The organism is Nostoc sp. DedQUE08 (assembly GCF_034530895.1).
In the GTDB taxonomy this organism is placed as follows: domain Bacteria; phylum Cyanobacteriota; class Cyanobacteriia; order Cyanobacteriales; family Nostocaceae; genus Nostoc.
In genome coordinates, this window is sequence record NZ_JAVRCD010000021.1 from 57,672 (window position 1) to 115,342 (window position 57,671).

The window sequence follows — 57,671 nt, forward strand, 5'->3', positions numbered from 1 at the left end:
TGTGTCCCAAACGCGGCTCAAAGTCGTTTTCCATTAACCATACTGCCAATGCCTGACGGTTAGTGAGTACCTGCCAAACCCGTTGGGGAGGATAGGGATAAAACACTTCCATATTTAATCGGAGCATCAATTTTCCTCCAAATAATTGCCAAGGGCATCGAGTTTTTCTTGCCAAAACTGCTCGTAATGAGCAATCCATTCTGATATCTGTTTCAATGGCTCCGGGTTTAGCCGATAGAAACGCTGTCGCCCTGCTTTTCGCATTTGTACTAAGCCTGCTTCGCAAAGAATCTGTAAGTGCTGAGAAATCGCTGGCAAGCTCATGGCAAATGGCTGGGCTAGTTCTTTGACTGGTTGCTCACCATTACGTAACAGATCCAGTAGCGCCCTGCGTGTGGGATCTGCGATCGCCACAAAAACATCGGCACTGGCAGCAGGTCTACTCATTCCTATTAACCATGTATTTAAGCAAACGCTTAACTATTTATAGAATACATAAGTAATTGCTTAAATGTCAACTCCTAACAACAGCAAAAGGTTGGGATTTTAGTTTCCCAACCTTGGCTGCTAATTTCTCATTTTTCGGTAGGATGGCTCCCATACCTACAAAAACCTTAGCTATGACAACTTCCCCAATCCCTGCTCAAGAATCCTCTGTTAGCTGGTATATTCTGTTGCAACAACTAATAGATGGACAATCATTGTCTCGTACTCAATCTGCTGAATTGATGAAGGGTTGGCTCAGTGAAGCAGTTCCCCCAGAGTTATCGGGAGCAATTTTAACAGCACTGAACTTTAGAGGCATTTCTGCCGACGAGTTGACCGGCATGGCTGAAGTATTACAATCTCAATGTTCCCCACTCAGCACTCAGCACGGGCTAAACGCCCCGCTACCGCTAACACCACTCAGCACTGTAATAGATACCTGTGGCACTGGTGGAGATGGTTCATCAACCTTTAATATTTCTACAGCAGTTGCTTTTGTTGCTGCTGCATCTGGCGTACCTGTCGCCAAACATGGCAATCGTTCAGCCTCAAGTCTTACGGGAAGTGCAGATGTATTGGAAGCCTTGGGTGTAAACTTAAGTGCCTCTAGTGAAAAAGTACAAGCAGCACTACAAGAAGTTGGGATCACTTTCTTGTTTGCCGCTGGTTGGCATCCAGCACTCAAGGCGGTTGCCTCATTACGGCGGACTTTGAAGGTGCGAACAATTTTTAATTTGCTCGGGCCGTTAGTAAATCCCTTGCGTCCAACTGGGCAAGTGGTGGGCTTATTTACTCCCAAACTTTTGGCAACTGTTGCCGAAGCTTTACAGAATTTGGGTAAGGAAAAGGCGATTGTGCTGCACGGGCGAGAAAAACTTGATGAGGCTGGGTTAGGAGATGAAACTGACTTGGCAGTGTTATCAGACGGAGAAGTGCAGTTAACTACTATTAATCCCCTAGATTTAGATTTAACCCCTGCTTCCATAGGTATGCTTCGGGGTGGAGATGTCCAAGAGAATGCGGAGATTCTCAAGGCTGTACTCCAAGGTAAGGGAACTCAGGCGCAACAGGACGCAGTAGCGTTGAATGCGTCGTTGGCGCTGCAAGTCGCGGGTAAAATCGCATTCCTCGATCACGCCGAGGGTATTAAAATCGCTAAGGATATCCTACAAAGTGGGGCTGCTTGGACGAAGTTGGAGCAGTTAGTTGAGTTTCTGGGGAATTGATTTGCGATCGCAATTGCGGACGAAACTCTACCACATTACGCTTAATGGTGACATCGTAGTTACCAAAAAAGTCATGTCCTAAAAGTCCAGTTTCTAGTTCCGCACCTGCGATCGCTACTGCTACTCTATTCACTACTACCCCGCCAACGGCCATCGAATTAACATACCCCACAGGAAATTCTACAGCTCTGGAACTGGCGGTATTTGCCTTGGCTTTTCCCACTGTGACGATTCCCAAAGCATTAGCCATCTCTTGGGTAATGACAGTGCCACTTGCTCCTGTATCCACAATCATCTCAAATTGTTGCTGGCCATTGAAAGTAACTTCCACAATTGGCGTACCACCAATTCGTCTTTTTATCGGCGCTGTAAATACTGCTTCATCGGGAATCACCACTGCTGATGAAGGCAAAGCTGGCGCTGGTGATAACGGTTTTGTTTCTCGTGGAGGTAAAGTGAACTTTGGTGTGGTTTCTCTTTGAGGAACAACAACGACTATTTTCTGAGGTTCTCTAACTGCAACAGGGCGAGGATTAGCTTGCTGTTGGGCATATTTAACTTGGCGGCGATATTCCGTAATTTTGGTTTGAGCGATCGCAAATTCTGGGCTTTGTCGCCGTATTTTTTGCATCAGCGCGATCGCATCCTGGTACTGACTCGCCACCAATTTCCAATCATCTGGAGATTGAGCCGATTGGCTGATACTCCAAGCGCCAACAGCTTTGTCTCGTCCCATCTCAAAAAGACTTGGTTCACTTTCAAACGGATCTAGCGGCTGCGCTTCTGGGCTAGCTGCTGGTCTTACTGGTTTAACGCTAGGCTGGACTGGTGCTAGATCCCCAATTGGCATAGGTTGCTCATCGCCACCAGTAGCGGTGTTCAGTTTGTCTTCACTACAGGCAACGCACAAAACCGCTAGAGTGCTTGATACAAAAATTAGGGTTGCACGGGATAAAAAAGACTGAAGCATAATTAATTTTAACTGCCCAAGCTTTGCCAAATCCACTCCCGCTACTTTAATTCCCTTTTAATTTTAATTAACTATCTTAAAAACTCCCAATTGCTCAACTCATGGGATAATTAACAATCGCAGTATTAAGGAATAGGGAGCAGGGAACAGGGATAAGAGTTTTCCCCTCTGCCGCCCGCACCCCGCCCCTCTGCCTCTTTTCAATGCCCCATGCCCAATCCCCAATCCTATCACCTATGCCCCTGACTGACTCAATACCAGCTTTACTTGTCCTTGCAGATGGAACCACTTATCGCGGTTGGTCTTTCGGTGCGACGGGAACCGCGATCGGAGAAGTGGTGTTCAACACTGGCATGACAGGCTATCAAGAAGTTCTGACTGACCCTAGTTACCGGGGTCAAATTGTGATTTTTACCTATCCTGAATTGGGGAATACTGGCGTCAATCTCGAAGATGAAGAATCAGATGGTCCCCAAGTGCGGGGTGCGATCGCCCGGAATATTTGTCACCGTCCGAGTAACTGGCGATCGACACAATCTTTACCTGACTACCTCAAACAAAACCAAATACCAGGGATTTACGGCATCGATACCCGCGCCCTCACCCGCAAAATTCGGATGTTCGGAGCGATGAACGGTGGCATTTCTACAACCATTCTCGATGAAGCGGAATTGCTAGAGCAGGTACTAGCAGCCCCCAACATGGCAGGATTGAATCTGGTTAGTGAAGTCACCACCTCAACGGCTTATGAATGGTCCGATCCCACAATTCCAGCTTGGGAATTTAACTCGGAGGCTGGGGAAAATCTTGGGGAAGCCTTTACCGTTGTTGCTCTTGACTTTGGCGTTAAACGCAATATTTTACGTCGCTTAGTCAGTTATGGTTGCCGGGTAATTGTTGTACCTGCTGATACACCACCAGAAGAAATTCTCAAATACAATCCAGATGGTGTGTTTCTTTCTAATGGGCCTGGCGACCCTGCTGCCGTCACTGAAGGGATTGCAACTGCCAAAGCACTCCTGTTAAGTGAAAAACCCATCTTTGGTATTTGTATGGGACACCAAATTTTAGGTCATGCACTAGGAGCAGAAACCTATAAACTCAAATTTGGTCATCGTGGTTTGAATCAGCCTGCCGGTTTACAACAACGAGTAGAAATTACCAGCCAAAACCATAGTTTTGCAATTGACCCAGATTCTTTACCTACGACAGTTGTAGAAATTAGCCACCTAAACTTAAACGATCGCACCATTGCCGGAGTACGGCACAAATCTCTACCTGTATTCTCCGTACAGTATCACCCAGAAGCTAGTCCTGGCCCACACGATGCTGATTACTTGTTTGAGCAATTTGTTCAAGCCATGCGAACAGCACGTCAAGCCGTGGCAGAGGTGAGGTAAAAATAGGGAATGGGGACTGGGTACTGGGTACTGGGTACTGGGTTATAGAGGAAAGAAATTTCCTAATCCCTAATCCCTAATCCCCAATCCCCTATTTCAACAGATTGTAGACAACTTGCTCAAAAACCATTTATACTTGAGCGTTCACTTTAACTCATGAGGAGGGAATTATTGCTGAGCCACTGAATCTAACCGTTAGCCTGAGGGGCACTCGTGAAGTCCGGGATAACTGTCAGCTATTCCGCCTCACAGGTTTGTTAGATGCTTTTTCTGAGCCGACATTTCGCAAGACACTTGGCAGCAAGATAGACGAGGGCCCTAAGCACATTATTTTGGATCTCTCACAAATTGACTTTGTTGATAGCTCTGGCTTGGGCGCTCTGGTGCAGCTAGCCAAGCAGGCTCAAACTGCCGATGGCACTTTGCAAATTGTCACGAATGCCCGCGTAACTCAAACGGTCAAGCTTGTTCGCCTAGAGAAGTTTCTCTCCCTGCAAAAATCAGTTGAAGACGCTCTAGAAAACGTCAAGTAGTCTTGATTGCTCGATCTGAGAGGTAAATTTAGCTATCCAAATTCAAAATCGGATAGCTTAATTTTTAAAACTTCTGGCAGAAAACCTCTCTCCTTGTGGGAGAGGCATAAAGCCAGTTGAGCTATTATGTTTAAAGTTGAGTAATAATTAAAGATATAGAGACCCAATAAATTGGGTCTCTATTGGGTATGTAATCGTTGGGTAGAATATTGAATAAATAATCAAGTCTGAGATATTTGTTGTAAGAAATACAAAGCCAGCAGATTTGTTTATAGATAGACTTGACTTGATGCTGTATAGTTAAAAGTTGTCGTTTACTCAGTAAGTATGGCAATGCTACCAAGTAGAAGGGTGAAGTTGATGTTAAAATTTTACCCTATCTTAGGCGCAGACCACAACAAGTAGGCGAAATTTGGTTTATAGATGTTGACATCAGGGTGATTTTAAATGCCAACTCTCAATCAAAAAGATGAAATTAGGAAGTAATTTTGATAGTATTGATTATGCTAAGTATACTATCACGGCATACTTCAGAAAAATCAGTCTTTGCCAAGAATGCCTGCCAAATGTAGCCCGTCAAGGAATGATTTATTTGTGAAGTCACAGGAGGAAGAGCTATTAGATGGACAAGATGAAACTCCCAAACAGAGCTTGTCTTGGACTGAAGCACTCTTGGCAACCACAGGGCCATTCCAACAGATTTCCCTCTCGCAAGTGCAACAAATTTCTCCTAGTGCTTTAGCATATTTAGGGGATGCAATTTATGAGTTGTATGTTAGAATGTTCTATCTGCTGCCATTGCAGCGGTCAGGAATTTACCATCGTCTGGTAGTGGAGCAGGTAAGAGCAGAAACACAAGCGCTACATTTGCGATCGCTGATTCCTCATCTCAGGGATACCGAATTAGAAATTGTCCGACGGGGTAGAAACGCCGCAACAGGACGCCCTAAGCGACTTAATCCCGAAATTTATCAACAGGCAACTAGTCTAGAAACTTTAATAGGCTACTTATATATCACCGATTACCAACGTCTAACCGAACTGTTGCAAATACTTCATCTAGAAAAAGAGTGAAAACTCAATTTCGCAGTAGCCATAACACTAGATTAGGTTCAAAAAATTGAGGTAATCGGAACGAGCAACCATACGCTATATTCATAACTCAAATGCAGGATAAACCCAGAAAAGTCAATACTTCAAACGAACCAAATCGTGGACAACCCGTAAAAATTAAAGGTAAACGTGTTGTTACTAATCCGGCTCGCAATCCCAGGAAAATAGATAGCAACCCCATCTCTGGTGCGAATCCGACTCGCAAGCCCAGAAAAGTAGATAGTAACCCTATCTCTGGTGCGAATCCAACTCACAACCCCAGAAAAGTAGATAGTAACCCTATTTCTGGTGCGAATCCAACTCACAACCCCAGAAAAGTAGATGGCAACACCATCTCTGTTGTTAATCCGAATCGCAATCCCAAGAAAATAGATAGCAACCCCAGTTATGGGAACTCGCGACAACGAAATAGCAACTTCTCCCAGCCGTCTGTATCTACACCGACAGAAGAAGATAACGATCTCATCTACGGTCGCCATCCAGTATTGAGTGCATTGCAAAATCAGCGCAATCTCAATCGTCTGTGGATTACTACCCGTCTGCGGTACGATCCCAGCTTTCACCATTTCCTTTTGCAAGCAAAGGAAAATGGCACAGTTATCGATGAGGTTGAACCCAAACGTTTAGACTATCTCACCAACGGCGCTAATCACCAAGGTGTGGCAGCACAAATTGCTCCCTACGCTTACATGGAATTGGCCGATCTAATTGAGCAGTGCAAATCTGTAACTGATGCTGTAATTGTCGTGGCTGACGGAATTACCGATCCCCACAACTTAGGAGCAATTATTCGCACAGCTGAAGCAATAGGCGCTCAAGGATTGGTAATTCCCCAAAGAAGGGCATCTGGGATCACTTCCACGGTCATGAAAGTGGCAGCAGGCGCTTTAGAAAATTTTGCTGTAGCTAGAGTTGTCAACCTCAGCCGCTCCTTAGAAGAATTAAAGGAAGCTGGCTTTTGGATTTATGGTACTGCTGCAAGTGGCAGCGAACCTTTACATACAGTCAATTTCACTGGCCCCATCGTTTTGGTAATCGGTTCAGAAGGTGAAGGTCTGGGTATGTTGACTCAACGCTCCTGTGATTTTTTAGTATCGATTCCTCTACAGGGTAAGACTCCCAGCCTGAATGCTTCTGTAGCCGCAGGTATGGCGCTTTATGAGATTTATCGCCAGCGATCGCTAAATACGCTGCACTTAGATAAATTGCAAAAAATCTCTTTGAAAAAATAACAGTAACAGAGTATAAAGAAATGTAAAAGATAATAAAGTACCCTATCGTTTAACACCCTGTAGACGTTTATAAATCAGCGAAAACCATGAAAACCATTTGGCATAACCTCAAGGAAGTGTTAATTAACACATTCGACTACCTCGGCTTGGCTTGGTGGGTAGAGATTGTGACGCAGAATCCCCGTTGCACGTATTACTTCGGGCCATTTCTAAATTCTTCTGATGCAACATTAGCAAGTAAAGGATACATAGAAGATTTAGAGCTTGAAGGAGCGCAGGGAATTATTGTGAATGTCAAGCGTTGCAAACCTAGTAACTTAACAATTGCTGACGACTTGGGGGAAAGATTTGACCGCAAAGTACAGCCTGCCTTTGGCGGTCAAATTTAAGTTAGGCCAGAGAATGAAAAGGAGGCTCTGATGCAAAGACGTAAAGATATAAAGACACAGAAAATTCTTTTACGGGGGTTATTACGTCTTTTTCACTCATTGCGTCACCACATCTTCCTTCTCCATTTCTTCGTCAATAGTCAAAATTTTTTCACTATTTTTGACTATTAATAACTCGTAATTCGTAATTACATTACGGGTGAAGATTTAGACCCCACCTGTAACGGCTAAACCTTTTATAGTCAATTCTTGTGACTCTCAGTTTAATTACGAATTACGAATTACGAATTACCTGCGGATGTTCTTCGAGCCAATGGTCAATATCATTCAGCACCAACTGGGGAACTTCCCACGGAAAAAGATGGGCGGTGTTGGGATAGCAGTGCCACTGAGAATTGTTGAGGTGTTGAGCAGTTTGTAAGCTGGAATCAGATGTGATGTGACGGTCTTGTTCGCCAGCAAGTACTAGACTAGGACATTGTATTTGTTCTAAATCTAGAAGCCGATTGTATCCTGATTGAATTGCACTATAGAGGGCGCGAGTAGCAGCTGGAGAGGTTTGCAAATAAGCTGGTACTGCTTCCTTGGCGATGTAATTGTAACTAGTAGATGTATGTTGTTGAATTAGATAACGGAAAAGCGATCGCTTACCAAAAGTTTCAATATTCCATTGCCAACTCGGTTTTATATAGTTTAATAGCGCAGCAATGCCAGTATATAAATTATCTTGCCAAGTAATCGGAGGATGACTGCCACGGGGTTTTGCAGCTGTCGCCACTAAAATCAGCCCAGTAACGCGCTCTGGCAAACGTAATGCCATCTCCATTGCCAAAATGCCACCAAGTGACCATCCCAATACTAGGCACTTTTCAATCTGCAAACGGTCTAGCAGTGCTTCTAAATCAGTCAAATGGTCATTCATGTCAAAATTGCCGTTGTAGCGACTTTTGCCGTATCCCCGTAAATCCGGGGCAAAAGTTTTGTAGCGTTTTGATAAATGATTGGTAAAGACAGAAAGACTATGACCAGTACCAGGATGACCATGTAAGCCCAAAATTGGGAATCCTTGACCTTGGGTGTAAATATTGAGACGTGCAGCAGTGGTGGTGTAGCGATCGCTCATTACTAGTCGTTCTCCTGTCTAGCGAACAAATCTTCTAAAATACGTTGGCATTTATTTATGGGGTTTCCCTTCTGCCCTCTGCCTCCTGCCTCCTGCCTTCTCAATAACCATTACTGCCAACTGCATCGATCGCAGCTTCCAGGGCGATCGCTACATGAGTCCAATGAGTCCCACCCTGGCAATAAACTACATACGGCGATCGCATTGGCCCATCTGCTGATAATTCCAAAGTACTCCCTTCAATAAATGTCCCCCCAGCCATAACTACCTGGCTCTCATACCCTGGCATATCATCTGGAACGGGGTCTAAGTAGGAACCGATCGGAGAATGCTGTTGTATGGCTTTACAGAAAGCAATTAGCTTTTCGGCAGAGCCGAGTTTAATTGCTTGAATTACATCCCCACGGGGAGCCAAGGGAGGGGGATTGACTGGATAACCGAGTTTATCAAACACATAACCAGTAAGATAAGTCCCTTTCATTGCCTCTCCTACCATCTGCGGCGCTAGAAATAAACCTTGGAACAGCAGGCGATTTTGGTCAAAAGTAGCACCGCCATAACTACCGATACCGGGAGCCGTAAGGCGACAGGCGGCTGCTTCTACCAAGTCGGCGCGACCGGCGACATAACCGCCAGCGCTGACAATGGTGCCACCAGGATTTTTAATCAGCGATCCCGCCATTAAATCAGCACCTACAGTTGTGGGTTCTCTGGTTTCAATGAATTCGCCGTAGCAGTTATCTACAAAGCAAACGGTATTCGGGTTTTGCTGTTTGACTAAGTGGACGATTTTTTCAATATCGGCAATTGATAAACTAGGACGCCAAGAATAGCCACAAGAGCGCTGAATTAAGACTAAACGAGTGTTTTCAGCCACACTAGTAGTTAAAGCTTGCCAATCTATGGTTCCTTCTGGGGTTAGCTCCAATTGGCGGTAATTTATGCCAAACTCAATAAGAGAGCCTTGACCTTGACCTCGTAAACCAATAACTTCTTCAAGCGTATCGTAGGGAGAACCGACCACTGCTAACATTTCATCTCCCGGACGGAGAACACCAAACAAAGCACAGGCGATCGCATGAGTTCCAGAAACGTACTGAACCCGCACGGCCGCAGCTTCAGCGCCCATAACTTCGGCAAAAACTTTATCTAAAGTTTCTCGTCCTAAATCATCATGACCATAACCACTTACACCTGCAAAGTGGTGTGCGCCTACACGGTGATTACGAAAAGCATCCAGCACTCGTTTTAGATTATGCTTGACCTGAGCGTCAATACCAGAAAAAATTTCTAATAGTGCCTGTTCTGCTTGCCGCAGCTGTTCTAAGCTGTTCATCAGTTCCTCGTTCAAAAAAAAATTATCGATATGCGGATTTTGCGATCGCGCTGTTCTTAAGCTGGAAAATTAAAATTCAGGTTACTGCATGACAATTGCTACTTCAACCAAACCTCAAATTAACTGGGTCAATACCCTATTTTTCATTGGACTGCACATCGGCGCTTTATTTGCCTTTGTTCCTGGTAACTTTAGCTGGACGGCAGTTGGTGTGGGTTTCTTGCTGTACTGGATAACAGGTGGTTTAGGAGTTACTCTCGGATTTCACCGCCTTGTTACTCACCGCAGTTTTCAAACTCCCAAGTGGCTAGAGTATCTCTTGGTTTTCTTCGGCACACTCTCGTGTCAAGGAGGCCCAATTGAGTGGGTAGGGACGCATCGCATTCATCATTTACACTCAGATACTGATGCCGATCCCCATGATTCTAATAAAGGCTTCTGGTGGAGCCACATGGATTGGCTGATTCACTACTGTCCCGCTCACGCTGATGTTCCTCGTTTCACCAAAGACATTGCCGAAGACCCAGTTTATCAGTTTTTAGAAAAATATTTCATTTTAATCCAGGTTGCTCTAGGTGTATTGCTTTTGCTTCTAGGTGGCTGGCCGTTTGTTATTTGGGGAATTTTTGTTCGCATTGTCTGGGTTTACCACTGCACTTGGTTGGTGAACAGCGCTACTCATAAATTTGGCTATCAGAGCTATGATTCTGGCGATAAATCGACTAATTGCTGGTGGGTAGCCGTACTAGTTTTCGGTGAAGGCTGGCATAATAACCATCATGCTTTTCAATATTCAGCTCGTCACGGGCTGAAATGGTGGGAAATCGATTTAACCTGGATGACAGTTCAATTGCTGCAAGCAGTTGGTCTGGCAACTAATGTGAAGTTGGCCCCAACAAAAGTTAGTTAGGAGTAGAGACGCAATTAATCGCGTCTGTACAGGAGTTAGGATGTGTAACGTTTTTAACTCATAATTCATCACTTCTAACTCCTAACTTTTCAAAAAGCTATTTACTGGTGCGCTTGTGTCGGTTAGGTTGCTATAATCCAAAGCGCTAATGTGAAGAAATTTTACTGCAAGTTACTTTTTGGTGACTTGGTGGAGGAGTTTGTTGTTTTTTAGGTGTCCATGACTACATCAATAATTAATAGCCAGAAACTAAGTGACGAGCCTAGTAATTCCGACTTTCGGCTCAAAGATATTGTCAAAACCTTGCCACGGGAATGTTTTCAGCAGAACCGTCGCAAAGCTTGGACACAAGTAATACTCAGTGTCTTGGCAGTTGCGTTGGGTTATTACAGCCTGATTATCGCTCCTTGGTTTCTCTTGCCCCTAGCTTGGATTTTTACGGGTACTGCTTTAACAGGTTTTTTTGTAATTGGCCATGATTGCGGTCACAGGTCTTTTGCCAAACGTCGTTGGGTAAATGATTTGGTAGGGCATTTCTTCATGATGCCGTTAATTTACCCTTTTCACAGTTGGCGCATTAAGCATAATTATCACCATACTCATACCAACAAGCTGGATGAGGACAACGCTTGGCATCCAATCAGACCAGAAGTGTTTGAAGATTGGGATAAAACCCGACAGTCTGCTTTTGAACTGTTCATGCGTAAACGCTTCTGGTGGGTAGGTTCCATTGGACATTGGGCTGTGGTGCATTTTGATTGGCGGAACTTTAAAACTAAAGACCAATCGAGTATCAAGCTTTCTGTGGCTGTAGTAGTTGTGTTTGCAGCGATCGCTTTCCCGCTTCTCATTGCCACAACTGGTATCTGGGGATTTGTCAAGTTTTGGCTAGTGCCCTGGATGATTTACCATTTTTGGATGAGTACTTTTACTATTGTTCACCATACTGCCGCAGATGTTCCTTTTACGACAGCGAACAAGTGGAACGAAGCTCTAGCACAACTATTTGGCACTATTCATTGCGATTATCCGCGTTGGGTGGAGGTTTTGTGCCACGATATCAATGTTCATGTCCCTCATCATATTTCCACTGCGATTCCTTCTTATAATTTGCGGCTAGCTTACAGCAGCATCAAAGAAAATTGGCAGCCTTATCTACATGATGAGTGTCAGTTTTCTTGGTCTTTAATGAAGCAGATTACAGACCAGTGTCAACTATACACAACTGATGTTGGCTATAAAACTTTCAACGAATATTATACAGAGCAATAAATAGCGCTGTGATTAGACTTACGCTCTTGAACTCAACGAGAGCGTTTATCATGCTGTGTTTAAATAGAATTTGGCGACTTTTTACTAACTAAAATTTGTTAGCTAAATTGCCAAAATTTATCTTCTTTGATGTTAGCGATCGCTAGTTTCGTGGGCATCCTATAGGTGAGATAATTTTGTCTCAATTAAAGTTCCGATTTATATCCAATCAAAAGAATCCAGTGCCATCAAACATCATCACGTTCAATAATCCTCCTTCTGAAACGTCTGAGGATACGACTAAATTGCCTTTCACACTTGGGGATTTAAAAGCTGCAATTCCTGCGGAATGCTTTCAGCCCAATGTGACAAAATCACTTTTTTACTTTTTTCGTGATATTTTAATTATCGGTCTGCTTTATGCAGTTGCTTCTTACCTGGATTCTTGGCTTTTCTTTCCGATTTTCTGGCTAATGCAAGGAACGATGTTTTGGGCTTTGTTTGTGGTCGGGCATGACTGCGGACACCAATCTTTTTCTAAGCATAAATGGCTGAATGATTTGATTGGACATCTTTCTCACACACCAATACTTGTTCCTTATCATGGTTGGCGGATTAGTCACAGAACTCATCATAAAAATACTGGCAATATCGATAACGATGAAAGCTGGTATCCTGTGACGGAATCAGAATACAAAGAGATGCCTTTAGCACAAAAGATAGGCAGATATTATGTTTTTCTCTTGGCTTATCCTGTATATCTGTTTAAGCGTTCTCCTAATAAAGAAGGCTCTCACTTTTTGCCCAGCAGTCCGCTTTTCAAATCATCGGAAAAATGGGATGTTATCACTAGCACTGTCCTTTTGACTGGGATGGTAGGTTTGTTGGGTTTCCTCACCTACCAATGGGGTTGGATGTGGTTGCTGAAATATTACGCTGTGCCCTACCTTGTATTTATAGTTTGGCTAGATTTGGTGACATTCTTGCACCATACTGAGCCAGAGCTTCCCTGGTATCGTGGAGAAGATTGGACTTTCCTCAAAGGCGCAATTTCTAGTATTGACCGTGATTATGGTTTGGTTAATCATATCCATCACGATATCGGTACTCATGTTGCTCACCATATATTCCTTAACATCCCTCACTACAATTTGCTGAAGGCAACTGAGGCAATCAAACCAGTGATGGGTGAGTATTTCCACAAGGCGGAAGAACCAATTTGGAAGTCATTATGGAATTCATGTATCAGCTGCCATTTTGTACCTGATACTGGTAGTAAGGTTTACTACACATCCAACAACAAGTTAGCTAAAGGCTAAGGCTGATTAACACTTTCCGTAATTCGTAATTACCATTGTGTAAAAGTTTTAGACAATTTACGCCATACTGTACTAGCCCTGTCAAGGTTACTTTTTTACCTTGACAGGGCTAGAATGTTATTTATAGACTTTTGCAAGAAATCTAATGACTACAAGCTGCCTTGCTTTTGATGTTGTTCGCCATGATGGTTACAGCCAGCCTAGTGATTATGGTGTTGATGGCTATGATCTTTACCGTGGGAACAGTTTTGCAAATCTTGCTTCAGAAGCTTGTCGCTGATTTCTTGCAAGGATTCATCTACAGCTTGTAAGCCAATCCAAGCATCAATCTTTTGTACATCAAATCCTACCTCGCGCTGTTCGCCTACTTCTAACAAAGGGCGGCGAATTAACAGTGGTTCTTTCAGCATCAGCGCCAAAGCGGTTTGTTCATCCACTTTTTCAGGAACCACCTCACCAGATTTTACCTTGGGGGCGGAAAGATTGAACCATTCGGCTACGGGGCGATCGCCAAAAAAGGAACGCAACCGTTCAACTGTCCAAGGTTCTTTTAGCAGATTCTGTGGTATCACCTCATGACCGGCAGCTGTTAGCAAAACTTTTTGCTTAACTCCACCTTTACAGCCTGGTTTGCTATAGAAAATTACCTTTGCCATTCAACTATCTCCTAATTACTCTTTTGCGCTAAAGCGCCAACTACGAACCGATGAAATTAAAAATTCCTCGCTTTATGGCTAACTAAGTCAAACTCAAACCTCTCATTTGGATCGGTTTCGCCATAAATATTGAAAGTCACAGTTGGTTCATCACCCACTGCTTCTACACTGTGAATTGCATCGGGAGTAAAGCTAATAATATCTCCTGGTAATAGAGTTAGCTCTCCCGTCGGTTCAATTTTGTCCTGAAATTTTGGGCTATTGGTGCGTCGCCAAAAAGTATTTTTTTCCTGGCCTTTTAACACCGCCACTATTCCCCATGTCCCATGATTATGAATGTTTGAACGGGTTCCCGGTGCAAATGTTACTGTTTGCACAGTTAAGGGAAAACCCAATTCATCATATAGGAGTAAAACAGAGCTTCCCGTTTTGGGTGAAGGTTCTAACTTTTGACTTTGCACCCAGTAGGAATTTACCATTAAGCGCCTTACAAGCATCCGAATTTCTGGCAGACAATTGGTTTCATTGTCGCTGCTATTGAGAACATCTTCCACCTCAGTTAAAAACCGATAAAGGCGGTAATTTTCTCTCAATAAATCCCAGGCTCTTACAGATTTACAAGCTTGATGCTGACCGTCCCCTGTTAGCAGCCAATCCCTACCTTTCATAATTTTTAAATTGATAGTGGCGAAGATTGGATCACAATGATCGGTGAGACATTAGGAATGTTACCTACAGGCAGTTTAGTAGGTATGTTAATAGGAGGAATGATAGAGTTACTATCAGTACTTGCTCCTAATAAGGAATAGGATTTGGTAGATAACCAATTGTTCATGATTTTTCACAAAAAGGGCATTGGGCATTGGGCATTGGGCATTGGGCATTGGGCATTGGGCATTGGGCATTGGGTATTGGGCATTGCTATGGTTTTTCCCCTTGTCCCCTTGTCCCCTTGTCCCCCCACTCTTTTACAGAGAAGTGCATTGACTAATTAATCGTCTTCTTCTGCTGGACGTGTCAGAATATCCAGCAGAATACCAGAACCAAAATCATTCTTTTCGTCTATCTGTTTGACTCTGGTGCTGATTTCTTTGGCTTGCTCAATTTCTCCTAACTTTGCTAGCACTAATCCAGAAGCAGCATAAGCATTTAAGTACAATCGAATTTGTGGGTCTTCTTTGCGATTGACTAATATCGGCTGAAGTTGCTCCCAGTCATCAGGAAGTTTTTCTAGTTCTTTAATTTTATCTAATAATTTGACTGTTGTTTGTAATGCAAGAGAATAATTATTTTTATAATAGAAAAATCTATATGCTGCTACCAAGACATCTGTGTTTTCACCAGTCTGGTCTAAAGCTTGTTGAATATATTTTTCTGATTCTGATGTATTTTCCCAGCTTTTTGCAGCTAAAATTAATAGGTTTTTGATATCATCTGGAACCTGAAACCATGAGAATTTATTTGTATTAGCTTGCATAATGAACTCTTGGATAGTTAGGAGTTAGGAGTTAGGAGTTATAAGTTAGAAGTTGTGAATTCTGAGTTAGAAGTTATAACTTATTAACTCCTCACTTCTCACTCCTCACTCCTAACTTTTGTTAAAACAAAGTCAGAACGTACACTAAGGTGAATAAGACAATCCAAATAATGTCTACGAAGTGCCAGTAAATTTCTGTCATTTCGATGAAAGTATGATTGGTTGCAGAATATTCACCAGGAAGACGCGATCGCCACAATGCACGTAATATCAATAACAGTCCCACAAAAACGTGCAAACCGTGGAACCCAGTCATGATATAAAAGCAGTTGGCGAAGACGTTGGTGGTCAAACCATACCCTAATGTTGAGTACTCATAAACCTGACCAGCCAAGAAAATTGCCCCCATGATTGCAGTAATGGCATACCACAGTTGCATTCTCTTGACGTTATTCTTTTTAATCGCCGTATCACCAAAGTGAATCACGAAACTACTAGACACCAGAATAATGGTGTTAATCGTCGGTACAAGTAGTTCTACTTCGCTTCCTTCTGGAGGCCAAACGGCTGTACTGCTTCGGAAAAACAAATAGGTGGCAAAAAATCCCCCAAACATTAGGGATTCAGAAGCGAGGAACGTCAACAATCCCCAGACTCTTAAATCTGGATGTTCTTCGTGTCCTGCACTGTGTTCTTCGCTTGTGGTTGTAGCTATAGTCATAGATTTTTTGACAATACGATCTACTCTGTCTTGTTGTGGAAGTTTGAATAAAGAATGAAGTCTGAAGTGGCAAAATTTCCATTCTTTATCCAAAATTCTTGTTTAGCCAAACTCTTGACTTGTTCAGGAATTTTGAAAATTCCGAGTTTCGTGTTCTGAATTCGGGCGTCCGTTTATTGAATTCGGGCGTCCGTTTATTGAATTCAGGCGTCCGTTCATTGAATTCGGGCGTCCATTTATTGAATTCGGGCGTTCGTTTATTGAATTCGGGCGTCCGTTTATTGAATTCGGGTGTCCGTTTATTGAATTTGGGCGTTCGTTTAGGGACTTCCAGAAAATAAATTATCCAATTTACTCAGATCGTATTTTTCTTTCTCCCCTTGCCCCCTGCCCCCCTGCCTACACCAAGATAGGATATTTATTTTAGTTGGAAGTCCCTTATTGATTCGGGCGTTCGTGTTCCAAGCTTGAAGTTTTGGGTTCCAAGCTTGGAGTTTTGAGTTTTTAAATCTAATGACTAGAAGTTTCAGTGATTTTGAGTGCGATCGCATTACTCACTCTACTACCTAAGCACTAGCTTCCGGCGTCGCTGATGACTGTAATTCAGTTCTATGCTCCTGACCGTAGTCATAAGGGCCATGAGTTACAACCGGCAACACTTCCCAGTTTTCAATTGCAGGTGGTGAGCTAGTTGTCCATTCTAAAGTCAAAGCTTGCCAAGGATTATCACTAGCCAAAGGCCCTTTCAACCAACTGTAAATCATGTTGATGGCGAAAGGAATTACCGATATCGCCAAAACAAATGAACCAAAGGTACAAATTTGGTTGAGGTCGATAAATTGGGGGTCATACATTGCCACTCTTCGCGGCATTCCTTTTAAACCCAACTCGTGCATGGGTAAAAAGGTGAGATTCGTGCCGATGAAGGTAAGGGCAAAGTGAATGCGTGCCAAGTTTTCATTCAACATTCGTCCGGTCATTTTGGGGAACCAGTGATAAATGCCGGCGTAAATGCCAAACACGGAACCGCCAAACAGAACGTAATGGAAATGTCCAACAACATAATATGTGTCGTGGACGTGAACATCAAAGGGGGCCGTTCCCATCGTCACACCGCTTAAGCCGCCCATGACAAACATGGACAACAAACCAATGGCGAAAAGCATCGCACCTGTGAAGCGGATTTTACCACCCCAAAGGGTAGCAACCCAGGCAAAAATCTTCACGCCAGTGGGAACTGCAACTATAAGAGTAGAGATGGTAAAAAACATCCGCATCCAACCGGGTGTGCCACTGGTAAACATATGGTGTACCCAGACGAACAAACCGACAACGCAGATGGCTACACTAGAATAAGCGATCGCTTTATAACCAAAGATTGGCTTGCGGGCGTGAACTGGAATTACCTCCGACATGATGCCGAAGATGGGCAGAATCATTAGATATACTGCCGGGTGAGAATAAAACCAGAATAAGTGTTGATAAATTACAACGTTACCGCCTGCATCTGGTTTAAAGAAAGAGGTGCCAAAGTTGAGGTCAAACAACAGCAGAACTAAACCGGCTGCTAATACAGGTGTGGAGAGAAGTGCCAGCAGAGAGGTAGCCAAGATTGCCCAACAAAACAAGGGCACTTGATCCCATTTCATGCTAGGAACCTTCATCATCAAAATGGTGATTACAAAGTTCAGCGAACCCAAAATTGAGGAAGTTCCCACCAAAACGATCGCAAGTATCCACATAGTTTGAGCGATTGGTGCTGTTACCAAGCTCAAAGGTGGGTAAGCTGTCCAACCAGATTGGGAACCGCCGAAAATGAAACTACCTAAAATGAGCGCACCTGCTGGTGGGTTTAACCAAAAAGCGATCGCGTTCAGTTTCGGAAACGCCATATCCCTAGCACCAACCATCAACGGCACTAAATAGTTACCAAATCCCCCAATGGCGCTAGGAACAATCCACAGGAAGATCATGATCGTCCCGTGATTAGTCATGAAAGCGTTATACAAATTGGGGTCGAGTACGTCTGCATCTGGTGTTGCTAATTCGACACGGAGAGCAACAGCCATCAGTCCGCCGATGAGATAGAAGACAAACGCTGTCACCAGGTATTGAATACCAATAACCTTGTGGTCAACATTAAATGTAAAATAGTCTTGCCATTTCCACGCCTTCGGATGGGAAGCGTGGCCAGCCACCATTTCCGGTTTCTTTCCTTCTGGTGGAGTATTTCGTGGAAATTCTACCTGTGTCATATATTTTTGTCCTTTGTCCTTTGTCATTTGTCATTTGTCTTTTGTCTTTTTGTCCTTTGTCATTTGTCTGTTGTCATTTGTCAGTTACCAATAACTAATGACTAATGACCAATGACCAATGACTAATGACTAATGACTCATGACTACTGACTCTAGAGTTGCTGCACTAATGCCCATATCATGGGTGTGGGGCGCGAGAAACTCTGATGTTGATAAGTCGGCTGGATTAACAGCAATGACTTGATTAAGGTTTTGCTGTTGAGCAATCTGGTTTTCTGTCCGCCAGCTATCGTATTCTTCCGGTGTGTGGACAATTACCTGTGTCCGCATTGAACCGTGATAACCACCGCACAATTCAGCACAAACTACGGGATATGTACCTGGTTTGGTGGCGACAAATCGCAGTTCGGTAGGGATACCGGGAAGTGCATCTTGCTTCAGGCGGAAGTTTGGCACCCAAAATGAATGAATTACATCTTGTGCTGAAAGGTTGAGTTGGACATCAGCACCGACGGGTATGTGCAATTCCCCAGAGGTAATACCACTATCAGGGTAATTAAATAACCAAGCGTATTGTATGCCTTTGACATCAACAACTAAATCGGCTGGTTTGTTTAGAGTTTGAGGAGACGCGCCAATACCGATTGTTGGGGCTATTGCTGGGGCAGTTGTTGCTTCAGTATCGCTTAATGTGGCTGCCAAAGCACTCCCCGGTATATGAGCAACATGAGCTGCTGAATGAGGATGACCAGCAGGCTCAAAGCCGCCCATTCGGTTAAAAACATCTACACTGTAAATGCCCAAACCGAGGACAATTACTGTGGGAATTGCTGTCCAAAAGATTTCTAAGGGAACGTTGCCTTCTATTGGCAAACCATCGGTATCATCACCGCGACGGTGACGAAACTTAACCAAAAAAACTACAATTGTTCCTTCTACCACCAAGAAGAGTGCGATCGCAATGGTAAGCATGACGTTGAAAAAACCGTCTACCAAAGGCGCTTGTAGCGATGCCTGCACTGGCATGAGAGTGTGGTTGTGACCGAGCCAAATGCTGATTGCTGTAACTACTATCCCAGCAACCAGAGTCCATAATGAAACAGGAACTTGTTGCATACATGCTACCTGTGTAAACAGTCTTTTATTGGTACTGGGTATTGGGTACTGGGGATTAGGTATTAGATATTAGAAAAACTATTCTTTGTCTTCCTAGTCCCTATTCCCCAGTCCCAATTCCCTTTTCCCTTTTCACTTATTAACTTTCTAACGTGCAGCCATTAAAAATGGGGGAAACTTCCAGATTTTTTCCATATCTTTCCCCCAAAAAAATACAAACTATATTTCAACTCCTATGAAAAAGTTAGCCCCCTGCTTTCAAAAAAGCTCGTTGTTCCAAGAGGGCACTGTTGGCCTAATATTGATTAGGCTATATTAGCAGCAAGTTTAAATTTGTTAATAACTGACATTTTGCAATTTACGGATTTGTTTACTGAGAACTATTTATTAGTTGCAGTAAATACTTAGTATTCCCCTCAAGTTACCTTGCCTAGCGCATTTGCGCTTTTTACAAACAGTGCCTCCTTGAATTAACAACAATTTGGACTAACTCTAAAAATTCTAATTATTTACTGCAACATGGGTGTAGCAATTTTTCGGGCAAATCCGCGAACACGCTTCACAACCAATACAGTTTTCTGGAGAAGTAACTGCCATTACTTTCCGTTCAATTTCGTCATCGTCTTCGTCGTCTACAAATTCACCTTCTTCATTGAGTGCCTTCAAACCTAGCACATTGTACCCGCAGACTTTAACACATCTGCCACAGCCGATACATTTATCTTTGTCAATTTCTTGAGCGAATTTTGGTGTCCAAGCTTTACCGCCAAACGTCAAACCTGTTAGTTGTGCCATTAATAATCCCTTGGCAATTTTGCCTATCAATCTGTTTGTGCATTAATCATCATCTTATCCTAATATTTTTATTTTTTATATTCAAAACTCACTTTTACTTGATAATAAATCGATAAGTTTGAACACAATTAAAAATTATTTTTTAAATCAAAACTAAATGCAAATTATTGCCAATAATCATTATGAATGCTTAAGTTTACCTCGTTCTTATGCTCCGCATGGGAACGCATTCATTGAGTCTCTGACTCAATATCTGACTGGAGGCAGCAGCCGCTAATCAGCTATTCCCATGCAAAGTATAGAAAAAAGAGACGCATAAATTACAGGTTTAAAACCTACCCTCGTCGCTAATAGCCCGATCTAAACGCAAAGATATCGATAAAAGTGATGATATTATTTTTCAACTACTTTTAGCTTTAGACAAAGAAATGTAGATGAACAGTATGCATATATACAAAAATAAATGTTCATTAATTACATTTTGATATGTGCAATATGTATTTTGCAAAGCAACAATTTGCAAGTCGATCTGATTCAACTATTTATATAAATGATGACAAAATAAATATTGGTTTTACATTTAAATCAATATAATGAATTTATGAAGGAAACATAATCAATTTATAAAGTAACTGTGATTTTTATGGCAGAAACCGAGCGTGTCTTAAATATTAAAATTATTAATAAATCAGATGAAGTCCAATCGTATCAGGCTTAAATATGTTCTCAAAACAATTTATGGTTAAAGCTAAAATGTTCATTCAATACCTAATTAAATGAATATTAAGATATCTTTCTAAGCTCTGTACGAACAAATTAATCATTTTTTTCATGAAATGTATAGTTAATAAATAAGTTTTGTCCGGCTCGGTTTAAAAGCCTTAAATAGCTTCCGATTGGATGCAAAGTCAAAATATGGATGTGGGGAGTGAATGGGCGAGAAAAATTATTCTCGCTAGAAAGATTATGTGCTAGCGAGTCATGAATAGACAGGACTCATCCAGGGGAGACCTGAGACAGACATCTCAACGATTAGAGTGGGAAAAGAGCCAAATGCCTTATACAATTCCTAACAACAGTTGCGTTGGATGTGACAACTGCCGCCCCCAATGTCCTACGGGTGCAATCAGAATAGAGGACAATGAATATTGGGTCGATCCTGGTCTTTGTAATAATTGTGAGGGCTTTTATTCAGAACCACAATGTGTAATAGCTTGTCCAACTAAGTCTCCCATTCCTTGGCAGGCGAAAAAGGGGAGATGCAAAGTTGAACCGAGAGATTCTACCAGTTTAGATTTGTTTTCTAACGGCAAGAATAATCCATTTGCTTCAGCGATCGCAATTTGGGAAGCTTGTAATGTATTAGCGCAGCGCACATCCCTACATTGGGAAACCGATGAAGAAGGGTACATCAGTTATAGCCGACAAGTCAATCAAGGCCGAGGTGCGATCGCTTTTCATATCCAAGATCCCTTGAAAGTGAACGACAAGGCCACAGACATAGCAGCAATTGAGGGGCTTGACATCAGAGCCGCTTGCATACATCTGATTTTTGCAGCTTATGCTACAGCCTTAGATCAACCTTGGGAGCAAGAATTTGCGATCGATGAGCGACAAATCGAGAAATATTTGGGGATGGAGAAGCGCAAAGACTTAAGTAAAGCAGCCAAGCTAGCTTTAATGAAAAATCTTGTCCAGCAAGCTTGCTCCCTGACGATCTCCATTGACTGGCCGCAACAAGGCCGAATTAACGGATTTTCTCTTGTCGGTAGCCGCCTATGGCACTTAGTAGATATTCAGCACCACTTCCAGGAAGACAATCTCGGATGCAAATATCTGATTGGCCTAACTTTTAAAGTCAAAGCAGGTTTATGGGCGCAATATTTCTTAAACAAACAAGCGTGTAAAGAGCGAACTGCATTCTATCAATACGGCAGTCTCCCTAAAACGCTGCTAACCACAGTCATGAGTATTTGGCAGCAACATGAAGGCGCAGTTCGACTAATGCTGTGGTTGCTGTTTAAAACCAAAATGGGCAAGGAACAACGCATCACCATTCCTACCTTGCTGCGTATTGCTTACGGTGAGGAAAAAGTCGCCCTTGCATCCAGACAACGAGAAGAACGCAAACGTCTGCTGCGAACCTTTGAAAGCGATTTGGAAATTCTCAATCACTATGGAATGAAGCCACTTTTCGATCCAGTTACTTACCCACCAGAAATTCAACCTTTGTGGGCGAAATTAATCGATCTTCCCGAAGATCCAGATGAAGCATTAGAATTTTGGACTAATGACGGAGGTGCTGAAACTCGCCTCACAGACACAGGCCCCCGTGGTAAATGGAATCTGCTAATGAATGCGCGGATTTTGGCTTTTGAACTGCCGCCAGAATGGGAACAGCAAATCTCAGAATCGGAAAAAAAGAAAACAAGAACTGCTAAAGCCAAAAAGAAGCCCAAAGCTACAAACGATTTGCTAGGCGAACAGATTTTGCAGGCGCGAAAAAATTTAAATCTTTCCCAAAGAGAATTGGCAAAACTTACAGGTAAAAGCCAAAGCTGGATTCGAGATATCGAAAATGGCCGTTTAAAAGCCAAATTAGAAGACCAAATACTGTTACGAAAAGTCTTAAATATGGCTTCATCTTAATTTAGAATTTAAACGCAAAGAAGCGCAGAGGAAAGCGCAGAGAAACACAGAGATTTTATTAAGAATTTGTGCAGCGTTATAGTAAATACAGTAATACTTTGCGTACCTCTGCGCTTCCCTTAGCGTTCCTCTGCGTTTAAAAACTCTCTCTTTACTTCTGCGTACTATAACTCATTACCTTACTAGAGGTAATCCAAAAACTACCAACAGCATATTTAGTAACTACTAACTCTCGTGTCGCATTGCATGAACTTTTCAGTTGTTGAGTCTTCGTTTCATCTTTTACAAGTTTAGCCTGATAAGTATAGAGAGAACCACAAGGTTGTTCAAAACTAATTTCAGCTAAGATAGTATTATTGTCTAAACTTTGCTCTAAAATTTTGCCTGCAACTTTGTAATTAAACCAATCCCATCCTTTATAGAGAATTAACTCTCTTTCCAAAACCTGAAGTGCAGCAGGCAAAATTCCCCAGCCTCGATAGACTTGATGTAAGCATTGAATATCACCAGTACGAGTCAAAATCGATCTAAATGAATCTCGATCGAGACGACCGTAGTATCTTCCTTCTGGCAAGTCTATAACTGTTGGTGCAAACCGATGTCCACCAAAGTGCGATGATTTCCAAATTCGCACATTATCTAAGCACAAATCAGCTTTACTCGCTGTTATTTGGAAGTAAAAAGGAGCGCCATATCTCGCACAACACTTATCATGGCTGCCGTGGGTACAAACTAAAATATCTCTAGTTGTACTAGTTTCTACTTCCAAATTAGAATCGATATCCCATATCCATTTTTGGACAACTCCTGCTACTTGCTCAATATTTGCTAGCTGAAACTCCTGTTTATGGTATCCATTACTTAGCCCCTCTTCTTTTTGATAAATCAAAAGCGTAGTGTGATTTACCTTGTGTGATAAATCATTAGCAATTAGAAGAAATCTAATTGGCAGTTTTGCACGCTTCACTTCTTCTACCAAAATCCTCAAATTCTGAGGCACCCACTTGGAGTTAAAGGCTTCTGATGTCCAAGGTAAAGGACACTCAACTAAAATATAAGTTTGATAATTGGTGGCACTACCAATAACATCTTCTCCTACTTGCCGCGAATCATCAGAACAAAAAAAAGTGTTCATCTCGTTGTACTCATTAGCATATTTTTTGGACAAAAGGTATTACAAAATACAATTGTGTTCTTAGATACAATATCCTTGATTCAAGGAGATAAAAAAGAACAATATTCATTTCCGAGTTAAAACTAGGTAGCCACTTTATAACATCATTATCAATTGAGGTCTTCCCAGTTAATAAATTCTCCACAATAAAGATAAACAGTGTCAAGAGATATTTTTCCGTATGACTGGCGTTAATTTTGTATCTAGTTTTATTGTTATTTGGTATTTTATAATTTTTCACTTGCTGAAACTCGGCTTTTCTGAACTTACTTTCTTTGGTAAAATCAAATATATTAAACCTTGTACATAGGCAAAAAGCTACTTGGAGAATTACCAAGGATTAACTTGCTGATAATATCAATGTAGCTAATACTACAATCAAAAATATTGCTAGTAGTAAGATATTTTTCTAAAGTTTTGGTGAAATTATTTTCATAGCTAGTTACAAATCCTGTTTTTACATATAAAAATATAATTCTTTGTGTTTTCTGAGAAATGTATTTCTAAAGATAGATGTGGAATAGCTAGATATAGATTATTAAAGTTATTCCTACTATCTACTTTTAATATATCTATCCATTCCAGAATATTGCAAATAATTCTCAATTAGATTAGAAAAATAAAAACACTGAAACTAGGGGTAAATGCTTTAGTGCCCTATAGTTTATGCGTTACAAGTTAATGTTAAAACTTAATGACTAATCACTAGCCGCGTTACTGACATCAACATTAACAAACCTGTTATTTACCCTTTTATCTAATCTAACTTCCTGAAGCGTATGTCAGGGTTTGATTATATGCATCTGCTTTGACTGTAACTGAACTCAATAATAAATGCAAGTATTTGAGAATCTTTATAATTCCACGATCGTTTGCTGCCTCTAGAAGGTTGACTAAATCAAGGGAAATGGGCATTTTATAGTGGAGATAGCTCACTTGAGGAAGTATTGATTCTTTCAATACAATAGATAAAGTTTTGCAATTGTGACAAATTGTTGCCAGTAGGGTAATCCGAATATCTGTGGCTATGGCGATCGCATATTTCTACTTTCATGCAGAATTGAATCATTTTTTACCACGGCATCACAAACAGGTGAGAATCTCTCATGTGTTTGAGGAAAAAGCCTCTATTAAAGACATGATTGAGTCGTTGGGTGTCCCTCATCCAGAAGTTGATTTTCTAAATGTTAATGGTGAATATGTAAATTTTTCTTACATAGTTTCGGATGGAGATACTATCAATGTTTATCCAATTTCAGCTAGGAATGTTATTATACCAAGTATTTCTGTTTTGCCAGAACCGCTCAGTACTATTTGTTTTGTTGTAGATATTCATTTAGGCAAGCTTGCTACATCTCTACGACTTTTAGGCTTTGATACTTTGTACCGCAATGACTACGAGGATGAGAAATTAGCCCAAATATCCTCCAGTCAAGGGCGCATTCTCTTGACTCGTGATAAAGGACTATTAATGCGTAGTCTGGTAACGCATGGGTATTATGTTAGAAATACTAACCCTCAACAACAAATCATAGAAGTACTGCAACGCTTCGACTTGTTTGAATTAATTGCACCATTTAAACGGTGTTTGCGTTGCAATGGATTATTAGAAACTGTAGATAAGCAATCCATTATTGAACAAGTGCCAGAAAAGGTGCGATCGCAGATCGATCGATTCCAGCGTTGCCAAGACTGCGATCGCATTTATTGGAAAGGTTCACATTATGAACGATTACAACAGTTTATTGATGGAGTACTCAACTCACAAAGAAATGAGTAACTATTTATCCAGCTGAAATATTCCCACTGATTATTTGACTACCCCCGATTCTGGGATCTTCATCTTCGCGATTCAAATCATCAGGAGTAGGATTTTGCTTACTCTCTCCAGTAACTTCTTCTGGTTCAATCGGATCTGCCTCTTGAGCTTTATCGATATCAAGAGAGCGAGGAGGTTCTTTGGCGTGAGAGAAATCAATAAGTGGATCGGTTTGATCGGGAGTCATGAGTTGCTAAATAATAATGTAGTTTTTCTAGTGTTAAATGTATCTTGAGTGCAAACATCTTTCTTCAGAAAGAAACTACGTTGTGTGATGGTGTAATAAAAGGTGAGTGAATGACATTAATTTTAGCTCTCGATTTTGGCGGAACTAAGCTGGCAGCAGCAACAGTCAATATCGGTTCGAGAAAGTGGTTGCGTTATGAACGTTGTCTCTCGCCAGTAGGTGCAGATGCTAGCACTGACTTGGAAATTATGCGATCGCTTATTTACTCTCTGCTGCAAGACACAAAACCTGCTGCGATCGGTATTAGCTTTGGCGGCCCGGTTGATGCTTCCATAGGGATGGTGCGACTATCTCATCATGTGTCTGGATGGGAAAATATTCCTCTCAAAGCCTTGTTGGAAGAAGAGTTTGGCGTTCCTGTTGGTGTAGATAATGATGCCAATATTGCTGCTTTGGGCGAACACCGTTTTGGTGCTGGTCAAGGATACGATAGCCTATTTTACATTACGGTTAGCACTGGGGTGGGTGGCGGTTGGATACTCAATGGCCAGCCTTGGCGGGGTGCTGGTGGGATGGCTGGCGAAATTGGACATATCGTTGTCGATCCGGCTGGGCCAGTTTGTTTGTGTGGGAAGCGGGGATGTGTCGAACGTTTGGCTTCGGGGCCTTATATGGCGCAAAATGCTAAGGAAATTTTGGAAAAAGAACCGCAGAGGCGCAAAGGACTTAGAGATGGAGAGATTTTGAGGGGTTTGGTGGGGGATAATTTAACGTTGTTGACGGGACAGTTGGTAAGTGAGGCGGCGGCGGCTGGTGATGATTTGGCGAAGGAAGTTTTACACAAGGCTGCTTGGGCGTTGGGTGTGGGTATTGGCAATGTGGCGAATCTGATGAATCCGCAGCGCTTTGTGTTGGGAGGCGGTGTGACAAAAGCGGGGGAGGATTTCTGGCGGGTAGTGCGTCAGGTGGCGCGGGAGACGGCTTTGCCGGAAGTGGATTTTGAAATTGTGCCAGCGGTGCTGGGGGATGATGCGCCTTTATGGGGCGGAGTGGCGATCGCTTCTATGACAATCCCGAATTTGTAAATGGGCGAGGCGTGGAGCGAAATGCAAACAGAATTAGTTATTTTTGATTGTGATGGAGTGTTGGTAGACAGCGAAGGATTAGGTAATCGTGTTCTTGTGAAATTTGTCGCTGAATTTGGACTTGCAATGAAACTTGAAGAAGCTATTTTGTTATTTAAGGGTTGCAAAATGGCTGATTGTGTTGCTGTAATTGAGCATAGACTTGGAAAAAAGCTGCCACAAGATTTTGTAACTCAGCTTCGTACCCGTACTGCTGAGACATTCGAGCGTGAACTACGTCCTGTAGAAGGAATAGAAGCAGCTTTAGACAAGATTAATCTACCTATTTGCGTTGCTTCCAGTGGCCCACCGGAAAAAATTAAGTTAGCTTTGCGTGTAACTAACCTACTGCCTCGATTTGAAGGACGTATCTTTAGCTCATATCAAATTGAAAGCTGGAAACCAGCACCTGACTTGTTCTTATATGCGGCTAAAAAGATGGGAATTCAAGCTGCATCTTGCACTGTTGTAGAAGATAGCGTTTTGGGTGTACGTGCGGGTGTTGCCGCCGGAATGAGAGTTTTAGGTTACACCGAGCAAAGTGAAGCTAATCTACTTGAGGCATCTGGAGCGCGTGTTTTTTATTCTATGCACCAACTGCCTTCTTTGTTGTCACACCATTAAACTTAATAATTATGAGTCTAATGTAAAAATTAACATTCTGAGCTATATAAAATATTTTCTCTCATTTAAACCTGCTATTACTGTTGAATGCCTTGACGAAACTCTCTAATAGCTTCCAAGGGAGACGATAACAAAAGACAACGATTGAGCAAGGATAAATCTAATTCTGCTAAAAACTTACTTTTAACAACTTTCTCATATTCTTGCTCTCGTAAGTAGTAAACTTCAATTGTGCCATCTTCCCAAAACCAAACTTCCGGGACTTGCATTAATTTGTACTTCTGCAACTTTATAGGACTACCGCTAGTAATCACTACTTCAATGCACAAGTCTGGTACAGGTTTGTCCGTTCCAAAGCAATAAGATAAATCTGCTTGGTATTCTACTATCTTGGGAATAATCTGACTAAAACTACCACTGGGGAAAAATTCAATGCCTTTGACTTCAAAATAAGTAATCAATAATCCAGCAATTAAACACTTAATCACCTCATGAGGTTTACCAATACTCACTATTTCTAAGATTCCCTCACAATAAAACAGCCGCACCCCTGGTACATTTTCAAAGCTAGCTTGAATCGCTTTAAACTGTTCCCAACTTAACCCATGTCGAAAGAAGCGTTGTTCTTCTGGTAAGTTAACAGCATTTTCTAACGTTTGAGTCATAATATTTTTACTCTCTCAGTTAGTAGTCACAAAATTTATCTTATTTCCATTTTAAGTCAAAACCAAATTATCCCGATGAATCACGGTTTCTGCACCGGCATATCCTAGAATTGTAGAAATTTCTCGTGAATGACGCCCACAAATCTTTTGCAATTCATTGCTGTTGTAATTCACAAGTCCTCTGGCAATTTCGTTACCGTTCGTGTCACACAATTGCACCGCATCTTGCGTGTCAAACTCTCCTTCTACTAACTTAATTCCAGCTGCTAATAACGATTTTCCTGCTAGAGAAATTGCCGCGATCGCACCTTCATCTAAATACAATTTCCCCGCAGGTACAAGTCCATAAGCTATCCAACGTTTACGCGCCGAAGTTGGTTCCGGTTGCGGTTCAAAATGCGTCCCAATCAATTCGCCTTGGATAATTTTTTCGATATTCCGGGGAAATCGCCCTTGGGTAATTACAGTACGCACTCCCGCTGCGATCGCAATCCTCGCAGCCGAAATTTTTGTCACCATCCCACCAGTACCCCACCGAGAACCTTGGGAACCTGTTTGTATTTGTAATTGAGTTAATTCCTTAATGCTACTCACTAAAGCGATCGGCCGCGCATCTGGCACAGAACGGGGATCGGCTGAGTACAACCGATCGACATCGGTGAGCAAAAATAGCCAATCTGCTTCTACTAAGCTGGCAACCAATGCCGAAAGGGTGTCATTATCACCAAATTTTAGTTCGTCTATTGCTACGGTATCATTTTCATTGACTATCGGGATCGCTCCCAGTCCTAATAGTTCCTGAAAAGTGTTGTAGGCATTGAGATAGCGGCTGCGCTGCACCAAGTCACTGCGAGTCAGTAATACTTGAGCGATCGGCTGTTGTAAAGTATTAAATAAATCATCGTATACCCGAATTAACCTACCTTGTCCAACTGCTGCTACAGCTTGTTTGAGTGCGATCGCCTTAGGACGTTCAGTTAAACCCAACCGCGCACAACCCACGCCGACAGCGCCAGAAGAAACCAAAATCACCCGATGTCCTTGGCGTTTTAAATCGCAGAGTGTTTCCGCCAATGTAGCGATGGTAGAAAGTGCTAATTGTCCCGTTTCTGGTTGAGTTAGGCTGGAAGTACCGATTTTGACAACAATTGTTAGTGGCATCTAAAAAGTGAGGAGTTAGGAGTTAGGAGTTAGGAGTTGAATTTAATTCATAACTCATAACTTCTAACTCCTAACTCAATTTGTAAAGCGCCAATCCCTCTATAGTGAAGGTTGACGCTTTACGGAAGTATATTTACTTAGTATGAGTTAGGGTCTTTTTTGGCTGACCCCATGTTATTAATACTTATGATCCCCGATTTTTTGGTTCCAGTAAGATTCCTTAATTATTTCTTTAGATTTACTTTCCTGACGATTTTTCAACTTTTGTGAATCTTCTTTTTCTTGGGTGTAATAGAGGCTCCCAAAATTTCAGATATCCAAACTTCAAAGTTGCGGACGGGATGAGAGCGCAAAGCCGCATCGGCATGAACAATCGGTTCCACTAAAATGGTAAACATTCCCAGACGATTACCTGCTAAAACATCGGTAAACAAGCGATCGCCTACCATTCCCACTTGATGCACTGGTAGATCCATTCCCCTCAGTGCGGCTCTAATTTTGCGTCGGGAAGGCTTGGCTGCACCTAAGTAGTAAGGTAAATTGAGCGATCGCGCAATTCCACCAATTCGCGCTTCACTCAGGTTGTTACTCACCAAGCACAGTGCAGTACAGGTACGGATTTGCTCCACCCACTCTCGTAGTTCTGGAGAAGCTATCCCGACTGTAAAAGGTACTAAAGTTTCATCTACATCCAATACCAGCCCTTTAAGCCCGTATTTTTGGATAATATCTGGTGTTAGGTTTAACACTGAACCCTCTAAAATCAAATCAGGCTGTAAAAGATTGTTCCAGAACATAGTCAACAGTCAAATGTAGATAGCTAAGACAAATGAGCATAACCCAATATAGTTTAGTTAGTCGAACTCCATCCTGGAATCTCTCCCTGAACATTTTGAGATAAAATCCCTAAAATCTTATCTATTTCTTTGATGTAATAATTACTCAAATCAATAAATATATCGTTTTCTTCTAACTTCAAAAACTTCCAAATATCGCCTGTTGTTACTGCACCATAAATTTTTCTGATTTCATTTCCTTCTTGTTGATTAAACAATTGGGCTGCCAACATTGCGGCTGCACATTGACCTAATCCACCTTTAATATTTTCGTTTTTGGCTTCAATAATAACCACCACTGGCACATTAATTGTTAGCTGCTCTTTAGAACGACTGATGATAAAGTCACAGTATCCATTCAGACCTTTTTCTGCATCTACATTAAAATCTGTTCCCGAAAATAAGCTAATTGGATAACTCGCTCTGCGTCTTATCTCCAACAATATTGGAGTGATAATCATTTCTGAACGAGCTTTTTCAGTATTAATTGCTAAAGCCAGTTCTGTAGTTTCTTCTAAAGAATTTTTGAGTTTCTCACTTGCTTGTAAAGGTTCTATGTCAGCACATAAATCAGTTTCTTCATCAATGCGGATGCTGAATGACTTTTTAAATTTACTTAATGTAAAATCGCTATAAGCCATTTTCAGCACCTTATACTAATTTGGTATTTTAGATAATGGAATTAAAAAATCCCTACCAAAATGCTTTTTTGAGGATCTTAAACAATACTAATTTTCCCAATTTAGTGTCAATGTTTCATTGCTTCTAACATTTAGTGGGACATAGTAAAAGATTTAAGTAAATTGTGATTTCAATGAAAAATTACCAATTAAAAAATTCAAAATGAAAATATTACATTTTGAATTTTTAATCTTATTCAACTTCATTAAAAAGATGTTCTTCTAACAGAGGTTGCACTTTCCTAAACTCCTCTGGAGAAAGTAATTCCGGCTCGCCTGTTTTTGTTATCCGTGCAAAAAACAACAGAGGGTCTAGGGGTGTATAAATTGCATACTCCTGATCTTCCTCATAAAAGCTAGCGAGTAGCTGTAATTGCTCAGGCTCTAAATCTGCCTCTTCGTCTTCGATTTCTAGGGTGAAGAGTTCTGATTCTTCCACTGGCGGTAAATCACCTGCAACAGTCAAAGCATAAGCTGTATTCTTCAGTACCAAGTTCTGCTCAGATAGTACAGCTTGGGCGTTAGCAAAAATTTGCTCAATGATGGTGTCATCTTCTACCAGAACCGCTTCTTCTTCCTCACCGTCACCTTCCCAAGAAAAAATTTCTACAGGTGAGTCTACAGGAAGGAGCAAAACGTATTCTTGTCCATCTACCTCTAGGGAATGCTCTATATAACAGTCGAGCGATCGCCCTTTATCATCGGTTAAAGTGATGGAACCCGCATGAGCGTTATCATTTTCTTCAGGAAATGGAGAGGAATACATAGCCGAAATGTAGAAATTTAATAAATACCAGCAAGTTTGAAAATCGCTTAACTATAGTTAATGACATATTATGTCAAACAAATAGCTTTATACGTAGATACAACTGCTGGCTAATCGTTTTTAGAATATCATGTTAAAAGGTATCAATATTCAATAGCCGCAACTGAGCTAGGAGAGTTAGCACGTTTAACATCCAGCCATTGTTGCAAAATCAAAGCCGCTGCCTTGCGGTCAATCAAACCTTTATTGCGTGATGGAGAGCGGTTTTCAGCTATCAGCAGTTGCTCTGCTTGAAATGAAGTTAATCGCTCATCCATATATTCCACAGGCAAGTTTAGTGCTTTAGCAAGTCTTTTAGTAAATTTCTGAACTTGACGAGCCTGAAATCCTAGTGAGCCATCCATTGAATAAGGTAAGCCCATAACTAGAACTTGCACCTCACGTTCATTAACGATTTGTCGGATTTGCTCGACATCCTGCTCAAAAGATGTGCGCTCAATTGTAGTGATACCCGTGGCAATTAAACCCGTGCGATCGCATCCAGCTACACCAATCCGCTTGCGACCAAAATCTAGTCCCAAGGCGGAAATAAACGGTTTTGGTTGCTCTTGGAATATCACACTACTTCTCCTGCTGTCCATCTGCTGATTCAGTAATCGGCGATGTTTCTATGCTAGGATTTTTTACCGGAAAGTTAATCGGTTCTGGCTTGATTGGCAGTGGTTTATCTGAGGATGGCAGCTTCCCTGGTTGTATCCATGACATCCCACCTGGTATAGGTTTACGAGTTGGTTGTAAACCTTGCAGCATATCAGTCCATTGGATTCCTTCTAAGGAGACGAATTTCGACTCTCGTAGCTTGTGCCACACAGAGCGAGACATCACTAATGTATGTTCTATGCGTTTTGCTCCAATTCGCTCCAAATATTCTTCTCGCTCTGCCTGATAGTCTGAAGAGGCTAGTTGTAACCCTTGCTGGGGAAAATCTTGGGCAATACGAGCCAGTTGAGATAGTAATTCTGGATAAAGCCAGGTGTAAGCAGGATGAACTGTCAGCGTTGCAGCATGGGGAACTTCACCCTTGCGATCGAGTTGCACCTGAAAATAGCCGATCGCAGCTTTGCGTTGCGGTTCAAATACGTAACCACTGACTACTTCTGTTTTAGTCAGCCATTGCTTTACTGCATCAGTTAAAGCGCCAAACAAACTGGTTTTAAAGTCGCGGGTATTGCGGTCAAAAACCTGACGTACCAGAGGTGGCATCGATGCCGTATCTAGTTGATATAGCAACTGGGCATCAGCATTACTTATAGGCAAGAGGTTGGGCAAGTCTGGCTCTGCTTGTGCCAATTCAGCCAGTAATTCTGGCCCAATTTCCCAGTACGTCATTTCTGCTAGACGCTGGAATCCATTTTGCCGATATAGTGCCAGCGCCTCTATGTCATTGATATTAACTTCCAGTAGCCAAGTACGAGCTTCCAGAATCGATTCAAAGCAATGACGCAAAAGTTGCGAACCAATTCCTTGTTTATCGACACCACGCTCTAGCAACACTCGATCGATCCGCCAAGTGCTACGTGTGCGGTTAAAGGGTGACACTTGAATCATTCCTAAAAGTATCCGCCCTTGCTCTGCGACAAAAGCACAAAGGCGATACTGTAGCGGGTTAGGAAACCAACTTAAAAATTTGAGTAATCCATACCAGCGACGCAGCCTTTGCATCTGGCTGATGGCAAAACCTGCTCCCTTCGGAGTAAGGGCTGCGAATGACTCTTGAGTTATGCGCTCAATTCCGTCCAGATCCCGATATTGGACTGGTCGGATAATAACGCTGAGGTTTCTGGGAAGTAATGAAGTCATTTTTATTCGAGCCGCCATTTAGCCTTAACTAACTGCTCTTCAAAGGAAGGAACTGCTGCAATAATCTTAACTAGTTTCTGCTCTCTACTATTGTGCCAAAAGGGTGATTTTAGTAACTTAATACTTAAAAAGCAGAAAAAGCAGACCTTGTGAGAACACCATTGGCATTGACCCAACAACATCTGCCCTTATTTTATTTGAATTTTGATTAAAATTTGTATATATTTTATAACCCTTGCCGAGAAACTAGCTTTTCAAAGTGGGCTTGGGTTTGATGGAGTAATTGGTGGCGACTATCTACTAGTGTTTGCTTCAGGGTTGGAACAAGATTACGAGCTTGCAGAGTCATGTGAAGTTGCAGGTTGGCAACATATTCACTGAAATCTTGATTCATTTCATCTGCGCCCGCATCCGTTAATAAATTTGATTCCATTGCCACTGTGTTCTCCTGTGTTAATCCTGTGCTGTCTCTCTTCATGACCAAAAACTATCACGTTGTTTGGACTAACTTGTTAATTTGCAATGAAGTTTAACGCTTCTTAGGGATAGGGTGTCCCTTAAAATCTTAAACCAACACCACCTTGTACAGAGATAGCTGTACCACTGCTATCTCGGTAGGCATCAAAAGCAATAATGGCATTGCCAAAAAGGACAGTATTGCTATTTGGGATCATATAATCAATACCCGGTTGTAAAGCAAAACTAATTTTGTCGCCCACGGGAGAAGAATCACCACCACCAGCTAAAACTAATCCCGCACCCAGGTAGGCATCAGCTTGCCAGTTGAGGGGGATATCGTAAGAAACCGTTGGTACAACAGCCGTATTATTACCAATTAACACTTGAGCGCGGAGTGAAATTGGTGCTTCCAAAAGCTTGTAGCGCCCCGCGATTACTCCCCCCAATTGGATACCATCGGTAAAACCAACAGTGGGGCCGATACCAATATAACTGCCATAAGCTACTTGAGCTTGTGCTGGTTTCGTACTCGCCAGACTCAAGACCAAACCAGCCCCCAAAACTGAAACCAAAGATGGAATATATTTCATAACCAACTCCTCACACCAATTAGTCATTAGTCATTGGGCATGGGGCGTTAGGAGTGCTGAGTTAAGAGTTAAGAGTTAGGAGTTTTGTTTATCTCCTTGTCCCTTTGTCTCCTTGTCTCCTCATCCTCCCCTGCTCCCTGCCCCCTGCCCCCTCTCTCATTCTACGGGCAACGGGGATGAATCCCTCCTTGAGTACAAATGTATGCTAATTGCTTGGCATCTAAATTTTTGGCTTGAGAAAAATCAACCCCTTGGACTACGGCAGATACTGAGCCTAAATCTGGGGTTTGGACAAATTGATCTGCTGGATCTTGTTTGCTAGGAGCGAGAATTGCTCCTTTGAAATCTGCTCCAGCAACATTTGCCCCTCGTAAATCTGCAAGACTTAGGTCAGCATTTTGCAAGTTAACGTTTTCCATTTGGGCAGAACGTAAAACAGCACCAGTTAAACGAGTAGCGCTGAAGTTAGCATTGCTGAGGTTAGCACGATCCAAATAAGCTCCTGATAAATCTGCCCCTTGCCAATCAGTGTTAATTAAGTTGGCAAAAGATAATTGCGTGCCGATCGCAGTGGCGCGACCTAAACGCGCTGCATACAGATTGGCTTCGTTCAATTTGGCATCGCCTAAATCAGCCCCAGTCAAGCTAGCTTTTTCTAAAACTGCGTTTCGCAGATCGGCTCCTACTAGTTGGGTGCTGTTGAGTTTAGCATCATATAAACGCGCGTTGGATAAGTTGGCTCTGTTAAGAGTGGCACGACTCAAATCGATGCGGTTCATCAAGACGCGACTGAGGTTAGCATCAGTGAGATTAGCTTGCTGCAACTGAGCTTGGCTTAAATCAGCCATTACATCGTCGTAGGTATCCCAGCGTCCATCTTCACCCACACCCCGGAAGCGGCTACCCTTAAAGCTAGCTTGGTTAAGATTTGCAGATTTAAACCTAACTCCTGATAAATCAAGATTGTCCAGTACCAAGTTGAAGAAGGAACTTCCAGAAGTACCGCTTTGACCTAATTGGGTTCTACTAAGGTCAACACCGTCGAGTTTTTTACCGCTATAAACAGAGAGAATCTTGTTGATTGTTCGTTGGTTTCTTTGTAACCGACCTTGGCGTAATTCCCGCTCTTTGGTTGCAGTGCTACCTACAGATTCCAGTTCGCTCACCAAAAACTGATTCTTATTTTTAAGTTCTGGGATGGCTTGAGGCCCGACAGTTGTCAAAGCTTGTTGAATTGTATCCAGAAGGCTGGGGTCAGTTTCGCTAACTAATAAATCCGCCAGAAATTTAATCGATTGTGGGTCATTAAGACCACCCATAGCCAGAATTGCACTTTGGCGTTGCTCATTAGTCGCCCCAGAGTTGGGAGTCAATTGTTTGACAAGTTCGAGGAATTGTTGGCTGTTGATTTGCTTGGTTGCTCGCTGGGATTGTTGAATTTGGATATAAACTTGAGTGCCGATTAAAGTTGCCAACACAGCAGTCATACTCGTCAGCCCTACCCCAAACAAAGTCAGATTGGGATTTTGCTGTATTCGCCGCCACAAATTAGGTGACTGGCTGGTTTGATCTGCCGCTAATTCTTCTCCCTCTTGCCATTCTGCTTCTTCATTACCGTCAGCAGACTGAGCTTGTCTGTTGCTAGCTAAGATTGCATCGATTGTATAAGTACCTGCGAGTCGATCGTGGAGTGCGCGACGCCCTTGACGTGACGGTAAGCCAATCCCTTCACCCACAATCATTAATAAAGACAAAAATGTGAATAATCCTAAATTGGGAAAAGCAAAGCTGTAGCGCCACAGTAGATAGGCAATGGAAATGGGTACTGTCCAACGTCCAACTCCTTCTCTGATCGCAACTGCCCCCAATCCGGGCGGCTTCCCTTGCTCGTTGACAACCCGCACTTTTAACCAACGTTTAGGAATTGTGCTACCAGTCTTAGCTAATAAATACAATTGCCACCAAGAGAGAGTTACAGGCGCTAACAAGGCGATTGTCCACAAAATATTAGTCGGCCATGCAACATTACGGGTACCATAGCTCACAGGTAGAGCTAAAGGTCTGGCGATCGCTCTTTCTGTGACTACCAGCACGGGGTTAAGCGGCACTCGGTTCAGATCGCTTCTAGAATTGGCATAGACACCAATGCCGAAGGGAATCAACCCACTAGTCACCACTAGTGTGATTTCAGCCGCCCAAGCAGCAAAACGCCTACTTCCTAGCAGCAGCGAATTGGCTCTTTCCGATTTTTTTGACTGACCAGATTGATTACTAGTTCTTCTGACAATTGGTGAGGTCATCGTATAATTTCCTTTGATATTATTTCTACGCCGCGATCGGCACAATTAAAATAGACTAAGCTCGTCAGCAAAAAGAAAAGCATATTGAAATAGGATTTAGGAGTTATGCAGCAGAATTTTGGAGTCTGAATGGGCTGCCCTAACAGAAATCAAATAGGCTTTATACCTAGTTTTGACACTTAGCTTGTGTACTTCAACTTCCTGGAAATCCTCTGTAAGTCAGAAGCCGTTTTTATTTCGGCTCCTGACTTTCATAACTTTGGGCAGAGTGCAAAGTAAATGCATATCAACTTATTGCTTACGTTGAAAGCTACCAGACACAAAAATTTTGTATCCAACATACACTAACACTGCCAAAAGTGCCAGACTGATTACAGATGCAACTAGTTTAAACACTGCTTGCAGTATCGCCAAGCCTACTAGCACCGTCACACCTGAAACTACCAGCTTTTTTGCCCCAGATAAGCTGTTGAACCAAATCTGAAATCGCTCCAGTTGCAAGTTGAAGCTGGCAAAAACAGACTGAGGCGTTTGTTTTTGTTCTTGTGAAACCACCCCAGGCGGGGAATTAATCTCTGCGTCTAGCTGATTGAGACGACGCTGTAAGTCTTCTTCTGGTTGAGGATTCATCAATTTTTCCTAACTCATTAGCATACTTATTCAACAATAGACTAACCAAATTCTATTTTTGGTGGTTGTCTTTGTGATTTTAGCTAATGTCTGTGCGTGCAAGACCTTTCAGACATCAATTCTAGAGACGTTGCAATGCAACCTCTCTACATACACCTATCAAATCTTCACAAAGAATCCTGAACTCACTAGTATTACTTTATACGGCAGCTTTTGGAACCAAGAGGAATTGCTCTCGTCTATATAGATCGGACTGTATAACAATATTGCTCTAAAAAAAATCTGGAGCATTAATTAAAATGAAGACTCTGAGGCTACTTGCAATTATTCCCACAGCTTTGGCGATGAGTTTGGCTTTCACTGAGGCTAATTCGGCACAGACACCGACAATTCAAATTGGTCGAAATTTCCAACCAGATCCACTGGTTTTGAAGGGAAAGTCTGGGGGAGCTGTCAAAAGTAATTGTGGCAATATTACCACTGAACCTAGTCAAGTTATCCAAGTTACAGAGTCACTACCTTATTTACGATTAACAGTAGAGAGTCAAGGAAAGCCAACACTCCTGCTCGACGGGCCTGGAGGGCGCTTTTGTGTACTAGCAGATAGTTACTCTGGAAGTAAGTCAGAACTTTCTGGTTATTGGCAGGCAGGAAAATACTCGCTGTATGTGGGCGAACTATCCCAGCAACAGTTTACTTACAACCTCTCAATCTCACAAAAAAATAAATAGTCATTAGTCATTAGCAAAGGACAAATGACTAATGACTATTCTTCCAGTGATTTAGCGGGAACTTCGACAGCAGTGACATCAATTGTGCCTTCTGGTGTGAAGCGCTGAAAATGACTATTTTGCACTAACAGTAATTCCTTACAGTTAGGACATTGCAACTGACTGTTATTTAAGCCTGTAAATTCATATCCACAAACGGGACATTGATCGGCAACCAAGTTGCGTTGCAGCCACCAACGAAAGCCAAAAAAAGCCACAATAGGTGTTAACAACAGCAACCCGAAAATAATTAGCAATGAATTAACTAACCAACCCAAGCCCACTGATGCCAGCAACCAAACAACTGCCAGCAGGGTGAGCCAAGGGCGGAGATTTAAAAGATTCAATTGAAATGACTTAAAGCTCATTTTTAATAAATTTCGTCCTGCTCTCCTTCTAGGATAGCGATTTTAGTCATTGGTCATTTGTCATTTGTCATTTGGACTCAAATGGACTTTATTACTGAGGATAGCAGCATTTTGTGTAAGTGCTGTTGAAAGGCATTTAAGCCAAACAGAGCGATCGCCTGTTCTCGCAGCCACTCCCCATCACATCGCTGGTCATTCCCTTGAAGCATTTCTATACAAGCTGCTGCTACAGCATCAGGATTGCGGTGTGGGACTCGCCATCCCAGTTTACCATCTTGCAAGGGGTCAGCGGAACCATCATCGTCACCAGATAACACCGGCACTCCACAAGCCATTGCTTCTAGATAAACTATGCCAAAGCCTTCTTGTGAAGGCATGATATAGGCATCAGCAAGGCGGTAATGTTCCATTAATTGTTCTGTGGCAACGAAACCAGCAAATACAACGCGATCGCTCACACCTAAATCTTTTGCTAGCTGCGCCAATCGCGGTTGGTCATCGCCGCGACCAATTACCAAATATTTCACTTCTGGAAAAACTTCAGCGATTTGTGGTAATGCCCGAATGGTGACATCTACACCCTTGTAAATATCTCCTGACCATAACCGCGCTACTGTCATTAACACTTTCGCGCCAGTTAAGCCATACTTCTGGATTAATTCTGGTTGTTTGGAACCAGGAGTAAATTTATCCGCATCAATTGCACAAGGCATCATCTGTACCATATTTGGGTTTAGACTATTGGCAACACAAGCGCGATCGCGGCTGTAGCGACTAATTGTCCAAATTCTCTCTGCTGATATCAGGGCACGACGTTCCTGATTTTTCAACGGTTCCCAGACTTCTTTGCCGTAAGTTAGCACGGTGTAAGGAATCCCCAAAGGCTGGCAAAGTGTTTGGATTAATACTGCTAAGTTAATGTGACCGCAGAAAACCTGCTGCGGACGGCTCTGCAACAGACATTTCAGTAAAGCTGCTGCCATTTGCAATCTCCCCAAATAGGGAGACTGATTTTTAAAGTAATGAAATTTTAAGTTTTCGTCTTCAAACGGATTTAAGCTATCAGCACTATCTCGCAGCAAAAATACTTCTGCTTTGTAGTCTTGACCCAATGCCAAATAGGCGCGAAAAATATCTTTTATATAGGATTGAATACCACCTTCATGAGCAAAAATTTCTAAAAACACGAAGATATGGTTAGTTTGTTTATTAACTTTATTACCTAAATTCAGGTTTTTTGTCACTGTAGTGATTTGCATTTAGATTATTTACACTTGCGATAAGGGCGCGATTGCACCGCTTTGTAATCGCTCCAAATCTGTTTTTACCATTTTTTCTAAAAGTTCCTCAAAGCTTACTTGGGGTTCCCAACCGAGGTTTTTTTTAGCCTTGCTGGGGTTAGCTACTAGTTGAAAATGCTCATCTTGTCGTAACAAGCTAGTATTTAAAACTACATACTGCTTCCAATTCAAGCCGACTGACTCAAAGGCTGTGGCAACTAAATCTCTCACACTGTGTAGTTTACCAGTGCCAATCACATATTCTTCTGGCTCATCAATTTGCAACATTCGCCACATGGCCTCTACATAATCACCTGCAAAGCCCCAATCACGTTTGGCATCCAGATTACCCATTTCTAAGGTGTCAGTTAAACCCAATTTAATTGATGCAGCCGCTAAAGAAACTTTGCGTGTGACAAACCCAGGTGCGCGTAGAGGAGACTCGTGATTATATAAAATTCCGCTACAGGCAAATAGTCCATAGCGCTGTCTATGATGCACCATCGTCCAGTGGGCGTGCATTTTAGCCGCAGCATAAGGATTTTTGGGACGAAAAGCGGTTTCTTCATCTTGAGGCGAGAGGAATACATCGCCAAACATTTCTGAACTGCTGGCTTGATAAAATCTGGTAGACAAACCAACTTTTCGTACTGCTTCCAAGAGCCTAGTAGCTGTACCAGTTATTAAATCCAAAGTTCCCAATGGGTCGTTCCAGGAGTCGGGTACAAAACTGGGAGCCGCCAAATTGTAAATCTCTTGGGGACGCAGTTGTTCAACTGCGGTCAACAGTGCCGTATTATCCCTCAAGTCAACTGTAAAAATTTCTACTTTATTTGCCAGTATTCCCAGTTTTTTCAAATTAGGTTGTCGATCTGGGGGCACTAATCCGACAACTCGATAACCTCGATTGAGGAGCAAATGGCTGAGATAGTAGCCATCTTGACCAGTAATTCCGGTAATTAAGGCTGTCTTAGTCATATTTTGTCTTTTATTCTGTCTATCTCTTTAAGCACGAAATGGCACTTGTTGGAGAACAAACATCAAGACTCTCAACACTGCTGACAAATCTTAACAAGGGAGCTAGTGTAGCTCGAATGCTATTTTTACTAGATTCACTAGTTCTTTTTATACAAAAAATTTACTTAAAACTTTACAAAAAAATCATAATAATGATAAGCAATTTCATGAAAAAAATATATTTCTCCAATTTAAATAATATTGAAAAAAGAGTATACTTTTATCAATCAAATAACCATGTATTTTAGCAAAAACCGCTTCTATTTGAAAGTGTATAGCTCAACTTTTGGCAAACCCTTAATTAGCTTGGTAACGGCTATATGAGAAGTTTTATTTGTTTGAATCCTAAGTACAAGAGAATATTTTAGAGAAGAAAAGCCATCGTTTTCTGTCGATACTTCTTCTTTAAGTTACACTCCCCTCACAAGCCAAAATTGACATCAGAATTATTCTTTCCTTTAACCTTGACTATTTCAGTGTTACTTTTGTGCTTCTACAGAGTATTTGACAATGAGCAGGCAATTTCTACCATCCGCACCACGTTCGTATACAACCCGATCGGCCAACCGCCTCAGAAGAAACCATCCATACCCACCTACTTGCAGAGTACCTGGGGCTGGCTCTGCGATCGCATCAGGATTGAAAGGTTTTCCATAATCCCAAATTCTAATCTCTAGTCGGTCAATCCACAGATAAACGTTAATTTCAATGATTGTTTCTGGGGGTAAAGCATGATGAGCGTGACGAACAGCGTTGGTAAAGCCTTCTGCTAATGCTAAATTAAGGCGATCGAGTTGGGTTTTTGACCAGCCAAGTTGAGACAAGTGTTGCAGACAAAATTGCTCAAACCATTCTTGCACCTGGTTTAAGAGCCTGAGTTCGCTCTTAACCGTCAGATGGTCTTGCTGCACTATACTAAGCATTAACTGTGAGTTGAATATAAGTAAACCCAAGTTGCTAGTTATTAAATTCTGCGCTGTTCGCAAAATTTCTCTGACATAAAAAAATCTAAATTGACATATTCTATGTACCAAAATACAAAACATGAATGATTTTGGCATTCTGAGGGTTGTAACTAGCAACTTACGTTAAGTAAGAAATGTTTGTATTTGTTGACTTTTGATGATTTGATATTTTGGAATAGGTTTTCTATCCAAAACTGCAAATCCCAGAAGCAATCTGAACTATTGAAGAAGAATTCAGAAGGAAATCAGTGAGGGATACACTGCGGGATTTGGCTACAGATCCAACAATATCTTGTTGACCACTAAAAAAAGCATATTTAGTGGGGAACTTAAACCCATTTATGCAGAGACTATCTATAAGACGCTATGCATAACTTGCTTTCCCGTAAGATACACGGACTCGCTTTGGTGGCGTTATCCGCTTTTTAGTTCACAATTTAATTCTGTTAGCGGTAGCAGGGCGTTTAGCCCATTCTGGCTTCTGAATTCTTTCCCGTTAAAATTGACGCCTGTTGATTGCTTTCAAAAGCACATCTGCATCTGCTCTTGAAACTCACAGGCGTCAAAAGACTTTGTGGTGACTAATTTAGAATAGTCCCAAGGTCAAAGATTTATCCAATGGCAAAGCAGCACCAATACCCAGCCATATTGTGACAAGAGTACCAAAGAGGAATACTGTGGTTGCAACTGGACGGCGGAAGGGGTTTTGGAACTTATTCACGTTCTCAATAAAAGGAACGAGGATAAGACCTACTGGTACGGAACCCATTGCTAACACTCCTAAAAGTTTGTTAGGAAGCGATCGCAAAATTTGGAAGACTGGATACAAGTACCACTCTGGCAAAATTTCCAATGGTGTGGCGAAAGGATTTGCTGGTTCACCTGTCATTGCGGGATCTAGCACGGCTAGAGCCACAATCGCAGCGAAGGAACCCATGATCACAATTGGAAAGACGTAAAGTAAGTCATTAGGCCAAGCGGGTTCACCATAGTAGTTGTGACCCATGCCTTTAGCGAGTTTGGCTCTTAACTGAGGATCGCTCAGGTCAGGTTTTTTTTGTGTTGACATTTTTAAATGTGCTCTCCTGCTTAAGTTAAATTAAAGCATTTGTGAAAGCTATCAGCTACTAGGCAACCAAAAGGCGGAAAACAGCGTTTCTATATCTACAGTCATCCGCCTGAAGTTGTCTATAGCTTGAGGCTTCAGATACAAGTATTTGTTTTTTGGAACTTATGTGCAATTAATTTCTTGTGTTTCATAAGTTTAAAACAAACAACTCGATCTGAAAACTAACAAATGTTGCCTTTCGCTAATAGCTGAGATTACAAAGGCCCGGAAATACCTTGCTTGCGGATCATCAAGAAGTGAAACAGCATGAATACTGCAATCAACCAAGGCAGTACAAATGTGTGTGCGCTGTAGTAACGAGTTAGTGTTGCTTGACCAACACTGGAACCGCCGCGCAGCAGGTCGGAAATCAGAACTCCAACCACGGGAATTGCTTCTGGTACGCCGCTAACGATTTTCACAGCCCAGTAGCCAACTTGATCCCAAGGTAGAGAATAGCCGGTAACTCCGAAGGAAACGGTGATCACAGCTAGGATTACACCACTTACCCAGGTCAATTCGCGAGGCTTTTTGAAACCACCAGTGAGATAAACCCGGAAGACGTGCAAAATCATCATCAACACCATCATGCTGGCAGACCAGCGATGAATGGAGCGAATTAGCCAACCGAAGTTTACATCAGTCATGATGTACTGCACTGAGGAGAAAGCTTCAGTAACTGTTGGCCTGTAGTAGAACGTCATGGCAAATCCAGTAGCAAACTGGATGAGAAAACAAACCAGGGTAATTCCACCCAGGCAGTAAAAGATATTGACGTGGGGAGGGACGTACTTGCTAGTAACGTCTTCGGCGAGTGCCTGAATTTCCAGGCGTTCCTCAAACCAGTCGTAAACGTTGGCCATACAATCTCAAGTTCCTAAAAGTCGGTTGCGGTTGATAAATCCCGAAGTTCTGAATCGGCAGAAGCCTTCGCTCAGACTTCTCTCCCAATTAACAATTTTGGGATTTTAATAAAGGGGAGTTTTTTTCTTTGCTTTTGGGCTTTGAGTGTGCTAAGAGACTTCAGAAACTTTACACTTTGTAAAGATGGAATATATTGCGATCTCTTTACGCCCCTACACACAAAATGGTGGACACAAAGTAGATTTTATCCTTTGGTGAGTGGATACGATGCATCAGTTGACTGAACAACTTGATGAGAAAAATGCACCACTTCTATAAAAAAAGTAACATAATCGAGAGATAGATTTCATCAACAACAGAGGAAGTGGGCATTATCTAGGCAATTTGGGTTGAGGTGGAATTGATAATGGGGTTCATGAATAAACAAGTCTTTCGGGTTGGATTTTCATTGTTAATGGTGGTTTGCTTGGCGTTGGGTACCCTCACTCAGCCATCGCTGGCTTTGACTGGAGAACAAAAGCTGGTTTCGGAAGTTTGGCGAATTGTTAATCATACTTATCTAGATGAGACATTTAATCATCAAAACTGGGCGGCTGTGCGGCAAAAGGTTCTGGAAAAACCACTGCCAGACTCAAATGCCAGTTATGAGGCAATTGGGAAGATGCTCAAGAGCCTCGACGATCCTTTTACCCGCTTTTTAGATCCAGAACAGTACCGCAGCTTGCAGGTCAATACTTCTGGGGAACTGACTGGGGTAGGATTGCAAATTGCCTTGAATTCTGAGAATGGAAAGTTAGAAGTAGTGGCTCCTATCGCCGGTTCACCGGCAGATAAAGCGGGGATTCGACCACGCGATCGCATTCTCAAAATTGAAGGTGTTTCCACAGAAAATCTCACCCTTGATGAAGCTGCTACCAGAATGCGCGGGCCCAGTGGCAGCCTTGTGACTCTCGTAATCGAACGGGACGGAGAGGCAGAAACGGAAATTAGACTGACACGCGATCGCATTGCCCTTAACCCTGTGGTTTCAGATTTGCGTGTTTCTGCTGAGGGTACACCCATTGGCTACCTACGTCTTACACAATTTAATGCCAACGCTTCAACGGAATTGGCACACGCTATTTCTAGTCTAGAAAAAAAAGGCGCTGCTGCCTACATTCTAGATTTACGAAATAATCCTGGGGGATTATTGCAATCAGGAATTGAAATTGCCCGTCTCTGGTTAGATTCTGGCACTATTGTTTACACTGTTAACCGGCAAGGTATTCAAGGTAGTTTTGAAGCCTTTGGGCCAGCTTTGACGAAAGATCCTCTGGTGATTTTGGTAAATCAAGGAACTGCCAGTGCCAGTGAGATTCTTGCTGGCGCACTCCAAGATAACGGTCGTGCCCAGTTGGTAGGCGAAACTACCTTTGGCAAGGGATTAATTCAATCCTTGTTTGAATTATCAGATGGTTCGGGTTTAGCAGTCACAATTGCTAAGTATGAAACTCCTGAACACCGGGATATTAACAAACTAGGTATTAAGCCAGATAAAGTTATTTCTCAACCAGCCATTAACCGCGAACAGATTGGTACTGAAGCGGATTTGCAATATCAAGCCGCTGTGGAACTTTTGAAGAAAAACTCGGTGGTAGCGGGAAAAGCTTGAAGAAGGGTACAAGGAGACAAATCAGGTGGGGGTTCAGACTCCATCTGAATACCATACTTAAGAAAGCTAAAATTTAATTATACCGATAACGGTAGCTGAATCACAAATTCAGTTCCTTCCCCAAGTTGGGAATTCACTGCGATCGCTCCGCCATGTTTTTCTACAATAATTTGTCGAGCGATCGCAAGTCCTAATCCTGTGCCTTTTCCGACAGCTTTTGTCGTAAATAAATGGTCAAACATTTTTTGTTTTACTTCTTCCTCGATACCCTTCCCATTATCAGCGATTGTAATTTTAACTAAATTATTTTCGACTGTAGTGGTAATTGTAATGCAGTTTGGATTTGCTTTAATTTCGTCAAAACTTCGATCGATATTCGATTCCTCCAAGGCATCAATAGCATTTGCTAGTAGATTCATAAACACTTGATTTAGTTGTCCAGGGAAACACTCAATTTGAGGTAAAGTGGCGTATTCAGTTATCACTTCAATTGCTGGACGTTGCTCGTTAGCCTTGAGACGATGTTTCAAAATTAAAATCGTGCTGTCGATGCCTTGGTGAATATTAAATGGTACTTTATAATCTTTATCGGCACGCGAGAAAGTTCGTAAACTGGTGCTGATATTTTTCAGGCGATCGCACGCCATCGACATGGCATCAATCATCTTAGGCAAGTCTTCTAAGCTATAATCCAAGTCGATTTCTTCGGCATGGTTAAGAATTTCATCACTCCCATTAGGCAAGGTTTCTTGATAGAGTTTTAAGTGTTCGATAATATCAGCAAAGGTAGGTTTAGCTTGTTTGAGACTGGCAGCAATAAAACCAAGGGGATTATTCATTTCGTGAGCGACACCAGCAACTAAATTCCCTAGTGCTGACATTTTTTCACTTTGCACCATTTGCAATTGAGCGTTTTGCAGATCGGTTAACGCTTGTTCTAAATCTTGTGATTTTTGCTGCAAGGCAAGTTCAGCAAGTTTGCGTTCGGCTTCAAGCCGCGCCCTTTCGCTAATATCTCGCATCACAACTACTGCACCGAGTTTGTTACCTAAAGCATCGAAGATCGCTTGTCCACTAGCTAATAAAATTCTCCTAGAGCCATGCTTCGGCGCAATTACCATTTCGGCATTTTCGACGATTTCTCCTTGCAAGGCGCGAAATAAAGGAATTTCCGTGGTTGATAGAGGTGTTTGACCATCAGGTTGATAGAGTGAGAAGTGTTCTGCCCATTGTTCTGCTGGTAATGATTCTACTGGTACACCATGAAATTCACGAGTTGCTTTGTTAAATAGAGTCAATTTGCCAGTACTATCACAAACAACAATCCCATCGGTAATATTGTGAATGATGGCATTCAAAAACTCTCGTTCTTTAGCTAGAGATGCTTCGGCGTGTTTGCGATCGCTAATATCAATTACTACCCCATCCCATACAATTGCACCATCGGCTTGTCGCTCTGGCCGAGCCGCAGATTGAATCCATTTCACGGTTCCTGAAGGCAGGATAATCCGCCATTCTTGCTCAAAGGGTGTGAGATTTTGGGCAGAGTAAGCGAGCGCTTGGGCAATAGCCGGGCGCTCGTCAGGATGATTCATGGCGTAAACGCTATGCGTCCCTGCCATTACCAACTCTGGCTCTAACTCATATAAGTCGAGACAGCCAGAACTAACGTAGGGTGTTGAAGTTGAACCATCCACCTCCAGACGGAATTGGTACACCATCCCAGGAATATTATTTGCCAAATTTTGGAAGCGGATTTCACTAGCTTGCAATTTTGCTAGAGATTGTGCCAACTGTTGAGCATAGTTTTGAGAATTTTGGTAAATTCGGGCATTTTCCAAAGAAATTGCGGCTTGGGCACAAAGTAAGTTCAGCAGTTCGACGCGATCGCTTGTAAAGGCTCCGGTTGCTAAATTATTTTCCAGGTACAATATGCCCAACAACTTACCCTGATGCAAAATCGGGCTGCACAAGATACTCTTGGGTTGCTGTTGCTGAATATACGGGTCATTAATTAATTGCGGATGCACTGTGGCATCAGTAATTACTGCTGGTTGTAAGTTGCGTTTGACGTTATTAATTAAGCGAACTGGTACATCAACTGAGTCTTCAACAGGCTGTGGGTTGAATAACATCGAGTAGAAATCAACTTTGGCAGCTTGGTTCTGTAGACTGCTCAGGGAAAGTTGTGCTAAAGCCTGAACTAGCAACCGCTCTGACTCCAAAAGCATAAATACACATTTATCGGCTCCAGCATTTTCAATGACGATATGCAGCAAAGCTGAAAGCAGTTTTTCGAGTTCGATTTCCCTAGAAAGAGTTTGGGAAGCTTTGAGAATGGTAGCTAAATCTAAAGCAACAGAGACGTTGCTACTATTGGAAGTGGCGGAACTGGTGGAGGTAACACTCTCCAAGATGAAGATAGTTTCGTTAGTAGAGAAGGGAGAACGGGTTTGCTCTAAGATGGGGGCGAGGAGTTGGGGATAGCGTCGTTCCAAGTCGGCGACTTTGGCTTTAGCGCCCCAACGAGCATAGCCATAGTAGGCTTGGGTCATGTATTCTTGGGCAATGCGCTGTTTACCCCAGTCGAGGTAGAACTTAGCGGTCAGTTCATTGGCTAGGGCTTCTTCTTGGGTATAACCGTGTTCTTTAGCTAGAGTTATGGCGCGATCGTACAAATCTATTGCCTCTGATTTCTGCCCTAAAACTCGGTATAGGTCGGCTTCAACTAAATAAAATTTGTGCAGGTAATTTTCTGGAGCACGATCAGCCCACTTTTTCATTTTTTCCTGATTTTTAGCCACCCGTTGCAGAATGTGTTGCTGTTGTGCCTCACAAACCTGAGAATAGATTGCCAGATGGGCTAGAGAATCATAGGTGTAGCAGAGCGGAACGATGAATAAGCCTGTAGCACCACCTATATAATTTTCAGCAGCGATCGCAGCTGACACCGCCAACTCAAACTTGCCAAATATGTAACACAGACCAAGTTGGTTGGCATAGAAATAATACAGCGCAGTCTGATCGCCCGATCGCTGGAGGGCTGGCACAATTTCCTCGCGATTAAAGGCATTTCCAGTCAGCTGCCAAGGTTCAGCAGAATCGCCAAGCATATTCAAAATTGGTTGCTGAAAAACGGTCAGATGGCTGGTAAGACCTTGTTGGTTGAGCTGCCCAAGCTGATCTCGGAAGGCAACGCTCTCTCGGTTGAGATCGATTAATTCTTTGCCCAGAAACCAACAATATGAGATGTAAATGAATCCGCAAATAGCAGCCGATTCTAAATCTCCGGTTTCCAATCCAACTTCGTAGCCTTCCCGGAGAAATGGTAAGGAGTTCTTGAGCGGCTCTTTCCAATGCCACACGCAACAGTAAATTCCGACATAGACTCTGGACTTTAGTTCTTTGGCATTGAAATGTTCCAGCAACAAGTGTGCTAGTTGTGCAAACTCATAGCCAGAGTCAATCTCTCCTGTCATCCCACAAAGTATCATTCCATAGTAGCCATAGCCAATTGCCGAAAATGAACTATTGCCATATTGAACGGATAAATTGACCTGTTCGAGAACAATAAATGGTAAGAGCGCTGGAGTGACAACAAAAGCAGCAGAAGTGACAGTGGCAAGAATCCGTACAACTGCTAATTTGTTAGGATCTGTCATTTGGGGTAAATTGATTAAATCCAGTGGTTGCCTTCCAGCCAAGATGGATTTAGTCGTCTCAAATGCTTTGGCAATATCTGATTGACTGGGTTGCTTTGGAAGGCTGTTTCCTAAACGCTCCACACTCTTGAGAGCAATCTCTACTGCTTCTATAAATTGATGTTGGGCTTGAGCTGCTTGAATTTGAACTTCATAGACCTTAATCGTATCCAACAAGTTTCTAGAGTGTTCTGTAATGATTGCCGCCAATTGTGTCATCCGCTCAAAGTTGCCGCTCAGGTAAGCGGCTTCAGTGGCAGCTTCGTAGAGGGCTAAGGTTAACTCATACTGCGTTTGCCACATATCCTCAGCTAACAAGGCGATGCCCGTAGTGGAATACTCAAATGCCGCTGTATAGGCAGTTGCGGCTTTGGCTTTTTGTCCAGCTTTCAGATTGAGTTGGGCGAGTTCTTTTTGCTTAGATAAATCGACAATTAGGGATTTGCCGATATTAAGTTGGTTAACGATTTCAAATAATTTTTCGTCTTGTTTGGTAACAGGCGTATGAGTCAGTAATAGTTGCCCAATTTTTAGGTGAGCGATCTGTTTTTGTTCGTCTGGAATCAGAAAATAAGCAGCTTGCTGGACGCGATCGTGCAAGAATTTGTAAACCGTCATTTGTCCTTCGTCATTTGTCATTTGCAAATGACCGATCGCCAATGAGGAATCCTGATAAAACTTGTAAATTTCATTGGTAGGAATGATAAATCCTTCTTGCAATGCTTTCCACAAGTCGGAAGCGGTTTCTGCTTGCGACTTTTCATAAACGATCGCTAACGTCGCCAAATCGAACTGATTGCCGATACAGGCTGCCAGTTTTAAAACATTTTGAGTGTTTGGTGGCAATTTCTGAAGTTGTTGTGCCATAAATTCCACCACATCATCAGTCAGAGCAAGCGATCGCACTTGTGCTATATCACACTGCCAAAAACCTGTCTCCCAATTAAAGGTAATCAGCCCATCTTCATGTAGCGCTTTCAAAAACTGAGTTGTGAAAAAGGGATTGCCTTTGGCTTTTCGATCGACTAACTCTGTTAACGGTAATGCCTGTGCCGTCGTACAACTGAGAGAGTCGGCGATTAAATGGTTGACATCTGCTTGACTCAAGGGAGCTAGGCTCAAGGTTTTGATGCCAGAAGAAGTTTTTTCAATTTCATCTAGCGTCAACATCAGCGGATGAGCCGCAAACACCTCGTTGTTGCGGTATGCGCCAATAATAAATAGATGGCTGCAATCGCTCTGAGCCATCAACAACTTCAGCAAATTCAGCGATGCCGAATCCGCCCACTGCAAATCATCCAGAAATATTACCAACGGATGCTCTCTGGTCGCGAACACCTGAATGAACTTTTGGAACAGCAGATTGAAACGGTGTTGTGCCGCACCGCCCGATAGTTCAGCGATCGCAGGCTGTTTGCCGAGCAGCTGCTCCAGTTCAGGAATCACCTCAATCAGAAGTTGTCCGTTCTCTCCAACTGCCGCTAAAATCTTACTTTGCCATTGCTCCAGTTGAGTATCGCTTTCCCTAAGCAACTGTCCCATCAAATCGCGAAAGGCTTGTACAAAAGCAGACAGAGGAATGTTGCGGTTGAACTGGTCGTATTTGCCTTTGATGAAGTAGCCGTTCCAGCGCACAATCGGTTTATGCACTTCATTGACGACTGCGGTTTTGCCAATACCAGAGAAACCTGCCACTAGCATCAGTTGAGAGCCACCATTGGCAACATCACCAAATGCTTCTAGTAACGTTTGTACCTCCGATTCCCGTCCGTAGAGTTTTTCGGGTATGAGAAAGCGATCGCTAATATCTCGCTGTCCTAAATCAAACCAGGTGTGTTTGCCTGTTTCTCGCCACTGTTCTAAGCAGGTAACAAGGTCATGTTTAAGTCCTAGCGCACTTTGATAGCGGTCTTCGGCGTTCTTCGCCATCAGTTTGCGGACAATTTCGCCCAGCATCAAGGGCAATTTGGGGTTGAAATCGCACAGGCTAGGTGGAAGTTTCGCAATGTGGTAATGCACCAACTCCATCGGTTCATAGGACTCAAAGGGCAATTTTCCACTCAGTAATTCAAAGAAAGTCACACCTAAAGAATAGAAGTCACTGCGGTAGTCAATGCCTCTGTTCATCCGTCCGGTTTGCTCTGGCGACAGATAGGCTAGCGTTCCTTCTAGTCCATTGAGGCTCTGAAGTTCCTGGGTTTCTCGTGGTAAGAGCGAGGCAATACTAAAGTCAATCAGCTTGATTTGTTTCGTGTCAGGGTGAATCAAGATGTTGGCTGGCTTGATGTCTTTGTGAATGACGCGCTGTTGATGTAACTTGTGTAAGATTTCTAGTAGTTGCAGAGCAATGGGTAAGAATTGCTCTAATGTCAGTGTTTTTCCTTGAGTAAATTGCCGCAAGGAAACACCACCAAAGTCTTCCATGACTAAGGCATAGCCATTATGATGGGCTTCCAGGCTGTAGGGTTTGATAATGCCGGGAATATCTAGGTTTTTAGCGATCGCATATTGGTTGCGAAACTGGACTAATTCGGTAAAAGTTGGGTATTCTCGTTTTAAGAGCTTGATGACAACTGGTAGGCGATGCCTGCGGCGGGCTGCGCCTACGCATTCTCGAATTGCCCGATACACTTGAGTACGAGAACCTGAATAAAGTTGCTCGATGATTTGGTAGCCAGCAATCCTTAAAGTTCCATCAACTTTTGCGCTCATAAATTTTTACGAAAATCTCTTTATACTAGTGTTATAATTCCCACTACTATAAATTGAGTAACAACCATTAGAAAAGTTACATTGGGTATCGGGCACTGGAGCCAAAGAGTAGGAATGCAAACACCTTTATATAAATGTGGCGAACGCATTTTGATGATTTCCCAAAGTAGTATCAGAACTCCGTCAAAGAGTTTTTGACCTGACAAAGAAAGGCATGAGGCAACATTAAAAAAGTATTAAGAAACTTCCAAATAAAAATATCTCAAAACTGACGCAAAAATTCTTTCTATTTCTTCTCTTTTTGTGTTCTCTGCACTTGGAGTGGTAGAAAAGCGGCTTCGCCTTTGGCGTTTTCGTAGAGTAGCCGCTTTTCTACGAACGCGAACAGCGTGTCGCAGACAGACGCTTTGCGTAGCTTGCTTCTTTTTAGGAGTATGCGTCTACGTTTATTTGGATAATATATTTCTTGGAAATCTCGAATTTAGTTGGTGAGTGGCAGTATCTAACGCGCGCGATCGCATTTTTCAGTAACTATGTGCTACTCCCATAAATCATATTGAATGCGCTATTTTAGTCTGGTTTAAGCTCAAAGATTTAGCTTATCAAACTGGTCAAACAATTTATAAAATTATTTATCTTTGCAATTAAAAGTCAAGACGTTATCATGTTTATCGCCTAGTTGTTTGGCGCGCAGCACAACATAGCCGCACCATTGCTTGTGACACTTGCGTAAGTCCTGTTAAAAATCAAATAGATTTCCTAATTTTTACTATTTGAATTTAGATTTAATTTGGTGGTAATTCTAAACTCATTTCACCCAACAATCCCTTACGAAAATCTGTTAAAAGTTGCCTTGCTGTTCGCTCTACATCACCTTTGTAACGATGCTCTGCCAAGGCGTGTAAATAGGTATCTCCGGTGTCTGATGTTGAATCGAGTTGATAACGAGACTGTAATGGTTTTTTTGGTAATAAATCTCCTGCTACAGCTTCTAGATAGTTGAGTAAATCCACTAAGGCTGCTGCTACTAACTGGTTATCGTAAGATGCTTCACCGATATCATCACAAATAGCTAATTTCAAGGCTGCGTCTTGGTCTTCTAATCTCAAAGGGATGACACCAGGAGCATCAAGCAATTCTAAATGTTCGGAAATTCGCACCCAGCGTAGTTGGCGAGTTACGCCAGGACGAGCTGCACTTTCTACAACTCGCTTTCCCAACAGGCGGTTAATCAAAGCTGATTTACCAACATTGGGAAAACCAATTACCACAGCCCGCACTGGACGGGGTAACATCCCGCGATCGCTTCTTCTTTGATTAAGTTCTACCCCAGCAGCTTGCGCTGCCCGCGCTACTTCTGCTATACCTTTACCATGTTGAGCGTTGGTAAAATAAGGGACTTCTCCTTGACGTTTAAACCAATCGATCCATAGCGATCGCATTTGTGGTGTAATCATATCTACTCGGTTAAGTATCAACACCCGTTTTTTACCTTCTACCCACTCACCTATTTGGGGATGGTGAGTTGCTAAGGGAATCCGAGCATCTCGTACCTCAAACACCACATCTACACGCTTTAGCTGTTCTTTGAGCTTCTTTTCAGCTTTCGCAATGTGACCTGGATACCATTGAATCAGGTTTAATCTATAGTTTTGAGTTATAGCCATTTTTTTATTTGTCCTTTGTTATTTGTCCTTTGTCATTAGTCATTTGTCCTTTGCAAATGACTAATGACTCCCTGTAGCCGCTTGATGTAAAATCAGACGATTGCCATCAGAGTCATAGGTATAAATTTCTCTGCCGTGGGAAGCAATGGAAATGTCTCCTGGTGGAGGATAGCCCAAAGCAGTTAGGTGAGCGATCGCATCTTCTAAGTTACTCACCTCTAAACACAAACTTATCTTACTTTTGGCAATCGCTTCAAATTCCGACTCATTTGTGTTCTTTGGTTTAAAAATACCTAATCGCATACTAATTAAATTAAACTCAGCATAGAGATTTGGAACCAAAATAACTGGCTTTTGCTCCAGCAATTTGGTATAGAAATTAACTAACTTCTCAAAATTAACCGATGCTATGGTGACAAATGCGTTAGTGTACTGGAAAACCATATTGGCTTTAAGTTAGTTGATTTTTTTGCTGAAGAAGTGCGATCGCCATCAAAAAAGATTTTCACTTTTCTAAAGTTATTACACTCAGCACTTGTGGCGGTGTCGAATCTGGTTTGAGCTTTAAAGGGAGTGTCGATGGTTTAAGCGAATTTGAGTAGAAATAAAATCAAGATAATCAGTTATCTATGCAAAAATATGCTGTAAATTTAAAACAAAACCAGGGAGAACATCTTCACCCGATAAACTTGTAGGAGATTGTAAAACTTCAGGTACCAGATTTGGGCGATAAATTATTACTTGTTTCTCTTTAGGATTAATTAACCAACCGAGTTGTAAGCCATTTGCTAAATATTCTGTCATTTTGGCTTTAGTATCTTCTACATCATCAGTTTCAGAAACTAATTCCACTGCAAAATCAGGACACAAAGGGAGAAATTTCTTTCTTTGTTCTGGAGTAAGAGCATTCCATCTTGCTATCCTTACCCAAGAAGCATCAGGTGAACGAGTTGCCCCATTTGGCAGTTTAAACCCAGTAGAAGAATCGAAAGCTTTTCCGAGCTTGTTCTGTCTGTTCCAAACTCCTAAATCAAGATACAGTTCAAAATTACGGTTTCCCGTTTCTCCCCCAGTGGGTGACATGATAATTAATTCCCCTTCAGCAGTTAACTCTAGTCGTAATTCTTTATTCACAGCGACAATCTGTGCAAATTCCTCATCAGTAAATTGCAGATTAGCAGGTAATTGTAAGGTTAAAGCAGTCATAATTAAACACCATCAAAACTAAATATTGACCTCACTTCCATTCCTCTCTCCTACAAGGAGAGAAGCTTTGAGTTTCCCCTTTCTCTTATAAAAAAGGGGGCTAAAGGTTAGGTTTTTCTTCCCACAAAAATCCTAGTTGCATCAAACCCATGCGCGGCTAATAAGGAAGATTTAGCCTCTACCTCTATTTTAGGAATGCTCTAAATATTAAATACTAATTAGCCGCTCCATATAAAAAGAGTTCTGCCATACTTGATATAAGGCAGAAAATTGCTGTCAAATATGATTTGTCAACGCGGACAAATAATTTGGCAATCGACAAAAGGTAACGAGCGCGGAGGGATTTGAACCCCCGACCCACAGAACCGGAATCTGTTGCTCTATCCACTGAGCCACGCGCCCTTAATCTTCTATATTATAGCACGTCTGTGATAAAATTCGCAGCTTTAAAGATAATTAGCTGGGTCTACGGGCGTACCATTGCGACGAACTTCAAAGTGGAGGTGGGGGCCAGTTGAGAAACCTGTGGAACCGACAGCTGCGATCGCTTGTCCGCGTTCAACTGCTTGTCCCTCAGAAACATATAACTCGCTGGTATGCCCGTAGAGTGTAGTCATACCATTGCCGTGGTCGATAATTACCGCTCTGCCATAACCACCATACCAGCCAGCAAAAATTACTGTTCCCGAATCGGCTGCCCGAATTTTACTACCATAGCTGGCGGCAAAATCTAACCCGGCATGAAAGCGACGATAGCCAAGAATTGGGTGTATCCGCCAGCCGAAGGGACTGCTAGTAGGAGCATCACTAGGATATCCCATTACACCAGTTCCTCGAATGATGATACCTGTTCGGCTGTTGGTTTTTTCTTGGGCTTCTGCTACCTTTTGTTGAATCAAAACTTCCAGATTTTTGGATTCTCTTTCTAGCTGATTTTGTGCAGCTTCTAAGGCGAGGCGATCGCTATTCAGGCGTTGAATCAATTCTGATTGTGATTGCGCCTGGGTTTGATAATCGGCTTTTTGTGCCAACAGTTGCTCGCGAATTAAACCAATTTCGTTTTTTTGCTGTTCTACTTCCGTTTTTTGTTTATCGATCGAGTTTGCTTGGGTGTTGAGTTTTACCAAAATTTTCTGGTCTGCTTGAAACACTAACTTCAACTGATGACGACGGCTGAAAAAGTCGCTGATATTTTCACTTTCGAGCAAAACTGCCCATCCCGCAAAAGCAGGCGATCGCTGGAGATAACGCAATCGTGCTACTGTTGCGATTTGCCGCTCCTGATACGAACGTTCTGCCACATCTAAATCAGCTTCTAACTGCTGGAGGCGTTGGCTAGCAAGTTGTAATCGTGATTCGCTCTCTTGAAGATAGCTATCTGTAGTTTGCAGATTTTGCTTTAAACCAGTCAGGTGTTTTTGGGCCTCTTGTTGGAGATTAGTTAAGCGATCGCGCTCTCCAACTACACCCTGACGCTGCTGGTTCATTTGTTGCTGCTGTTGTCGCAGAGTATCAATAGACTCTGTAGATGTTGCGTCGGCTGGAATTAATGCTAAACATATCCACAAAATACAGCAAAATGCAATAGATAAACAGCAATAAATCTGCTTTTTTTCTAGAAATCGCCCTCTCATAGTGCGAACCTAACTAAAACGATGCTTTCAAACACTATGAGGATTATTCCCAAAATCTGATTCACTCACTCCAACGCATTATTAAATTGGCCTGCCAAGTTGTAACACAAGGATTCTAAGTATGTCAGCATTGAGCAGGTTTATTAGCGGCTGAGATTTATGAACGCACGCATAGCAATTCTTTTAATTACCTTAGTTTTTCCAGGTTTGGCGGTGGTGGGAGTATCGTTGTATTGGTTTAATCTCGATTATGCAGCACTGATCAAAGCTGAAAACTATGTGGAAAACCTGGTAGAGGTCGGAGGAATAGTAAATGATAGACAGTTAGAGTATGCCTATCATCGCACCTACATTCATCGCATTAACGTATTTGCCGATGGTACTTGGGGATTGCTAGGAGGTGTAATTACAGCATTAGGCATACATGGATTAGTCACTATTAAAAAATAGATAGAGGTGGGGAGATGGGGAAATGGTGGGGCAAGGGGGATAATCAATGCCCAATGCCCAATGCCCAATGCCCAATGCCCAATGCCCATTAATTACAATTAGCTTTCCAATTTGCCAAATCAGCTAAAGAGCGATCGCGGTAACGTCCATAACGCTCTGGTTTACTTTTGATTTTCATTCCTAAATCGGGGAAAATCCCAAAATTAGGCGGCATTGGTTGGAAATGCTTCGGTGAAGCAGAACTAATAAATTCTAATAACGCACCGATCATGGTTGTTGGTGGTAAAACCAAAGCTTCTTTACCCAAAGCTAATCGCGCTGCATTAATTCCCGCCAAGCAACCACCCGCAGCCGCAGCAGTATAACCTTCAGTACCAATCAATTGTCCAGCAGCTAATAATGTCGGACGCTCTTTAAATTGCAAGGTAGGATGCATTAATTGAGGA

53 protein-coding genes and 1 tRNA gene (2 of these 54 cut by a window edge) are annotated in these 57,671 nt (G+C 42.3%); 16 read left to right on the forward strand and 38 right to left on the reverse strand.

What is annotated here, in order from left to right; all coding sequences use genetic code 11:
* Nucleotides 1-127: the beginning of an SRPBCC domain-containing protein gene (locus RMY64_RS16085; protein ID WP_322674048.1), read on the reverse strand. It extends 443 nt beyond the left edge of the window; 127 of the gene's 570 nt are visible here — the first part of the coding sequence; the start codon lies at nucleotides 125-127; its stop codon lies beyond the left edge, outside the window.
* Nucleotides 127-447, reverse strand: a complete 321-nt coding sequence (locus RMY64_RS16090) for an ArsR/SmtB family transcription factor (RefSeq protein WP_292725800.1) — start codon at nucleotides 445-447, stop codon at nucleotides 127-129. Before RMY64_RS16090 ends, RMY64_RS16085 begins: the two co-directional genes overlap by 1 nt.
* Nucleotides 448-620: 173 nt before the next feature.
* On the opposite strand from RMY64_RS16090, the gene trpD reads away from it, so the two are divergent.
* Nucleotides 621-1,712, forward strand: coding sequence for an anthranilate phosphoribosyltransferase (gene trpD / locus RMY64_RS16095; protein WP_322674047.1), 1,092 nt, complete (start codon nucleotides 621-623; stop codon nucleotides 1,710-1,712).
* Here the strand turns inward: trpD and RMY64_RS16100 are convergent.
* Nucleotides 1,642-2,682, reverse strand: a complete 1,041-nt coding sequence (locus RMY64_RS16100; protein ID WP_322674046.1) for a retropepsin-like aspartic protease — start codon at nucleotides 2,680-2,682, stop codon at nucleotides 1,642-1,644. The genes trpD and RMY64_RS16100 overlap by 71 nt on opposite strands.
* A gap of 236 nt (nucleotides 2,683-2,918) precedes the next feature.
* On the opposite strand from RMY64_RS16100, the gene carA reads away from it, so the two are divergent.
* The 5 genes from carA (at nucleotide 2,919) to RMY64_RS16125 (ending at nucleotide 7,349) form a co-directional block, all read left to right on the forward strand.
* Complete coding sequence (gene carA / locus RMY64_RS16105) at nucleotides 2,919-4,082, forward strand: glutamine-hydrolyzing carbamoyl-phosphate synthase small subunit (protein WP_322674045.1); 1,164 nt, start codon at nucleotides 2,919-2,921, stop codon at nucleotides 4,080-4,082.
* A gap of 167 nt (nucleotides 4,083-4,249) precedes the next feature.
* On the forward strand, nucleotides 4,250-4,615 hold the full coding sequence (locus RMY64_RS16110) for an STAS domain-containing protein (RefSeq protein WP_084227153.1): 366 nt from the start codon (nucleotides 4,250-4,252) through the stop codon (nucleotides 4,613-4,615).
* 594 nt (nucleotides 4,616-5,209) lie between these two features.
* Complete coding sequence (locus tag RMY64_RS16115; protein ID WP_194044898.1) at nucleotides 5,210-5,689, forward strand: Mini-ribonuclease 3; 480 nt, start codon at nucleotides 5,210-5,212, stop codon at nucleotides 5,687-5,689.
* 92 nt (nucleotides 5,690-5,781) lie between these two features.
* Nucleotides 5,782-6,960 carry a 23S rRNA (guanosine(2251)-2'-O)-methyltransferase RlmB gene (gene rlmB, locus RMY64_RS16120; RefSeq protein WP_322700602.1) on the forward strand — a complete coding sequence of 393 codons (1,179 nt, stop codon included), beginning with the start codon at nucleotides 5,782-5,784 and terminating at the stop codon, nucleotides 6,958-6,960.
* Between the two features lie 86 nt (nucleotides 6,961-7,046).
* Nucleotides 7,047-7,349, forward strand: coding sequence for a DUF1816 domain-containing protein (locus RMY64_RS16125; protein ID WP_322674043.1), 303 nt, complete (start codon nucleotides 7,047-7,049; stop codon nucleotides 7,347-7,349).
* 274 nt (nucleotides 7,350-7,623) lie between these two features.
* Here the strand turns inward: RMY64_RS16125 and RMY64_RS16130 are convergent, their stop codons facing one another.
* Nucleotides 7,624-8,472 (reverse strand): alpha/beta hydrolase, encoded by an 849-nt coding sequence (locus RMY64_RS16130; RefSeq protein ID WP_322690476.1) that lies wholly within the window; start codon nucleotides 8,470-8,472, stop codon nucleotides 7,624-7,626.
* Between the two features lie 100 nt (nucleotides 8,473-8,572).
* On the reverse strand, nucleotides 8,573-9,808 hold the full coding sequence (locus RMY64_RS16135) for a methionine gamma-lyase family protein (RefSeq protein WP_322700603.1): 1,236 nt from the start codon (nucleotides 9,806-9,808) through the stop codon (nucleotides 8,573-8,575).
* An 88-nt stretch (nucleotides 9,809-9,896) separates the two neighbouring features.
* Between RMY64_RS16135 and RMY64_RS16140 the strand changes: the two genes are divergently transcribed.
* From RMY64_RS16140 to RMY64_RS16150, 3 genes are all read left to right on the forward strand, one after another.
* On the forward strand, nucleotides 9,897-10,718 hold the full coding sequence (locus RMY64_RS16140) for an acyl-CoA desaturase (RefSeq protein ID WP_322677631.1): 822 nt from the start codon (nucleotides 9,897-9,899) through the stop codon (nucleotides 10,716-10,718).
* 219 nt (nucleotides 10,719-10,937) lie between these two features.
* The gene (locus tag RMY64_RS16145) at nucleotides 10,938-11,990 is read left to right on the forward strand and encodes a fatty acid desaturase (protein ID WP_322674039.1); all 1,053 of its coding nucleotides are present in this window, start codon (nucleotides 10,938-10,940) and stop codon (nucleotides 11,988-11,990) included.
* A gap of 221 nt (nucleotides 11,991-12,211) precedes the next feature.
* Nucleotides 12,212-13,288 (forward strand): fatty acid desaturase, encoded by a 1,077-nt coding sequence (locus RMY64_RS16150; protein ID WP_322700604.1) that lies wholly within the window; start codon nucleotides 12,212-12,214, stop codon nucleotides 13,286-13,288.
* 200 nt (nucleotides 13,289-13,488) lie between these two features.
* On the opposite strand, the gene RMY64_RS16155 is transcribed toward RMY64_RS16150, so the two are convergent.
* The 7 genes from RMY64_RS16155 to fdxB all read right to left on the reverse strand — a co-directional run bounded on the left by RMY64_RS16155 (nucleotide 13,489) and on the right by fdxB (nucleotide 20,308).
* Complete coding sequence (locus RMY64_RS16155) at nucleotides 13,489-13,944, reverse strand: ArsC/Spx/MgsR family protein (RefSeq protein ID WP_322674037.1); 456 nt, start codon at nucleotides 13,942-13,944, stop codon at nucleotides 13,489-13,491.
* A gap of 56 nt (nucleotides 13,945-14,000) precedes the next feature.
* Nucleotides 14,001-14,612, reverse strand: a complete 612-nt coding sequence (locus RMY64_RS16160; protein WP_322700605.1) for a cupin — start codon at nucleotides 14,610-14,612, stop codon at nucleotides 14,001-14,003.
* Nucleotides 14,613-14,935: 323 nt separating this feature from the next.
* Complete coding sequence (locus tag RMY64_RS16165) at nucleotides 14,936-15,421, reverse strand: hypothetical protein (protein ID WP_322700606.1); 486 nt, start codon at nucleotides 15,419-15,421, stop codon at nucleotides 14,936-14,938.
* Between the two features lie 121 nt (nucleotides 15,422-15,542).
* Nucleotides 15,543-16,142, reverse strand: a complete 600-nt coding sequence (locus RMY64_RS16170; protein WP_322674034.1) for a heme-copper oxidase subunit III — start codon at nucleotides 16,140-16,142, stop codon at nucleotides 15,543-15,545.
* 566 nt (nucleotides 16,143-16,708) lie between these two features.
* Nucleotides 16,709-18,397: a cytochrome c oxidase subunit I gene (gene ctaD / locus RMY64_RS16175; protein ID WP_322682850.1), complete on the reverse strand. Its 1,689-nt coding sequence runs from the start codon at nucleotides 18,395-18,397 to the stop codon at nucleotides 16,709-16,711.
* Nucleotides 18,398-18,526: 129 nt separating this feature from the next.
* A complete protein-coding gene (locus tag RMY64_RS16180) occupies nucleotides 18,527-19,513 on the reverse strand; it encodes a cytochrome c oxidase subunit II (protein WP_322700607.1) in 987 nt (328 codons plus the stop codon).
* A gap of 501 nt (nucleotides 19,514-20,014) precedes the next feature.
* On the reverse strand, nucleotides 20,015-20,308 hold the full coding sequence (gene fdxB / locus RMY64_RS16185) for a ferredoxin III, nif-specific (protein ID WP_174710795.1): 294 nt from the start codon (nucleotides 20,306-20,308) through the stop codon (nucleotides 20,015-20,017).
* A gap of 1,053 nt (nucleotides 20,309-21,361) precedes the next feature.
* Between fdxB and RMY64_RS16190 the strand changes: the two genes are divergently transcribed.
* Nucleotides 21,362-22,957 (forward strand): helix-turn-helix domain-containing protein, encoded by a 1,596-nt coding sequence (locus tag RMY64_RS16190; RefSeq protein ID WP_322674032.1) that lies wholly within the window; start codon nucleotides 21,362-21,364, stop codon nucleotides 22,955-22,957.
* A 151-nt stretch (nucleotides 22,958-23,108) separates the two neighbouring features.
* On the opposite strand, the gene RMY64_RS16195 is transcribed toward RMY64_RS16190, so the two are convergent.
* A complete protein-coding gene (locus tag RMY64_RS16195; RefSeq protein WP_322700608.1) occupies nucleotides 23,109-24,092 on the reverse strand; it encodes a sucrase ferredoxin in 984 nt (327 codons plus the stop codon).
* Between the two features lie 1,066 nt (nucleotides 24,093-25,158).
* Between RMY64_RS16195 and RMY64_RS16200 the strand changes: the two genes are divergently transcribed.
* Nucleotides 25,159-25,911 carry a Mut7-C RNAse domain-containing protein gene (locus RMY64_RS16200; protein WP_322700609.1) on the forward strand — a complete coding sequence of 251 codons (753 nt, stop codon included), beginning with the start codon at nucleotides 25,159-25,161 and terminating at the stop codon, nucleotides 25,909-25,911.
* A 4-nt stretch (nucleotides 25,912-25,915) separates the two neighbouring features.
* On the opposite strand, the gene RMY64_RS16205 is transcribed toward RMY64_RS16200, so the two are convergent.
* A complete protein-coding gene (locus tag RMY64_RS16205) occupies nucleotides 25,916-26,137 on the reverse strand; it encodes a hypothetical protein (protein WP_322674029.1) in 222 nt (73 codons plus the stop codon).
* 110 nt (nucleotides 26,138-26,247) lie between these two features.
* Here RMY64_RS16205 and RMY64_RS16210 point away from each other — a divergent pair, with 110 nt between their 5' ends.
* Nucleotides 26,248-27,222, forward strand: coding sequence for an ROK family protein (locus tag RMY64_RS16210; protein WP_322700610.1), 975 nt, complete (start codon nucleotides 26,248-26,250; stop codon nucleotides 27,220-27,222).
* Nucleotides 27,223-27,243: 21 nt separating this feature from the next.
* On the forward strand, nucleotides 27,244-27,885 hold the full coding sequence (locus RMY64_RS16215; protein ID WP_322700611.1) for an HAD family hydrolase: 642 nt from the start codon (nucleotides 27,244-27,246) through the stop codon (nucleotides 27,883-27,885).
* 77 nt (nucleotides 27,886-27,962) lie between these two features.
* On the opposite strand, the gene RMY64_RS16220 is transcribed toward RMY64_RS16215, so the two are convergent.
* The 11 genes from RMY64_RS16220 to RMY64_RS16270 form a co-directional block, all read right to left on the reverse strand.
* Nucleotides 27,963-28,550, reverse strand: a complete 588-nt coding sequence (locus RMY64_RS16220) for a Uma2 family endonuclease (protein ID WP_322700612.1) — start codon at nucleotides 28,548-28,550, stop codon at nucleotides 27,963-27,965.
* 51 nt (nucleotides 28,551-28,601) lie between these two features.
* On the reverse strand, nucleotides 28,602-29,711 hold the full coding sequence (proB, locus tag RMY64_RS16225) for a glutamate 5-kinase (protein ID WP_322682813.1): 1,110 nt from the start codon (nucleotides 29,709-29,711) through the stop codon (nucleotides 28,602-28,604).
* A gap of 257 nt (nucleotides 29,712-29,968) precedes the next feature.
* A complete protein-coding gene (locus RMY64_RS16230) occupies nucleotides 29,969-30,508 on the reverse strand; it encodes a YqeG family HAD IIIA-type phosphatase (RefSeq protein WP_322700613.1) in 540 nt (179 codons plus the stop codon).
* Nucleotides 30,509-30,561: 53 nt separating this feature from the next.
* Nucleotides 30,562-31,188 (reverse strand): hypothetical protein, encoded by a 627-nt coding sequence (locus tag RMY64_RS16235; RefSeq protein ID WP_322700614.1) that lies wholly within the window; start codon nucleotides 31,186-31,188, stop codon nucleotides 30,562-30,564.
* A gap of 232 nt (nucleotides 31,189-31,420) precedes the next feature.
* Nucleotides 31,421-31,993, reverse strand: a complete 573-nt coding sequence (locus RMY64_RS16240; protein ID WP_322675428.1) for a DUF3727 domain-containing protein — start codon at nucleotides 31,991-31,993, stop codon at nucleotides 31,421-31,423.
* 143 nt (nucleotides 31,994-32,136) lie between these two features.
* Nucleotides 32,137-32,613: a Holliday junction resolvase RuvX gene (ruvX, locus tag RMY64_RS16245; RefSeq protein ID WP_416212149.1), complete on the reverse strand. Its 477-nt coding sequence runs from the start codon at nucleotides 32,611-32,613 to the stop codon at nucleotides 32,137-32,139.
* A 1-nt stretch (nucleotide 32,614) separates the two neighbouring features.
* A complete protein-coding gene (locus RMY64_RS16250) occupies nucleotides 32,615-33,871 on the reverse strand; it encodes a GNAT family N-acetyltransferase (protein ID WP_322675430.1) in 1,257 nt (418 codons plus the stop codon).
* A 208-nt stretch (nucleotides 33,872-34,079) separates the two neighbouring features.
* Nucleotides 34,080-34,286: a hypothetical protein gene (locus RMY64_RS16255; RefSeq protein WP_104907762.1), complete on the reverse strand. Its 207-nt coding sequence runs from the start codon at nucleotides 34,284-34,286 to the stop codon at nucleotides 34,080-34,082.
* 124 nt (nucleotides 34,287-34,410) lie between these two features.
* On the reverse strand, nucleotides 34,411-34,902 hold the full coding sequence (locus tag RMY64_RS16260) for a hypothetical protein (RefSeq protein ID WP_322682820.1): 492 nt from the start codon (nucleotides 34,900-34,902) through the stop codon (nucleotides 34,411-34,413).
* A gap of 161 nt (nucleotides 34,903-35,063) precedes the next feature.
* Nucleotides 35,064-37,202, reverse strand: coding sequence for a pentapeptide repeat-containing protein (locus RMY64_RS16265; RefSeq protein WP_322700615.1), 2,139 nt, complete (start codon nucleotides 37,200-37,202; stop codon nucleotides 35,064-35,066).
* Nucleotides 37,203-37,493: 291 nt separating this feature from the next.
* Nucleotides 37,494-37,832 carry a hypothetical protein gene (locus RMY64_RS16270; protein WP_322675433.1) on the reverse strand — a complete coding sequence of 113 codons (339 nt, stop codon included), beginning with the start codon at nucleotides 37,830-37,832 and terminating at the stop codon, nucleotides 37,494-37,496.
* A gap of 299 nt (nucleotides 37,833-38,131) precedes the next feature.
* Between RMY64_RS16270 and RMY64_RS16275 the strand changes: the two genes are divergently transcribed.
* Nucleotides 38,132-38,563: a hypothetical protein gene (locus RMY64_RS16275; RefSeq protein ID WP_322675434.1), complete on the forward strand. Its 432-nt coding sequence runs from the start codon at nucleotides 38,132-38,134 to the stop codon at nucleotides 38,561-38,563.
* Between the two features lie 35 nt (nucleotides 38,564-38,598).
* Here the strand turns inward: RMY64_RS16275 and RMY64_RS16280 are convergent, their stop codons facing one another.
* The 6 genes from RMY64_RS16280 to petB all read right to left on the reverse strand — a co-directional run bounded on the left by RMY64_RS16280 (nucleotide 38,599) and on the right by petB (nucleotide 44,203).
* Nucleotides 38,599-38,970: a hypothetical protein gene (locus RMY64_RS16280; protein WP_322675435.1), complete on the reverse strand. Its 372-nt coding sequence runs from the start codon at nucleotides 38,968-38,970 to the stop codon at nucleotides 38,599-38,601.
* Between the two features lie 77 nt (nucleotides 38,971-39,047).
* A complete protein-coding gene (locus RMY64_RS16285; RefSeq protein WP_322700616.1) occupies nucleotides 39,048-40,229 on the reverse strand; it encodes a glycosyltransferase in 1,182 nt (393 codons plus the stop codon).
* A gap of 9 nt (nucleotides 40,230-40,238) precedes the next feature.
* Nucleotides 40,239-41,228 (reverse strand): GDP-mannose 4,6-dehydratase, encoded by a 990-nt coding sequence (locus RMY64_RS16290; protein ID WP_322700617.1) that lies wholly within the window; start codon nucleotides 41,226-41,228, stop codon nucleotides 40,239-40,241.
* 518 nt (nucleotides 41,229-41,746) lie between these two features.
* Nucleotides 41,747-42,190: an ATP-binding protein gene (locus RMY64_RS16295; protein WP_292739730.1), complete on the reverse strand. Its 444-nt coding sequence runs from the start codon at nucleotides 42,188-42,190 to the stop codon at nucleotides 41,747-41,749.
* A 628-nt stretch (nucleotides 42,191-42,818) separates the two neighbouring features.
* The gene (petD, locus tag RMY64_RS16300; RefSeq protein ID WP_190730883.1) at nucleotides 42,819-43,301 is read right to left on the reverse strand and encodes a cytochrome b6-f complex subunit IV; all 483 of its coding nucleotides are present in this window, start codon (nucleotides 43,299-43,301) and stop codon (nucleotides 42,819-42,821) included.
* A gap of 254 nt (nucleotides 43,302-43,555) precedes the next feature.
* A complete protein-coding gene (gene petB / locus RMY64_RS16305) occupies nucleotides 43,556-44,203 on the reverse strand; it encodes a cytochrome b6 (protein ID WP_322675438.1) in 648 nt (215 codons plus the stop codon).
* Between the two features lie 407 nt (nucleotides 44,204-44,610).
* Between petB and ctpA the strand changes: the two genes are divergently transcribed.
* A complete protein-coding gene (ctpA, locus tag RMY64_RS16310) occupies nucleotides 44,611-45,855 on the forward strand; it encodes a carboxyl-terminal processing protease CtpA (RefSeq protein WP_322675439.1) in 1,245 nt (414 codons plus the stop codon).
* Between the two features lie 77 nt (nucleotides 45,856-45,932).
* On the opposite strand, the gene RMY64_RS16315 is transcribed toward ctpA, so the two are convergent.
* From RMY64_RS16315 to RMY64_RS16340, 6 genes are all read right to left on the reverse strand, one after another.
* A complete protein-coding gene (locus tag RMY64_RS16315; protein WP_322700618.1) occupies nucleotides 45,933-52,268 on the reverse strand; it encodes an AAA family ATPase in 6,336 nt (2,111 codons plus the stop codon).
* A gap of 785 nt (nucleotides 52,269-53,053) precedes the next feature.
* On the reverse strand, nucleotides 53,054-53,935 hold the full coding sequence (gene ylqF, locus RMY64_RS16320) for a ribosome biogenesis GTPase YlqF (protein ID WP_322675099.1): 882 nt from the start codon (nucleotides 53,933-53,935) through the stop codon (nucleotides 53,054-53,056).
* 60 nt (nucleotides 53,936-53,995) lie between these two features.
* Nucleotides 53,996-54,379: a VOC family protein gene (locus tag RMY64_RS16325; RefSeq protein ID WP_322682830.1), complete on the reverse strand. Its 384-nt coding sequence runs from the start codon at nucleotides 54,377-54,379 to the stop codon at nucleotides 53,996-53,998.
* 183 nt (nucleotides 54,380-54,562) lie between these two features.
* Complete coding sequence (locus tag RMY64_RS16330) at nucleotides 54,563-55,141, reverse strand: Uma2 family endonuclease (RefSeq protein WP_322675101.1); 579 nt, start codon at nucleotides 55,139-55,141, stop codon at nucleotides 54,563-54,565.
* A 329-nt stretch (nucleotides 55,142-55,470) separates the two neighbouring features.
* A tRNA-Arg gene (locus tag RMY64_RS16335) sits at nucleotides 55,471-55,543 on the reverse strand.
* Nucleotides 55,544-55,587: 44 nt separating this feature from the next.
* Nucleotides 55,588-56,775 (reverse strand): murein hydrolase activator EnvC family protein, encoded by a 1,188-nt coding sequence (locus tag RMY64_RS16340; protein ID WP_322675102.1) that lies wholly within the window; start codon nucleotides 56,773-56,775, stop codon nucleotides 55,588-55,590.
* Nucleotides 56,776-56,934: 159 nt separating this feature from the next.
* On the opposite strand from RMY64_RS16340, the gene RMY64_RS16345 reads away from it, so the two are divergent.
* On the forward strand, nucleotides 56,935-57,225 hold the full coding sequence (locus RMY64_RS16345; RefSeq protein ID WP_322682831.1) for a hypothetical protein: 291 nt from the start codon (nucleotides 56,935-56,937) through the stop codon (nucleotides 57,223-57,225).
* 88 nt (nucleotides 57,226-57,313) lie between these two features.
* Here the strand turns inward: RMY64_RS16345 and trmFO are convergent, their stop codons facing one another.
* Nucleotides 57,314-57,671: the end of an FADH(2)-oxidizing methylenetetrahydrofolate--tRNA-(uracil(54)-C(5))-methyltransferase TrmFO gene (gene trmFO, locus RMY64_RS16350; RefSeq protein ID WP_322682832.1), read on the reverse strand. It continues 959 nt past the right edge of the window; 358 of the gene's 1,317 nt are visible here — the last part of the coding sequence; its start codon lies beyond the right edge, outside the window; the stop codon is at nucleotides 57,314-57,316.

What these genes read in the sequence shown, in the direction of transcription:
- RMY64_RS16090 (WP_292725800.1), bottom strand. Translation starts at nt 447, where the DNA reads ATGAGTAGACCTGCTGCCAGTGCCGATGTTTTTGTGGCGATCGCAGAT.
- trpD (WP_322674047.1), top strand. Translation starts at nt 621, where the DNA reads ATGACAACTTCCCCAATCCCTGCTCAAGAATCCTCTGTTAGCTGGTAT.
- RMY64_RS16100 (WP_322674046.1), bottom strand. Translation starts at nt 2,682, where the DNA reads ATGCTTCAGTCTTTTTTATCCCGTGCAACCCTAATTTTTGTATCAAGC.
- carA (WP_322674045.1), top strand. Translation starts at nt 2,919, where the DNA reads ATGCCCCTGACTGACTCAATACCAGCTTTACTTGTCCTTGCAGATGGA.
- rlmB (WP_322700602.1), top strand. Translation starts at nt 5,782, where the DNA reads ATGCAGGATAAACCCAGAAAAGTCAATACTTCAAACGAACCAAATCGT.
- RMY64_RS16125 (WP_322674043.1), top strand. Translation starts at nt 7,047, where the DNA reads ATGAAAACCATTTGGCATAACCTCAAGGAAGTGTTAATTAACACATTC.
- RMY64_RS16130 (WP_322690476.1), bottom strand. Translation starts at nt 8,472, where the DNA reads ATGAGCGATCGCTACACCACCACTGCTGCACGTCTCAATATTTACACC.
- RMY64_RS16135 (WP_322700603.1), bottom strand. Translation starts at nt 9,808, where the DNA reads ATGAACAGCTTAGAACAGCTGCGGCAAGCAGAACAGGCACTATTAGAA.
- RMY64_RS16140 (WP_322677631.1), top strand. Translation starts at nt 9,897, where the DNA reads ATGACAATTGCTACTTCAACCAAACCTCAAATTAACTGGGTCAATACC.
- RMY64_RS16145 (WP_322674039.1), top strand. Translation starts at nt 10,938, where the DNA reads ATGACTACATCAATAATTAATAGCCAGAAACTAAGTGACGAGCCTAGT.
- RMY64_RS16155 (WP_322674037.1), bottom strand. Translation starts at nt 13,944, where the DNA reads ATGGCAAAGGTAATTTTCTATAGCAAACCAGGCTGTAAAGGTGGAGTT.
- RMY64_RS16160 (WP_322700605.1), bottom strand. Translation starts at nt 14,612, where the DNA reads ATGAAAGGTAGGGATTGGCTGCTAACAGGGGACGGTCAGCATCAAGCT.
- RMY64_RS16165 (WP_322700606.1), bottom strand. Translation starts at nt 15,421, where the DNA reads ATGCAAGCTAATACAAATAAATTCTCATGGTTTCAGGTTCCAGATGAT.
- RMY64_RS16170 (WP_322674034.1), bottom strand. Translation starts at nt 16,142, where the DNA reads ATGACTATAGCTACAACCACAAGCGAAGAACACAGTGCAGGACACGAA.
- ctaD (WP_322682850.1), bottom strand. Translation starts at nt 18,397, where the DNA reads ATGACACAGGTAGAATTTCCACGAAATACTCCACCAGAAGGAAAGAAA.
- RMY64_RS16180 (WP_322700607.1), bottom strand. Translation starts at nt 19,513, where the DNA reads ATGCAACAAGTTCCTGTTTCATTATGGACTCTGGTTGCTGGGATAGTA.
- fdxB (WP_174710795.1), bottom strand. Translation starts at nt 20,308, where the DNA reads ATGGCACAACTAACAGGTTTGACGTTTGGCGGTAAAGCTTGGACACCA.
- RMY64_RS16190 (WP_322674032.1), top strand. Translation starts at nt 21,362, where the DNA reads ATGCCTTATACAATTCCTAACAACAGTTGCGTTGGATGTGACAACTGC.
- RMY64_RS16195 (WP_322700608.1), bottom strand. Translation starts at nt 24,092, where the DNA reads ATGAACACTTTTTTTTGTTCTGATGATTCGCGGCAAGTAGGAGAAGAT.
- RMY64_RS16200 (WP_322700609.1), top strand. Translation starts at nt 25,159, where the DNA reads ATGGCGATCGCATATTTCTACTTTCATGCAGAATTGAATCATTTTTTA.
- RMY64_RS16205 (WP_322674029.1), bottom strand. Translation starts at nt 26,137, where the DNA reads ATGACTCCCGATCAAACCGATCCACTTATTGATTTCTCTCACGCCAAA.
- RMY64_RS16210 (WP_322700610.1), top strand. Translation starts at nt 26,248, where the DNA reads ATGACATTAATTTTAGCTCTCGATTTTGGCGGAACTAAGCTGGCAGCA.
- RMY64_RS16215 (WP_322700611.1), top strand. Translation starts at nt 27,244, where the DNA reads ATGCAAACAGAATTAGTTATTTTTGATTGTGATGGAGTGTTGGTAGAC.
- RMY64_RS16220 (WP_322700612.1), bottom strand. Translation starts at nt 28,550, where the DNA reads ATGACTCAAACGTTAGAAAATGCTGTTAACTTACCAGAAGAACAACGC.
- proB (WP_322682813.1), bottom strand. Translation starts at nt 29,711, where the DNA reads ATGCCACTAACAATTGTTGTCAAAATCGGTACTTCCAGCCTAACTCAA.
- RMY64_RS16230 (WP_322700613.1), bottom strand. Translation starts at nt 30,508, where the DNA reads ATGTTCTGGAACAATCTTTTACAGCCTGATTTGATTTTAGAGGGTTCA.
- RMY64_RS16235 (WP_322700614.1), bottom strand. Translation starts at nt 31,188, where the DNA reads ATGGCTTATAGCGATTTTACATTAAGTAAATTTAAAAAGTCATTCAGC.
- RMY64_RS16240 (WP_322675428.1), bottom strand. Translation starts at nt 31,993, where the DNA reads ATGTATTCCTCTCCATTTCCTGAAGAAAATGATAACGCTCATGCGGGT.
- RMY64_RS16250 (WP_322675430.1), bottom strand. Translation starts at nt 33,871, where the DNA reads ATGGCGGCTCGAATAAAAATGACTTCATTACTTCCCAGAAACCTCAGC.
- RMY64_RS16255 (WP_104907762.1), bottom strand. Translation starts at nt 34,286, where the DNA reads ATGGAATCAAATTTATTAACGGATGCGGGCGCAGATGAAATGAATCAA.
- RMY64_RS16260 (WP_322682820.1), bottom strand. Translation starts at nt 34,902, where the DNA reads ATGAAATATATTCCATCTTTGGTTTCAGTTTTGGGGGCTGGTTTGGTC.
- RMY64_RS16265 (WP_322700615.1), bottom strand. Translation starts at nt 37,202, where the DNA reads ATGACCTCACCAATTGTCAGAAGAACTAGTAATCAATCTGGTCAGTCA.
- RMY64_RS16270 (WP_322675433.1), bottom strand. Translation starts at nt 37,832, where the DNA reads ATGAATCCTCAACCAGAAGAAGACTTACAGCGTCGTCTCAATCAGCTA.
- RMY64_RS16275 (WP_322675434.1), top strand. Translation starts at nt 38,132, where the DNA reads ATGAAGACTCTGAGGCTACTTGCAATTATTCCCACAGCTTTGGCGATG.
- RMY64_RS16280 (WP_322675435.1), bottom strand. Translation starts at nt 38,970, where the DNA reads ATGAGCTTTAAGTCATTTCAATTGAATCTTTTAAATCTCCGCCCTTGG.
- RMY64_RS16285 (WP_322700616.1), bottom strand. Translation starts at nt 40,229, where the DNA reads ATGCAAATCACTACAGTGACAAAAAACCTGAATTTAGGTAATAAAGTT.
- RMY64_RS16290 (WP_322700617.1), bottom strand. Translation starts at nt 41,228, where the DNA reads ATGACTAAGACAGCCTTAATTACCGGAATTACTGGTCAAGATGGCTAC.
- RMY64_RS16295 (WP_292739730.1), bottom strand. Translation starts at nt 42,190, where the DNA reads ATGCTTAGTATAGTGCAGCAAGACCATCTGACGGTTAAGAGCGAACTC.
- petD (WP_190730883.1), bottom strand. Translation starts at nt 43,301, where the DNA reads ATGTCAACACAAAAAAAACCTGACCTGAGCGATCCTCAGTTAAGAGCC.
- petB (WP_322675438.1), bottom strand. Translation starts at nt 44,203, where the DNA reads ATGGCCAACGTTTACGACTGGTTTGAGGAACGCCTGGAAATTCAGGCA.
- ctpA (WP_322675439.1), top strand. Translation starts at nt 44,611, where the DNA reads ATGGGGTTCATGAATAAACAAGTCTTTCGGGTTGGATTTTCATTGTTA.
- RMY64_RS16315 (WP_322700618.1), bottom strand. Translation starts at nt 52,268, where the DNA reads ATGAGCGCAAAAGTTGATGGAACTTTAAGGATTGCTGGCTACCAAATC.
- ylqF (WP_322675099.1), bottom strand. Translation starts at nt 53,935, where the DNA reads ATGGCTATAACTCAAAACTATAGATTAAACCTGATTCAATGGTATCCA.
- RMY64_RS16325 (WP_322682830.1), bottom strand. Translation starts at nt 54,379, where the DNA reads ATGGTTTTCCAGTACACTAACGCATTTGTCACCATAGCATCGGTTAAT.
- RMY64_RS16330 (WP_322675101.1), bottom strand. Translation starts at nt 55,141, where the DNA reads ATGACTGCTTTAACCTTACAATTACCTGCTAATCTGCAATTTACTGAT.
- RMY64_RS16340 (WP_322675102.1), bottom strand. Translation starts at nt 56,775, where the DNA reads ATGAGAGGGCGATTTCTAGAAAAAAAGCAGATTTATTGCTGTTTATCT.
- RMY64_RS16345 (WP_322682831.1), top strand. Translation starts at nt 56,935, where the DNA reads ATGAACGCACGCATAGCAATTCTTTTAATTACCTTAGTTTTTCCAGGT.